34 protein-coding genes, 3 tRNA genes and 1 pseudogene (1 of these 38 running past the window's edge) are annotated in these 47,630 nt (G+C 54.3%); 13 read left to right on the top strand and 25 right to left on the bottom strand.

Features of this window, described 5'->3' with window-relative positions; genetic code table 11:
- From L888_RS14980 to L888_RS0112475, 5 genes and pseudogenes are all read right to left on the bottom strand, one after another.
- Nucleotides 1-117, bottom strand: a pseudogene (locus L888_RS14980) (toprim domain-containing protein); the annotation flags it as partial.
- 267 nt (nt 118-384) lie between these two features.
- Entirely contained in the window at nt 385-1,575 is a 1,191-nt protein-coding gene (locus L888_RS0112490) for a primase-helicase family protein (protein ID WP_027953129.1), read from the bottom strand.
- 4 nt (nt 1,576-1,579) lie between these two features.
- The gene (locus L888_RS0112485; RefSeq protein WP_004344933.1) at nt 1,580-1,873 is read right to left on the bottom strand and encodes a helix-turn-helix domain-containing protein; all 294 of its coding nucleotides are present in this window, start codon (nt 1,871-1,873) and stop codon (nt 1,580-1,582) included.
- 120 nt (nt 1,874-1,993) lie between these two features.
- Nucleotides 1,994-2,920: a hypothetical protein gene (locus L888_RS0112480; protein ID WP_027953128.1), complete on the bottom strand. Its 927-nt coding sequence runs from the start codon at nt 2,918-2,920 to the stop codon at nt 1,994-1,996.
- A gap of 238 nt (nt 2,921-3,158) precedes the next feature.
- Nucleotides 3,159-3,240 (bottom strand) — tRNA-Leu (locus L888_RS0112475).
- 186 nt (nt 3,241-3,426) lie between these two features.
- On the opposite strand from L888_RS0112475, the gene L888_RS0112465 reads away from it, so the two are divergent.
- Both L888_RS0112465 and L888_RS0112460 read left to right on the top strand, forming a co-directional pair.
- Nucleotides 3,427-5,778 (top strand): hypothetical protein, encoded by a 2,352-nt coding sequence (locus tag L888_RS0112465; protein WP_027953127.1) that lies wholly within the window; start codon nt 3,427-3,429, stop codon nt 5,776-5,778.
- Nucleotides 5,779-5,912: 134 nt separating this feature from the next.
- A complete protein-coding gene (locus L888_RS0112460; protein WP_005845100.1) occupies nt 5,913-6,812 on the top strand; it encodes a PfkB family carbohydrate kinase in 900 nt (299 codons plus the stop codon).
- Here the strand turns inward: L888_RS0112460 and L888_RS0112455 are convergent.
- The 8 genes from L888_RS0112455 to L888_RS0112420 all read right to left on the bottom strand — a co-directional run bounded on the left by L888_RS0112455 (nt 6,754) and on the right by L888_RS0112420 (nt 14,097).
- Nucleotides 6,754-7,515, bottom strand: coding sequence for an ABC transporter ATP-binding protein (locus tag L888_RS0112455; RefSeq protein ID WP_027953126.1), 762 nt, complete (start codon nt 7,513-7,515; stop codon nt 6,754-6,756). The genes L888_RS0112460 and L888_RS0112455 overlap by 59 nt on opposite strands.
- Before the next feature lie 26 nt (nt 7,516-7,541).
- Nucleotides 7,542-8,126, bottom strand: a complete 585-nt coding sequence (locus tag L888_RS0112450; protein WP_005845103.1) for a hypothetical protein — start codon at nt 8,124-8,126, stop codon at nt 7,542-7,544.
- A gap of 66 nt (nt 8,127-8,192) precedes the next feature.
- Entirely contained in the window at nt 8,193-9,461 is a 1,269-nt protein-coding gene (locus tag L888_RS0112445) for a DUF2264 domain-containing protein (protein ID WP_027953125.1), read from the bottom strand.
- 31 nt (nt 9,462-9,492) lie between these two features.
- Complete coding sequence (locus L888_RS0112440; RefSeq protein WP_005845105.1) at nt 9,493-11,040, bottom strand: YifB family Mg chelatase-like AAA ATPase; 1,548 nt, start codon at nt 11,038-11,040, stop codon at nt 9,493-9,495.
- A gap of 32 nt (nt 11,041-11,072) precedes the next feature.
- Nucleotides 11,073-12,077 (bottom strand): TlpA disulfide reductase family protein, encoded by a 1,005-nt coding sequence (locus tag L888_RS0112435; RefSeq protein ID WP_044249453.1) that lies wholly within the window; start codon nt 12,075-12,077, stop codon nt 11,073-11,075.
- Between the two features lie 142 nt (nt 12,078-12,219).
- Nucleotides 12,220-13,896, bottom strand: coding sequence for a tetratricopeptide repeat protein (locus tag L888_RS0112430; protein WP_027953123.1), 1,677 nt, complete (start codon nt 13,894-13,896; stop codon nt 12,220-12,222).
- A 21-nt stretch (nt 13,897-13,917) separates the two neighbouring features.
- Nucleotides 13,918-14,003, bottom strand: a tRNA-Leu gene (locus L888_RS0112425).
- Between the two features lie 21 nt (nt 14,004-14,024).
- A tRNA-Gly gene (locus tag L888_RS0112420) sits at nt 14,025-14,097 on the bottom strand.
- A gap of 134 nt (nt 14,098-14,231) precedes the next feature.
- Here L888_RS0112420 and L888_RS0112415 point away from each other — a divergent pair.
- Nucleotides 14,232-16,256 carry an AAA domain-containing protein gene (locus tag L888_RS0112415; RefSeq protein WP_027953122.1) on the top strand — a complete coding sequence of 675 codons (2,025 nt, stop codon included), beginning with the start codon at nt 14,232-14,234 and terminating at the stop codon, nt 16,254-16,256.
- Between the two features lie 76 nt (nt 16,257-16,332).
- Here L888_RS0112415 and L888_RS0112410 read toward each other — a convergent pair whose 3' ends face one another.
- From L888_RS0112410 to L888_RS0112375, 8 genes are all read right to left on the bottom strand, one after another.
- The gene (locus L888_RS0112410; protein WP_027953121.1) at nt 16,333-18,126 is read right to left on the bottom strand and encodes a DUF4955 domain-containing protein; all 1,794 of its coding nucleotides are present in this window, start codon (nt 18,124-18,126) and stop codon (nt 16,333-16,335) included.
- A gap of 41 nt (nt 18,127-18,167) precedes the next feature.
- The gene (locus L888_RS0112405; protein WP_027953120.1) at nt 18,168-19,031 is read right to left on the bottom strand and encodes a hypothetical protein; all 864 of its coding nucleotides are present in this window, start codon (nt 19,029-19,031) and stop codon (nt 18,168-18,170) included.
- 35 nt (nt 19,032-19,066) lie between these two features.
- Nucleotides 19,067-20,632 (bottom strand): sulfatase family protein, encoded by a 1,566-nt coding sequence (locus L888_RS0112400; protein WP_027953119.1) that lies wholly within the window; start codon nt 20,630-20,632, stop codon nt 19,067-19,069.
- Nucleotides 20,633-20,649: 17 nt separating this feature from the next.
- The gene (locus tag L888_RS0112395) at nt 20,650-21,840 is read right to left on the bottom strand and encodes a glycoside hydrolase family 88 protein (RefSeq protein WP_027953118.1); all 1,191 of its coding nucleotides are present in this window, start codon (nt 21,838-21,840) and stop codon (nt 20,650-20,652) included.
- 62 nt (nt 21,841-21,902) lie between these two features.
- Entirely contained in the window at nt 21,903-24,935 is a 3,033-nt protein-coding gene (locus tag L888_RS0112390) for a chondroitinase family polysaccharide lyase (protein ID WP_027953117.1), read from the bottom strand.
- A gap of 18 nt (nt 24,936-24,953) precedes the next feature.
- Nucleotides 24,954-25,973 carry a DUF5017 domain-containing protein gene (locus L888_RS0112385; RefSeq protein ID WP_245594889.1) on the bottom strand — a complete coding sequence of 340 codons (1,020 nt, stop codon included), beginning with the start codon at nt 25,971-25,973 and terminating at the stop codon, nt 24,954-24,956.
- 33 nt (nt 25,974-26,006) lie between these two features.
- Nucleotides 26,007-27,734 (bottom strand): RagB/SusD family nutrient uptake outer membrane protein, encoded by a 1,728-nt coding sequence (locus tag L888_RS0112380; protein WP_027953115.1) that lies wholly within the window; start codon nt 27,732-27,734, stop codon nt 26,007-26,009.
- 48 nt (nt 27,735-27,782) lie between these two features.
- On the bottom strand, nt 27,783-30,983 hold the full coding sequence (locus L888_RS0112375; protein ID WP_044249437.1) for a SusC/RagA family TonB-linked outer membrane protein: 3,201 nt from the start codon (nt 30,981-30,983) through the stop codon (nt 27,783-27,785).
- A 170-nt stretch (nt 30,984-31,153) separates the two neighbouring features.
- Between L888_RS0112375 and L888_RS0112370 the strand changes: the two genes are divergently transcribed.
- Together L888_RS0112370 and L888_RS0112365 are read left to right on the top strand one after the other, a co-directional pair.
- Nucleotides 31,154-35,269: a two-component regulator propeller domain-containing protein gene (locus tag L888_RS0112370; RefSeq protein WP_245594888.1), complete on the top strand. Its 4,116-nt coding sequence runs from the start codon at nt 31,154-31,156 to the stop codon at nt 35,267-35,269.
- Between the two features lie 24 nt (nt 35,270-35,293).
- On the top strand, nt 35,294-36,508 hold the full coding sequence (locus tag L888_RS0112365) for a DUF4861 family protein (protein WP_027953112.1): 1,215 nt from the start codon (nt 35,294-35,296) through the stop codon (nt 36,506-36,508).
- A gap of 57 nt (nt 36,509-36,565) precedes the next feature.
- Here the strand turns inward: L888_RS0112365 and L888_RS0112360 are convergent, their stop codons facing one another.
- The 3 genes from L888_RS0112360 to L888_RS0112350 all read right to left on the bottom strand — a co-directional run bounded on the left by L888_RS0112360 (nt 36,566) and on the right by L888_RS0112350 (nt 38,421).
- Nucleotides 36,566-36,856, bottom strand: coding sequence for a type II toxin-antitoxin system YafQ family toxin (locus tag L888_RS0112360; RefSeq protein WP_005845119.1), 291 nt, complete (start codon nt 36,854-36,856; stop codon nt 36,566-36,568).
- Nucleotides 36,856-37,071 (bottom strand): hypothetical protein, encoded by a 216-nt coding sequence (locus L888_RS0112355; RefSeq protein ID WP_027953111.1) that lies wholly within the window; start codon nt 37,069-37,071, stop codon nt 36,856-36,858. The genes L888_RS0112360 and L888_RS0112355 overlap by 1 nt, the downstream gene beginning before the upstream one ends.
- A 108-nt stretch (nt 37,072-37,179) precedes the next feature.
- Nucleotides 37,180-38,421 (bottom strand): BaiN/RdsA family NAD(P)/FAD-dependent oxidoreductase, encoded by a 1,242-nt coding sequence (locus L888_RS0112350; RefSeq protein WP_027953110.1) that lies wholly within the window; start codon nt 38,419-38,421, stop codon nt 37,180-37,182.
- Between the two features lie 157 nt (nt 38,422-38,578).
- Between L888_RS0112350 and L888_RS0112345 the strand changes: the two genes are divergently transcribed.
- Nucleotides 38,579-38,998 (top strand): hypothetical protein, encoded by a 420-nt coding sequence (locus L888_RS0112345; RefSeq protein ID WP_005845125.1) that lies wholly within the window; start codon nt 38,579-38,581, stop codon nt 38,996-38,998.
- A gap of 15 nt (nt 38,999-39,013) precedes the next feature.
- Nucleotides 39,014-40,378 carry an MATE family efflux transporter gene (locus L888_RS0112340; protein ID WP_027953109.1) on the top strand — a complete coding sequence of 455 codons (1,365 nt, stop codon included), beginning with the start codon at nt 39,014-39,016 and terminating at the stop codon, nt 40,376-40,378.
- 122 nt (nt 40,379-40,500) lie between these two features.
- Here L888_RS0112340 and L888_RS0112335 read toward each other — a convergent pair whose 3' ends face one another.
- Complete coding sequence (locus L888_RS0112335; RefSeq protein WP_044249434.1) at nt 40,501-41,436, bottom strand: YitT family protein; 936 nt, start codon at nt 41,434-41,436, stop codon at nt 40,501-40,503.
- 147 nt (nt 41,437-41,583) lie between these two features.
- On the opposite strand from L888_RS0112335, the gene argS reads away from it, so the two are divergent.
- From argS to L888_RS0112305, 6 genes are all read left to right on the top strand, one after another.
- Nucleotides 41,584-43,620, top strand: a complete 2,037-nt coding sequence (gene argS / locus L888_RS14975; RefSeq protein ID WP_027953107.1) for an arginine--tRNA ligase — start codon at nt 41,584-41,586, stop codon at nt 43,618-43,620.
- 135 nt (nt 43,621-43,755) lie between these two features.
- Nucleotides 43,756-44,208 (top strand): RNase H family protein, encoded by a 453-nt coding sequence (locus L888_RS0112325; RefSeq protein ID WP_245594890.1) that lies wholly within the window; start codon nt 43,756-43,758, stop codon nt 44,206-44,208.
- Nucleotides 44,209-44,480: 272 nt separating this feature from the next.
- Nucleotides 44,481-45,086 carry a hypothetical protein gene (locus L888_RS0112320; protein ID WP_027953105.1) on the top strand — a complete coding sequence of 202 codons (606 nt, stop codon included), beginning with the start codon at nt 44,481-44,483 and terminating at the stop codon, nt 45,084-45,086.
- Nucleotides 45,087-45,098: 12 nt separating this feature from the next.
- The gene (locus L888_RS0112315) at nt 45,099-45,386 is read left to right on the top strand and encodes a winged helix-turn-helix domain-containing protein (protein WP_027953104.1); all 288 of its coding nucleotides are present in this window, start codon (nt 45,099-45,101) and stop codon (nt 45,384-45,386) included.
- A 91-nt stretch (nt 45,387-45,477) separates the two neighbouring features.
- Nucleotides 45,478-45,834, top strand: coding sequence for a DUF1893 domain-containing protein (locus tag L888_RS0112310; protein ID WP_005845134.1), 357 nt, complete (start codon nt 45,478-45,480; stop codon nt 45,832-45,834).
- Nucleotides 45,835-46,265: 431 nt separating this feature from the next.
- Nucleotides 46,266-47,630, top strand: partial view of a SusC/RagA family TonB-linked outer membrane protein gene (locus L888_RS0112305; protein WP_245594887.1) — the 5' portion only. Its footprint extends 1,980 nt past the window's final position; only the first 1,365 of its 3,345 coding nucleotides appear in the window; the start codon lies at nt 46,266-46,268; its stop codon lies beyond the right edge, outside the window.

Raw genomic sequence — 47,630 nt, 5'->3', positions numbered from 1 at the left:
CTCCGTTCTAAGTGGTGATAGGTACATGAGGTTCACACCATACTGTTTTACGGGTTTGCAGTCTATTGTTGCAAGAAATTCCTGCAACTTTATCTTTTTTATTTGGTCAATATTCATAATTATATGGAAGTTAAAGTGATGAAAAATTTGATGATTTGATGAATTTGATTTTATCTATATGGTTATCAAATAGTTGAGAACTCATCATGCCCTCATCATACTATTCTTCAAAATAGAATTGCTGACGAAAAGAAGAATATCATCCTTTTCTTTTTTCATCAGCAGAATATCCACGATGAATAAAAGATGAGAACGTAAACGACTTGTACTGAAAGCTTTATATAATCTATTCATCATTTCATCAAAATAATGGGTATAATGTTTTTATAAACTCTTGAGTTGCTCCTCGGTGATTGTATAAAACCTTCCTGTCCTTCGAATAGGAGAGTAATATTGCAGGGTGTTGTAACTAAGTTGATACGTAGTGTAGGTCAGCGTATTGGACACAGGTGTGAGCTTCCAGATATCCTGTACAACTCTCCTTATCTGCCCCTTGTCATACCTACATTGTGTGTTACTTAAAAGAGGCATCATATCATTGATACAGAAAGAGACTTCCTCGACATTGTTTGTTTCCATGATGTCAAGACACAACTCTGACATTTCTAGTTCCAGCTTGTTTCTGTTATTACGGATAATGCGTTGCAAGGCTGGTGTAAAAGTCAGCTTGGGTGCAAACCACATACGGCTTTCCTTTTGGGTAGACAGCGTGCGATGCTGAAGAAAATAAAGAAAGGCAGGTATCTCTGCTTTCAATTTCTGAAGAAACTCTGTATCGTCACCCTCCAGACGATTTATCTTCCTTACCCAATATCGGGTTTCTCCTATGTCTATAATGACAGGGAGCAACTCGTTATTGGAACACAGCACGAACTTGGCAAAGAAGGAGATTTCATCTCGGTCTTTGCCCTTGGCTTCCACCTTATAGGAAAGTGTTGTGCTAAGGTTTTTCAATCTTTCACTATCTTCTCTACGGTTAAGCAATACTTCATCCACCACAATAAGTAGTTTACCTGCCCAGTCTGCGTTAAACTGACTGCGAAAATCCTCGTTGGTATTGAACGTTACATTGTTTTGGAAAACAGCTTTGAGAAAGTTAAGGAACGTACTCTTACCTGTATTGCGTTCTTCTGATACCATCAAGAGAATGGGGAGTTTCTGCACGGGTTGGAGATAGAGCAATTGCAAGTAATCCATGCCCAGCTCGTATTGTTCCCCGAAGATGTGTCTTATCAGGGATTCAACGTGCGGAAACTCTCCTTCTTTTGGTTGGTGTCCTATCGGCTCATAGAGATTTAGGAACTTATCAACCACTGGTTGGTAGTTGACATGATTAGGAACAGTGCAGAAACCATCGTACTTTGGGACGGTGGCAATGAAGTCCTTGCCATAGTCCTGGCGTAGCGTTTCATTATTCCATACTATACGCTTCTTTACAAAACCGCCACTGATGCGAGGTTGGTTCACAATCTTATACAAGGTTGTGCCAACACGAATAAAGTTCTCGTTTTCCATAGCCTTACTTCTGCATTAAAGGTTTGCTACCCATAATATATCTCTGTGCTTCTTGGGCTATTTGCGCAGAAGTCTTGATAGGATTCTGACGCAGCCATGCTTCGAGTTCTGCTTTCTCAAAATAAAGCATCTTACCTTGTGGCTTATAATGAGGAATCAGATTGCCCGATGTGAGCTTGTAGAGATAACTCTTTGAGAGGTTAAGAAACTTGCTTGCTTCATCAAAGCTAAGCACATTTTTGTTTGTAAAGAGAAGTTGTTCGAGTTCGTAAACTCGTTCCTCTATGGTCTTTTCCATATTTTTTATTTGTTTGGTAAAACGATAGAGGGTGCGCACCCTCGTTGCTGTTAACGAGGGCAAAATTAAAAACGATAAAAAGAACTGGCATTGAGCAATGTTTGACGTATCAACCTATGCTCACTCTTTTTTCAGTTGTTTGATGTATTTATCTATGATTTCCCATCCTTTCGGCTGCTTCATGTTGATTTGATCTGTTGCAGTGGAAAGGTCAGTTCGTGTTAATGGTGTTTCTTTGGTTTTTCCCAATATGAGTTTACTGCGTGCAATGGTAGACTGCCATTCATTAGTAACGTATCCCCGAAGATTAAGACTTTGCATGAGATACGCAAGTAGTCGGTTATTGTTTGATTTTAGTACTCCTTTCAGATTACAATCAAATAAATTTTTAGTAATCTTTGGTGAAACACTGGTCGTAAAAAGTTTAACATCATTGATGCAATCAGTTAGTATTTCAATCTGTTCTTCCGAAAAATCAGATTTGAAAGGATTAATTTCATTGCCAACAATCACAGGTTTTTCTTTTGGCTGGCTTGGATCGATGTCATCATAGACAATTGTAGAATGGCGTTGAAAAGAATTCTTGATTTCGCTTATTTCTATCTTTTCAATCTCATATTTTAGATAATTTGCATAACGTTCATAAAGAATTGCATCAATGAGCGATGAAAACATCGGAAGGACTTCATCGTACAAAGTGTGATTCTCAACATACTTACTATAATCAAACGTAGTCAAATCAAAGCTATAATACTTTCCCTTTTGCTCTTTATTCAATGAATCATAGAAAGTGCTATCCCATAAGAAATTATTTTCTTTATAAGATTCTTCTACACACGAAAGGGCTGGGGACTTCATGTATATAGAGGATAGATTATCAGTAATTTGCAAAAACTCATTCTGCAACATTTCTTTAAGAAGTATTAAGCTTATACATTCTTTTTTTCTCATGACATTTCCAATGAGAATATTGAAAGTTTGCATAACGCAGTGGTCCACGAAACTTTGTATCTTGGTTAGTTGTATTTCAAGTCTATTATCTTCCATATAATTTTTTAATATAAGGTAAGTACCTTTGCAAAGGTAACACATCACCAGCAGATAATAGCAATAATTGGAAGGAAACAGAATAAAAGGAAATGATTATCGTTAATTAAATCTAAATAAACTATGTAGAATACAGTCTTAATACACGTTTCTTATACTTCTGCTATAAAGTACACTTTTAGTACATGTTGAAAAAGAAAAATCCCTTGTAAATCAAAGACTTACAAGGGATTTATAGTACCCAGACCCGGGCTCGAACCGGGATGCCTTGCGGCACTGGTGTTTGAGACCAGCGCGTCTACCTATTCCGCCATCTGGGCAAATGTGCGTACAAAGGTACAAGGAAATTTCGGAATGGCAAAAAATTATGGAGGAATTCTATTGATGAGTGCAAAGATTTACAGCGAAATTCTATTGATGGGCGCAAAGATTTACAGCGAAATTCTGCAGAAGAACGAATTATTATTTGTATTTTTGCCCAAAGCAAACTATTAATCAAGGATTCTATGAACAAATATCTTCTCTTTGCTTTCGTTTTGCTGCCATGGACAGGCATGTCCTTGGAGGCTAAGACGTGCCGCAACATGCTTAAAACCCAGTCTATCCAGCCAAGTATCCACACCTCACATTTTCCATATACAAAGGCCGACAATAGTAAAAGGAAGCCCCGGCAGCAACCTCAACAAGTCCCAAACAACGATCAAAAAAAGGAAAAACGCTGGGCTCCCATTGTCCGACAGGCCGTGGTGAGCCGCCACAACCCGCATATCACCCGCATCGATTCGCTGGCATCGCTCACTGTGGGCAACGGTGGGTTTGCATTCACCGTGGATGCCACCGGCCTACAGACTTTCCCCGAAACCTACCACAATGGCGTGTGCCTGGGCACGTTCAGCGATTGGGGCTGGCACGCTTTTCCTAATCCTAATGCTTACCAAGAGCGTGACGCGTGGCTGGAGAAAGACTTCGGGCGGGGCCATCAGGAAGTTTATGCCGCACAATTCAGGCAACCGGGACGCCAAAGGGATGCTGCCAACTATTTACGCGAGAATCCGCACCGGCTGCATTTGGGAAATATCGGGCTTGACCTTGCCTCTCCTGCAAAACTTCACCATATTGACGAGACCCTCGAGCTTTGGACGGGCAAAGTGCGCAGCCGATTTGTCTACGACACCCAACATTATGAAGTTGAGACGCTGTGCGCCCCGCATCAGGACCTCATAGCCACCCATGTACAGTCTGACGGCGAGTTTTCCATTCTCTTTCGCTTCGCCTATCCCACCGGCGGACACAGCGATGACGCATGCGACTGGACTCAAGCCCAACGCCACCAAACCACTTTTCGGCAAAACGGCCATTCATGCCTTATCACCCGACAAGTAGATGACACACGCTATGCCTTGCGAGTGACATGGAAAGGTGACGCAACCCTGTCGCAGACCGCCCCACACACGCTCAAAATCAACTGCAAACAAGGCGACCTTCAGTTACAGTGCGAGTTTGTGCAGACAGAAGAACAGCCCTCCACCCCATGGCAGTCTTTTGCCCAATGGGGCGAGGCATCCGCCACCCACTGGGCCAAATACTGGAACCAAGGCGGCTTCATCGACATAGGGCACGTGCAGGATACGCGCGCCAGAGAGCTGGAGCGACGCATCATTCTCAGCCAATATCTCATGGGAGCCCAGGAGTGCGGACAATATCCACCTCAGGAAACCGGCCTTACCTATAACAGCTGGTTCGGCAAGTTCCATCTGGAGATGACCTGGTGGCACTTGGCTCATTGGCCGCTTTGGGGCAGACCCGAACTTCTCGACCGTCCGCTGACCTGGCATTTGGAAGCTGAAAACAAAGCTCAAGCCATTGCCCGCCGACAAGGATTCAAGGGAATCAGATGGATGAAAATGACCGACCCCAGTGCATCCGAAGCCCCTTCCAATGTGGGCAGCTATCTGATTTGGCAGCAGCCGCATTTGATTTATCTGGCAGAGTTGTTGTACAGGAGTCGCCATCCACTCCATTTCACTTCCAAGGAAACCGGCATTGACCGCCGTCAACAGGCAAGCCGGCCCAGTCCTGCCAAGCCTTTCGATGCCACCTCTCCTAAGAAAGAAGACGCCTTGCTGAAAAAATACGGCCGTCTGGTAGAAGAAACGGCCGAGTTTATGTCCGACTTTGCCGAACTCGACACCCTCAGACACCGCTACATCCTGCGCGGCTGCATACCTGCTCAGGAGACGCTGAACGCCGACTCTACCGTAAACCCTCCCTTTGAACTGAATTACTGGCTGACCACACTCCAAATGGCACAGCTGTGGCGGGAGCGTGAAGGAAAAGGACGCCGGCAGGGCTGGGACAGCATCATCGCCCGTCTGTCTCCCTTGGCATTCAATGCCGACAGCCTCTATCTGGCCGCCGAGACTGCCACCCAGACCTATACCAACACCCGCTTTACCAGCGACCATCCCGCCCTGCTCGGGGCATTGGGAATACTGCCCGAGAGCAGACTGGTAGACCCACGCATCATGCACAAGACACTCGATTGGATTTGGAACCACTGGAACTGGGCGACTTCCTGGGGATGGGACTTTCCCATGACGGCCATGACCTGTGCCCGACTGGGCGAACCGTCGCGTGCCGTCGACGCATTGCTCATGCCCCAGCAGAAGAACACCTACCTTGTCAACGGCCATAACTACCAAGATCAGCGTCTGCGGGTCTACATGCCCGGCAACGGCGGACTGCTCACGGCCGTAGCCATGATGGCTGCCGGATGGGACGGCTGCACGCTGGGGCCCAACCCGGGATTCCCCAAAGACTGGGACGTGCGGTGGGAAGGCCTGCAGCCCATGCCCTGAAACCGGAAGCATTGGGCATTGAACCTTGCACTTTGAGCTTTGAACTTTATGACATGGCGCAACATAAAGTTCAAAGCTCAAAGTGCAAGGTTCAAAGATTTTTATTATCTTTGCAATCTAAACATTATCTGCCGATGAAAGATCTCTGTTGCATCGGGCATATCACCCGCGATAAAATCATCACCCCCGAGAGTACAGTCCACATGGCCGGTGGCACCTCCTTTTACATGTCCTACGGCATCTGCCAACTGCCCCCGAAAGTATCCTACCAGCTGGTTACCAAAGTGGGAAGAGGACAGCTGGCCGAAGTGGAAAAGCTGCAACAGAGCGGAGTAGACGTCGTGTGCTACTCCAGCCGCCACACGGTGTACTTTGAGAACAAGTACGGCGAGAACACCAACAACCGCACGCAGCGGGTGCTGGCCAAGGCCGATCCTTTCACCATCGAAGAGATGCGTCCGCTCGAAGCCAAGGTGTTCCATCTGGGCAGTCTGCTCAACGACGACTTCTCCCCGGAGGTCGTGAAATACTTGTCCACACAAGGCTTTGTCTCGATAGACGTGCAGGGCTACCTGCGCAAGGTCGTCGGAGAGCAGGTGCATGCCACCGACTGGGCCGACAAGAAAGACATCCTTTCCTGCACCGACATCCTAAAACTCAACGAGCACGAGATGGAGGTCATCACCAATTCCAAGAACCCCCGCACCGTAGCTCTGCAACTGGCAGAGTATGGCGTGCGCGAAATTGTCATCACATTAGGCAGCTACGGCTCGCTCATCTATGCCGACGGCCGGTTCCATGAGATACCGGCCTACCGGCCCGCCAAGGTCGTCGACGCCACAGGCTGCGGCGACACCTACTCCACCGGCTATCTTTATTGCCGTTCCCAAGGCATGAACGTCGAGGAGTCCGGCCGGTTTGCCGCTGCCATGTGCACGCTCAAACTGGAACACAGCGGCCCCTTCGACCGTACGCTCAAAGACATTCACCAAGTGATGCGGAAGAGCCAGCACCACCCTGCGACTGCGTTCTGACCATGTATTGCCGAAGTTCCTCCTTTCCAATCTCACGCAGACCACTGCCGTCGAGCAGCAATTGCCGGTCGGCAAAGCGCAGGGCCAAGTCTATGTCGTGTGTGGAAAGCAGGATGGTCTTTCCCGTCTCCCCCGCCAACCGCCGCAACAACCTCATCATTTCCACCTTGCTGGGATAGTCAAGAAAGGCCGTAGGCTCGTCCAACAGAACAACAGGAGTCTGCTGGGCCAGAGCCTTGGCTATCATCACCTTTTGCCGTTCGCCGTCACTCAGCGCGCCAAACTGCCGTAAAGCAAAGGCGTTTAGCCCGGTAAGGCGCAGCGATTCCGCCACAATCCGGCGGTCTTCTCGGCGTAATCTTCCAAAGAATCCGGTGTAAGGCATCCGCCCCATGCCCACCATATCGCCCACGGTGACGTGTTGCACGTCGGGCTGTTCGGTCAGCACCACGGCCACATTTCGGGCCATTTCCTGCTTCGACAGCTCGTTCATGACCACCCGGCCGCCGTCGTCCGACGACAGTTCCACCTCTCCAGACAAGGCCGGCTGCAGTCCAGCCAGCGTGCGCAGCAGGGTCGACTTGCCAACGCCGTTCACTCCCAGCAGGCACGTCAGTTGCCCGCCGGGCACGCTGCCATCGAGCTCACTGCCTACACTCCGGCCTTTATATCCTATTGAAAGGTGGCGAATCACCAAATCCATGAGGTGTCCCGTCGTGGAAATCCGCTTTACGGTTGCGCCCTTTGCAGCCGAATCGTCTTGCGTTCGGCATAACAATAGGCATCGATCATCCCATTGGTGTATCGGTCTTCATAGCCTTTCGAGGCCAGCCTGTAGCCCGCAGCCTGAAGTTGGTTCAGCAAATTCTGGTAGGCCGCAAGGTTGAACACTCCGACGATGACTGTTTCATGCGCCGTAGCCACATAGCTTGACGTGCCTTTTTTCAGTGCCCGCGGTGTGTCGGCATAGGTTCCATGGCCCAGCGACTTGCCAAGAATACAGTTTTTATAGAGCATCTTCTCATAAGTGCCCAGCCGGGAAACCTCATAATTTTCAACCGTTTTGTAACCATATTTCCTGGCCACCTCGTCGAGTTTTCCAGGATTTATCACAGCTTCTGCAGCCTCAAGGATGGTTATAAAACCGGGATTGGAGGCTACCTCCGGCAAGGATTTTTCGGGCGACAACACCGTGGTTTCCTGCCGTGCAGCCATCTCCGAGGCTGCCTTTTTCGTGCCGCAGCCCACAAGGCACATGGCCGCAAGGCTCGCCATCGCCAGGCCAGCGGCTGCCGAATACAGATGTTTTCTCATAGTTCTTAGTGTTAAATGGGTGAATGAATATTAGGAAAAAAGCAAATAAGCGGTAGGCACGTAAGCCTACCACTTGTCTTTGGTCTGAATGTTGTCGCCCCATCGGTGGTCCTTGGGGAAAGGCTGCCCGCCCCAAGCCTTCACCTGCGTCCAAGGTTGCGGGGCATCGGCCCAGAAAGGCGCGTCGGCCGGCAATCCCAACGGCATGAAGCAGAGCGAGCACATATAGAGCGAACCATTGTTGGTGTACCAGTCGGCCGTGCCCGGTTGGGCCCCGCAGAACCCTATGGTCAGGAATCCTGCGGCATTGTAATTGTTCTGATGGTCGAACATGCGGTGCATCGTCTGCGTGAGTGCAGCCCTCACCTGTCCGTTGCTCAGGTCTTTGGGCAATTGCTGGTACCAGGCCATCAACGCCAATGGCTGCATGGCGGCCAGCCGGTAAGGCGTGGAACGGCCAAAGACGGGGAATGTGCCCTCGGGCGAGATAAAGCGTTCCAGTATGATGGCGAACTTCTGTGCCCGCCTCAATTCTCGGTCGCGGTATTTCTGATAGTCCAGACGCGTGCTGGCACGGGCGTCCACCATGTTCTGCAGCGTCTCCAGATACATCGGGTGGAACACGTAGCTACTGTAGTAATCGAAGGCAAACTCCGAGCCGTCGCTGTACCAACCGTCGCCCACATACCACTCCTCCACCTTGCGGCAGGCCGTGTTCACCCGGAACTCATCGTAGGGTGCCTTGATCTTGGCCAGAAAACTCTCAATGGTCGAGCTGAAGAGGAACCAATTGGTATAAGGCGGATCCACGCGGCGCAGCTGTGTGAACTCCTCCACATAGCGTCGCTTGGTCACCGTGTCGAGCGGTTCCCAAAGGGCCTCGAAGCCACGGATAAAGCTCTCTGCCACGTAGGCGGCATCCACAAGTGTCTGGCCGTGTCCCCTCCAGGCCAGATAATCGGGGCTCTGCGGGTCCACGGCATTCTTGTAGCTGGCCAGCGCCCATGTGCGCAGTTGCCGCCGCTGCTTGCCCTCGGGCGTGTCGTCGTCGGGCAGCGAGAGCCAAGGTGCAATGCCAGCCATGAGCCGCCCGAAGCACTCCATGTAGGCCACATTCTTCGATCGGCCGTCCCAGTTGGGGCTCACCTCGAGCAGCATGTTCTTCTGCAGTTCGCCTTTGGCCATGTTTTCCAGCACGGGCTGCGCCATCTTGTAGGCCTGCTGGCACCAATACTGGCGGTCACTGACCGCGGTCTTCGTCTTGGTTTTGGCACAAAGCCCCTGCGGGAGCACGCAAGCTAACAAGACGGCGAATAGTTTGATGGTTTGTTTCATTGTATCGTTCGTGATTGGTTGATGTTCCTGATTATAATCCCCGCTCGGCCCAGTCGCCGCGGTCGAGGTTTCGATAGCCGATGGCTTCGGCCAAATGGCCGTTGCCCACGTGCTCTGCTCCGGCCAGGTCGGCAATGGTGCGGGCCACCTTGAGAATGCGACTGTAGGCCCGCGCCGAGAGCGACAACCGCTCCATGGCCACGCGCAACAACTCCAGCCCCTGGTCGTCGGGCTCCGCATAGCGGTGAATCATACGTTCGGTCATCTGCGCATTGCAGTGCACGTCCTTGTATTCCTTGAATCGTTCGGTCTGCATGGCCCGGGCGGCAATCACCCGCTCACGGATACATGCACTCGGCTCACCCGGGGCCGCCTTACTGATGTCCTTGAACGGCAGGGCGGCTATCTCGCACTGAATGTCGATACGGTCCATAAGCGGCCCTGAAATCTTGTTCAGGTATTTCTGTATTTGTCCCGGCGTGCACACGCAGTGGTGGGTCGGGTCTCCATAGTAGCCGCAGGGACAGGGATTCATGCTGGCCACAAACATAAAACTGCACGGAAAGGTCACCGAATATTTGGCCCGGCTAATGGTAATGACACGGTCTTCGAGCGGCTGGCGCAACACTTCCAGGGTGTGCTTGCTGAACTCGGGAAGCTCGTCGCAGAAGAGCACGCCATTATGGGCCTGACTGATTTCGCCGGGCATAGGATTCATTCCTCCCCCTACAAGGGCCACCTCGGATATGGTGTGATGCGGCGACCTGAAAGGTCGTTGCGAGATAAGTGCCGACTGGCGGGCCAGCAGTCCGGCCACCGAGTGTATCTGCGTGGTCTCCAGGCTCTCGGACAGTGTCAGCGGCGGTAGTATGGAGGGCAGCCGCTTCGCCATCATGCTCTTACCGCTACCCGGAGGACCAATCATAATGAGGTTGTGGCCTCCGGCAGCCGCCACCTCGAGTGCCCGTTTCACATTCTCCTGGCCACGCACGTCGGCAAAGTCGAGGTCGAAATTGTATTGCTGCTCGTAAAACTCGCGCCGCGTGTCCACTTCGGTGGGTTCGCAAGGCGTCCGGCCCGTCAGGAACCCGATGACGGCAGCCATTGTGTCCATGCCATACACCTCCAGTTGGTTCACGATGGCGGCCTCGCGCACGTTCTCGCGAGGCACGATAAGTCCTTTGTAGTGTTCGGCCCTGGCCTTGATGGCAATGGGCAGCACCCCCTTGGCCGGCTGCAGCTTACCGTCGAGTCCCAGCTCGCCCACCATCATATAACGGTCGAGCCCGTCGGTCGGCACCTGTCCGTCGGCCGCAAGGATGGCGATGGCCAATGGCAGGTCGAAGCTGCTTCCCTCCTTGCGCAGGTCGGCCGGAGCCATGTTGACGGTGATGTCGGCCTTTGGAAAGTGGAATCCGTTGTGCAGCATGGCGGCTGAGATACGGTCGCGACCCTCGCGCACGGCCTCATCGCCCAGCCCCGTGAGATGATACATCACGCCCCGGGTAAGGCTCACCTCAATGGTAACAGGTGTTACGTCGAGGCCATTCACTGCGGCGCTATAGGTTTTGACAAGCATAGGGACAGGAATTTCCGTGGAAAAGAGTGGCGTTACAAATTCTGTTTGATTTTTTGTTGCAGTTCTTGTGGGGAAAGACTGCGTGCAATGATGCGGCCATTGCGCAGCAGCAGGTTGTCCGGCACGGACTTCAGCCCCAGGTGCTGCACCGTCTTGCCGTCGAACATCATGCCATCACAGATGTTGGGCCAGGATATGCTGTCGTTCTTCAGCGTAGGGCGGCAGTCCTGTTTACCCGCATCCAGTGAAATCGAAACCACCTTAAGCCTCCCTTGGGAGCTCCGTTGTAGCTGGTGAATCTGGCGTAGCATGTCTGTGCTCTCATAACTCCACGAGGCCCATGTGCAGACCACGACCAGCCCTGCAGAAAGGTCGGCTGATGAGACCAGCCGTCCGTTCATGTCGTAAGCGGTAAAGGCCGGCAATGCAGCTCCCACACCCGTGGAGCCCAGAGCCTTGAGCAACTGTTTCATGTGCACCAACTGGCCATTGGCGGGCTGCCTGGGCTCCATCATCCGGATGAGGGTAACGGCCTGACGATAATCGGGCTCGACTGCGGCCACGAAGTATCGCCTCACCAGATACACACTCACTGCCGACTCCGGATGATCCTCGCAGAACTGTCGGGCATACCGTTTGGTCTCTGGCGGAGAGGCATTGGCTATCTGCTGGCGGAACTTTGTCATCAGTTCGTTGTCGTCGGTGCCCTTCACCTTTAGTTCTTTCAAGTGTGAGGCGTCACCGTCTATGTCGACCGACTTGCCCGGCTCGGCAAAAATGGGTTGTTCGGAAAAGTTGGGGAACACCAGCATAAGCGTACTGGCATGCTCACAGGGCATTTCATAGGCAAAGCGGCCGCCCTCCACCTTGATGGTGTCAATGCCGTCCACCGAACCATCGCCACCATAGACATAGAGTTCGCCCTGATTCATGTGGAGGAAACGGCCTTCTATCTTGAAATGCTTGCTGTCCACACCACAAGAAACCAGCAAAAGTGCAAGAGAGCAGAAAAGAAGAGATTTATACATGACGCTCATGCCGCTGAAAGCACATAAGATGTAAGTATAGAACGGAAAGAGGCCGCCCAAGCGACCTTCTTTCCTTTATGATATAATAACTGTGAAAGGCGCATACACGCCCGGCATCAAATCACAGGGCCGAACCATGGTATAGAACTGCTTACTTCAAGTTGGCAAATTCCAAATCCTTGACAGCATAAGCAGCCAGAGCAGCATCGGCCGACGTAGCTTTCTGCAGATACTCGCGTGCAGAAGCTACATTGCCCTGGCGGTTCTGTACAATGGCCATCAGATAGTCGGTCATGGCATCGGGATTTTTCACAGCTTTCAGCGTAGCGGCCGCCGAGGCATAGTCCTTGTTGAGCAGCTGGGCCAGTGCGGCACTGTTCGACTTTGAGTTGTCAAAGTTGCGCACAGCTGTGTCGTAGTTGCCCTTGGCAATATTCAGGTTGCCCAGAGCCTCGCCAAATCCGTTGGCATCAATGGCATTGGCCAGGCAGCTCTCGGCCTCCTGCAGGTTGCCGTGGCGCAGGGCAATGAGTCCCAGATTGGCATTGGCCTCAGGAGCCTTGGTATTCTTGCCCATAGCCTGGTTGATGTACGACTTGGCTGTCGTCTCATCGCCACGGTTGAATGCCAACGCAGCCAAGTTGTTGTAAGCACGATAGTCGTTGCCGTAAAGCTCGGTTGCTTTCTTGTAGATGGCTTCCTTCTTGCTGGCATCTTGCTCCAGACTGGCGGCATAAAGCAGCTCGTCGGCGCTCAGCCGAGTGGGATCACTGGCGTACTGCTCCTTGATCTGGTCGTCGGAACGGCCCACGGTCTCATAATTGATGATGAGACGGCTACGACGCAACTCGGGCAAAATACCGTCGGCCAGTTCGCGGAAGCCCTCGCTCATGTTACGAATCTGACGCTCGCGCTCCTCGGGATCCTTATACATTTCCAGCACACGCAAGATAACGTTCTTGTCCTGAATGTTGCTGGCCTGCACGAGGCGCTTGAATCCATCCCAATCCTGGGCAGTATAGTGGGCATCAACGTTAGCGTCGCCCAACTGGGCTGCCTTGAGTTGCTGCTTCACATAGTTCTCACTGGTGTTCTGACGCTTGCCGGCCAGCTTGTCGTTGAAGCTGAAACCACCCTCTGGCGAGGCATAGGCCGACACCTCTACATTACGCAGGTTGAGACCCTCGCGGTCGGCATTGATCTGCTTGAGCATGTTGATGAATTCTTTCACCGAACTGTTCTTCAGCTCGCTCTTGCGCAGGTTGGCCTGGTTCACAAGGAACTTGATGTTGGCTTCGGTCTTTTGGGCCTTCACACGCTGGAAAGAGTCGGGAGCAATGCAGCCGCCGGCATTCATCATGGTCTGGCGGTAAAGCTCGGCTGTGGCAAGAACACCCGTGGCCACCTTGACTGCTGGCACGTTCACTTTCTTCTTGCCCAGACGAGCATCAAACGTGAGATACATTTCGCTCTGCTGCATCTCGGGCACGTAGTCGAATGTCGTCTTCATGGTGTAGCGGCCACCCACTTTGTACGAGATGGTCTGGTCATTGCCCATGACGCGTTCGCCCTGGAACGTGGTACCCTGTCCCTTGGCCACCTGTCCGTTGCCGTAACGCAGTTCGGGAACCACAGTAACCACAGCCTTGGTCTTCATATACTTGGCAGGGAATGTGCCATTGACTGTGGCCGGCACTTGGCCATGCTGTGTCTCCAGCGGGTTAGGATCTACCGTAAACTGGTCGGCCGACAAGGGGCCCAGTTTGGAACAGGCTGAGAATGTCAGCACAGAGAAAACAGAGAGAGAAAGAATTAGTTGATTGCGCATAATGACTAAAAATTTAGGAAGTGCCGCGAGCGGGACTCGAACCCGCACAGCCATTACTGGCCAAGGGATTTTAAGTCCCTCGTGTCTACCAATTCCACCATTGCGGCATCGGATTGTATCTAACCCTGAGCGGCAAACGAGACTCGAACTCGCGACCCCGACCTTGGCAAGGTCGGGGTCTACCAACTGAGCTATTGCCGCACAACGTATGCAAAGATATGGTTAAATCTTTGAAAGGCCAAGGGATTTACACAATTTAAGAAAATAAAAACGGGAAACTTTTGGGCCTGCATCCTTGCACAATTCTACGATTATTTCTACATTTGCGCGCAGTTATGACACAGGAGTCTCCCATACAAGCCCTACAGCGACAACGCCTGTTGCTGCAACAGGAATACCAGACCGAGAAAGAAGCATTTCGCCAGCAGACCGAAGCCCGCGGCATAGGCCGACAGGTGAAACGTGGAGACGCGTGGTATCCGATTCGGACGGGCAACACTTTTTACAACTCGCTCAACCAGCTCTCCCTCGAAATCTTCCGAACAGCCGACCAGGACATTGAGCACAATTTCGAGTTCGGCAAACAAATCATGCTTTTTGCCCTCTCCCCCAATGCCTCCTCGAACAGTGCCAAGCAGGATGCGGACAAGCCTTCGACCCCTGCGTCCGCCAACTTGCCCGCATCGGTGAAGCTGCTTTGTGGTGGCACTGTCTCCTATGTGGATGGTGACCGCATGGTGGTGACCCTGCCTGAGGGGCGCGTCAGCGACGTAACCTCGGCCACGATGCCCCTTGGCGTGCAACTGTCGTTCGACGAGACCAGCTATCGTGCCATGTTCTCCGCCCTTGACCGGGTCATCAAAGCCAAGGGCAATCGTATGGCCTACCTGCGTGATCTGTTCTATTCCCACATACCGGCCCAGCGATTCACATTTGCACCCATGAGTTTCCCTTGGCTTAATGTCACCCAGGAAAGGGCCGTCAACGAAGTGTTGCGGGCCAAGGATGTGGAGGTGGTGCACGGGCCGCCGGGAACCGGCAAGACCACCACATTGGTCGAAGCCATCAATGAAACACTCATGCGCGAGAGTCAGGTACTGGTGTGCGCACAGAGCAACATGGCCGTAGACTGGATTTCGGAAAAACTTGTTGACCGAGGCATCAACGTGCTGCGCATCGGCAATCCCACCCGCGTGAACGACAAAATGCTGGGATTCACCTACGAGCGCCGCTTTGAGGCACATCCTGACTACCCACAGCTGTGGGCCATCCGAAAAGCCATACGCGAACTACGCAAGAAACGTAAGGGACGCGACGAGAGCTACCACCAGAAGATGGAACGGTTGAAATCGAGGGCCGCCGAACTGGAAATACGCATCAATGCCGAGCTCTTCGGCGAGGCACGCGTCATAGCTTCCACCCTCGTAGGGGCCGACAGCCGTCTGCTTGAGGGGCAGAAATTCTCCACGCTCTTCATCGACGAGGCCGCCCAAGCCCTTGAGGCAGCCTGCTGGATTCCCATCCGTCGGGTCTCACGCGTTGTATTGGCAGGTGACCACTGTCAGCTTCCGCCCACCGTGAAGAGTATCGCCGCCATGAAAGCAGGGCTGGGCAAAACGCTCATGGAGCGCATTGTTGAGCAGAAGCCCGAGTGTGTCACTTTGTTGCAGGTACAGTATCGCATGAGGGAAGAAATCATGCACTTCTCTTCAGAATGGTTCTACGGCGGTCGGGTGGAGACTGCTCCGCAAGCGAAACACCGTGGAATACTCGACCTGGAGAATCCGTTCACCTGGATAGACACGGCCCCTCCACAACTCTCCCCGGCAGGGGAGGGGGAACAAGTCCCCCATAAGAACATTGGCGACTCTCTCCTACCGGAAGGGTTGGGGAAGGCTTCTGACTTTAGTGAGCAGTTCGTGGGCGAGAGTTATGGCCGAGTGAACCGTGGCGAGGCTTTCCTCACGCTGGACGCCTTGCAGGATTATTTCGTCAAGATTGGCCGCCAACGCATCCTTGACGAGCGCATTGACGTGGGTGTCATCTCGCCCTACCGTGCTCAAGTACAATATCTGAGGCAACTCATCAAGCGACGCGAGTTCTTCAAGCCCTACCGTCATCTCATTTCCATAAACACCGTCGACGGGTTCCAAGGGCAGGAACGCGACATCATCCTTGTCTCTATGGTGCGTGCCAACGACCAAGGACAAATAGGCTTTCTGCGCGACCTGCGCCGTATGAATGTAGCCATCACCCGAGCACGCATGAAGCTCATCATCCTCGGCAATGCGCCCACACTCACCCGACACCCTTTCTACAAAAGACTCTATACATACGCAAAAGGGCTGGAGAATGCTTGACCACCGCCATCGGCAAAAAAGCGACGGCTACAATCAGGCTACTCTCCAGCCAGGAATATATAAACAGGCAGTTTGTTTATCTCATCACTTTCTTGCCACAGACGATGTAGATGCCGTGTGGCAAAGTATCCAGGTCAGTACCCACGCACTGTCCCTCAAGATTGTAAATCCTGCCATCTGCAGGTTGTGGAGTCCTAACGGTTCCTCTCCCCAAGCCTGTGGTCAGGTCCACACAATCCAATTCGTCAAGCCAATCGGGGATCTTGTGCAGCCGCTCCTGTATTTGGGCACGATACAACGAGGGGTGTGCAGCCTCGGCCAGTCCGTAGCCTTCATTCCTTTTTATCTCGTCACTATTGAAATGCAAGTCTGCGACGTTGCCATGGAAGCCCACCATCACAGGCGGCATGAAACACATCCATCCCGATTTTCCAGGATCCGTCCACCAGATAAACCGACCTGCTTTCTTGGTCTGCAGCGAGGTTCCCTTGCAGTCAAAGTTCCAAATGACCAAATCATCGAGATGATTGGGCAACTGCGACTGGTCGCCACCCATCCTATACATCATGAAACCTCCGTAGCAGGCATCAATAAGCGTGGCACGCGGCTGTGTGGCATGTGATTCAAAACAAGCGTCTCTGCCCCACTTCACCTTGTAGACCACACAACCCAAGCTCTGTTTCGATACACCACAGGCATGAAATTGCCCCATATCCTCGAGTATCTGTGACCGATCGTCGGTAAGCGGCCCCCGGGTGTGGTCGTAGACATTGCCTATGAAGCCTCGGGTGGTCTTCTGTAGACGTATGGCAGAATGACCGCGATTGCCTATAATCTCTATCTCGGTAGCCGAAACACTGGCACAGCCATCGAAAGTACAAGCCTCGCTCACACTCTCAAAAGAGACACGGCGCATCCAAGAGTTCACCATGCGCACATACTGGATGGGCTTGTAGGCACCATCGTCCTGCCATGTGCGGTGATGCTTAAAGTCGGGTACACAGTTTCCCACGAAAGTCAAGTCTTCCACACCTACCTCCTCAAAATGCTTGAACCAGTCGAGCGTCCAATTGTACTTGCTTTCCACCCGATGGAGCAACGGCTCGTAGAAAGTAACTGTATTGCCGCTGACCGACTTGATTTGATGGGCATCGTAGACCTGCACGCCTACCTTGACAAGATTGGTCATTGCCTTGTCGGCCGGCCGGCCCAACTCTTCTGCAATGAAATTTCGGTCGGCATTGACGACCTTCAGGCAGACCCAATCTCCCGCCTTGTACATCGAAGCATTCTCCACCTCTACACTCATGCCGCCCTTATCTGCATCAGCCATCACTTTGGTGGAATACTTCGGAGCGGCCTCTCCGTTGTTGCGCAACTGTATCATTGCGGGCGAACTGTAAAGCGTATTGGGATTGTTGGGCAGGTTGGGGTCCTGCATGATAAGCCTCGTCTTGCCTACCCCATCGCCTTTCAATACGATATGTCCGGCCAAGATATTAATGCAAAACGACTTCCCGTTTATATTGTCATCCTTAGTATGCAGCACATAATCACCCTCGGGGAAGTAAATTATAACCTTGGCCTTCTCCCTATTCTTATATTTGGCGGCTATATTCATGAGTGCCTGACGGGCCGTCAGTCCATTGGCTGCCATATAGTCTTTCACATTGATGATGGTGTAACCCAATGAATAGACATCGGCAGGTGCCTCCTCCCCATGATGATAACCCGCATACGAAAAGTCGGGCAACACATTGTTGGGTGATTTGCCCACATAATCCTCCCACACTCCGGCCTGTATCGAGATTGGACTAAGGAGGAATATAGCGGCAACCATGGAGGCAGCCACCTTCTTATACCTGTTCATACTAAGAAACTCTTACTGTTTAGCTTGTCAGTTGGGAACCTTCACTTGGCTACTTTCTTTCCATTCACCACATATATGCCATGCGGCAAGGCATCAAGATGGGCACCCATACACTTGCCCTCGAGAGTATAGACATTCCGGTCAGTAGTCTCTGCATGAGCCTTAACCGTAGAGACAGCCGTATGAACTGCCCCAATCTGTTCCTTGGTCAGCACCTGGCCTTGCTCGTCTTTAACGGTGATGTCATAGACGTAGATTCCTCCATCGGTAGAACGCAGCACCACATTTCCATCGCCTTTCACCTTGGTCCGACGCAGGAACTTCATGTTGAAGTTCTGTTCTTGGGGCTTGAACTGGGAAGTCACGTTCATGGCTTCAAGCGTGTGGGGCTCTTTATCAGAATTTCCTGCCATAGTCACTTCGAGGGTATAGCCTTTCTTCAGCGCAGGAATCACAATAATAATATTCTTGGCATTCAGCAGGAGTCTCGTATTTTTGTCGTGCTGTATTTTCAGATTCTTGTAAATGGCTTTGGTTGGGGCTGGCGTCGTCTCGTCGCCATTTATCCAAATGCCAAAATGCAGTCCTTTGGTATATTCTGCCTCCTGTCTGGGTTTGACTGCCGGATTGCTGTAGAGTGGTTTGGTTGCAGTCTCCTTATAAATATCTGCATAAGACACGGCTACATTGTTCTTGCTGTTCTGACCGATGGCTGTTTTACAGAACCACACGCCATCTTTCTCTTCCCAATCTTTGCCGGAGTCCTTGATATTGGCCTCTATAGCCTCACTGTCCACAGTGCTAATCTTTGTAAAGTCCCATGTCTTTGTGTCCTGTGCATTGGTGCCGGTTGCCATGGCAAGTGCTACGCACAGTGAAGTTACAAATTTAATAAAGTGTTTCATCGCTATCAATGTTTTATTGTTGTTGAATAATAGATTTACTGATTGTCCTCCTGCTTTTCTCTTCCCAGGTCAATTCCCTTGAGTTGCATGTGGCTCCACGGGTCGTCTATATCGCGCAGCATAGACATCATCTTACCGACAAGCTGTCGATAAGGCTTCTGATACATACGGGGATTGAGATTGTGCATCTGGTACGGATCGGCCTGGTCATCGAAGAAAAGCGTGCGCTTGAGCCTTCCACGCCGGTCTATATAGAGTGCCAAGGTATAACGGGCTGTCTTGATGCCACGGGCAGCTGGGAAATAATCTTTCACTATTCCTTGTGCATCCTTTTCACCATCAAGATTTTGGAAGTAGAGTGCGGCATCAGGACGAGGCACCTTGGAAGAGGGATCGAGGAAGAGCGTAGCGTAGTCACGCCCCTGCCACAAACTGGGGATACAATGCTTCAGTCCTGCCATACTGAGCAATGTAGGCATAATATCGGGCGTAGACATGAGAACACTGTCTATACCCACAGGTACATGCCCCGGCCAGCGCACGATGAACGGAATATTCATCGATTCCGTATAGGGCGAGTTCTTGGGATCGTCGGTATTCTGGCTACACATGGTCTCACCATGGTCTGAGGCAAACACGACAATGGTGTTCCGCTCAATTCCCTGTTCCTTGACAGCTTGGAGTATCTGTCCAAAAGCGCGGTCAACCCCCGTAACAGAAGCAAAATAGTAACGCACGGACGGGGCCTTGGCCAATGCGCGGTTGACATTGGGCCTGACGAGCAGACTATCCAAAGGCTTGTCGGCATAAAGGGCATAATCTTCGGGCATACAGTCTTCGCTGCTGCGGTAAGGGCTATGGGGCGGATTCATGCCCACCATGAGAAAGAAAGGCTTGTGCGGGTCTCTCACCCCATGCTTATTGCGTATGTAAGCAGCTGCCACCTTGGCCTCATGCATCGGCGACCACTCGTGTGGTTCGTGCTTGCGGCCCTCGGTATCCCAATAATGGGGGTTCTTGTGTTCGTCGAAAGTACCGTAACTGTACCAGAAATTAAAATGATGGCGTCGTTGCACCGGCGTGAAAGCATCCCAGACCAACACTCCGTCTTCTACATAATGGCCGGGGCGGTCAGGGTCGTTCCGCTGCGGTACGTCAGCATGCAGTTTCCCAATGTATCCACAATCGTAGCCAGCCGCAGCAAACACATCGCTCACAGTGGTGGCTCCCTCGCGGATATAACTGAAAGGACGACTGGAATTACAGTTCTCTGGCACACCACTCTTGTTGGGATACATGCCCGTAAGCAAACTGCCACGGTGAGGACTGCTCAACGGGAAATTACTCATGACCGACCTCATGACCCTCGACTCACGGGCAAAACGGTTGATATTTGGAGTTACAGTCGGATCCCCTCTGAAGTTCACCTGCTCACGATAACCAGGTTCGTTCCAGAAACCAAGGGCGGCATTACGAAACTGGTCGGGAAACACGTAAATCACATTGGGACGGTCGGCCACAACGTCTGATGCGTCCTGTGCCCCCACCGTCTGCGGGCAGACAGCCAAAGGACTGATAAGAAGTGCATATAGTTTATCCATGTGTTCCAGCGTTGCTTTTACTTGGTGCTACGAAGCCGATAGAGAGCTTCGAGAAAATAATAGTCGGCGTAATTCAAGGGCACGTCAATCTCGTTATTGTGAGGAATACTACCCACAGAGTGCATGAGCAGGAAACAACCATTCTCTCCAAGCTTGGCGCGATAGGCAGAGGTAGAAAGAAAGCGCAGCATCTTGATAGCCAGCTGGCGGTAACCACGCCCTGGCAGATAGCTGTCGAGTTCCACGAGTGCCGATGCTACACAGGCAGCAGAAGAGACATCGCGCGGCTCATAGGGAATTTTTGGAGCATCATAGTCCCAGTAGGGTACCAAGTCACGCGGCATATTCTTATTTGTGAGGATAAAGTGCAACGTATTCTCAGCCCTCTCGAGATAACGACGGTCATGTGTATAGCGATAACACACGGTGTAACCGTAAATGGTCCAAGCCTGTCCACGCGCCCAGGCACTCTCATCGTCATACCCCTGGGCTGTCTGCCGACGGAGCACTTTGCCCGTGACGGGTTCATAGTCTACCACATGATAGCAGCTTCCATTGGGACGAAAGTGATGGGCCAATGTGGCATTGGCATGGCTCACCGCTATCTTATGGAACGTGGAATCTCCAGAGAGGCGTGTGGCCTCAAAGAGTAACTCCAAGTTGAGCATGTTGTCAATAATAACGGGACATGTCCAGCCACGCTGTGACTGCCATCCCCGATCCGTATTCCACGATTGGATGATCCCAGCACCGGGATGGAAGCGAGTGGCCAGAGACCTGGCTGTCTGCACAATGACGGGAACATATTCTTTATGGGCACAGAGGCGATAACCGTTGAGATAACTGCTTCCAATCATGAAGCCTACATCATGATGCCACTTGAGATACTGTACGGAGTCGAGCATCTCGGTATATCTCATTGCACGCTCTCCCCAGTCTTTCTTACCTGTAAGTTGCTGAAGATACCAGAGGCTTCCGGGATAGAAGCCCGAGCACCAGTCGTCTATGGGAATATATGTGACCTTACCGTTATCAAAGGTTTTGGGTAGCTGTAGCTTTCCCGTCCGCGCGATTTGCCGCTCCATCAGCGAATACTGCTTATCAGCAAAAGTAATATCTTGTCGAACAAACGAGGGAAGCTGACGCTGTGCAATGCAGACAACGGCAAGCGCAAATGCCACCGCAAAGGTAAATAGTTTCCGTTTCATGAATTTATCATATTGGTTTCAAGTGGTTGTATGGAATGGTCGGAACCATTAAGGAACAAGCATCAGTCTTTCCGAGCTTGCAGGGCCACATCATAGCTCTTGCCCTCGGAGCAGAGGAAGCGCAGCACGGTGGTCTTTTTGTCTCGACTCACCTCTGTACACACACCTGGTGTGTTTACCGCCCAGCTACCCAGAAGGGTTATGCTCACGGGAATGTCAAGACTGGGATCGTCCCGCCACTTACGGCCATAAACCGAAAGTTCCTTGCGGCGACCCTGACGGTCATAGGCATCATCGCTCTTGCCACGATAGAGAGCCAGGTCGGGTTGGGCCACGGTGAGCAGGACCTGGGTGCGGCTGAACTGTTTCACCATGACCAAACATGAGGTATCAGCCTTGGCAAGAATGCTGCCGGGAAGGAGTGTCCGCGGAGTCTCGAAGAGGACATAGGAAACTGTATTCTGTCCTTTGAACCTGACTACATGGGCCATGCTGTCGCATTGGAGCACCTCGTAGGTAGGCTGCGCAGCAAAGGCCTGCATGTCTTCTTTGGTGGTCTGCGGCATCACAGCATATTCGTAGCCGGCATCATGGGGGGCCATGCCATGGTTATAAGTAAGAGACACCCAGTCGGCCTGTGTGGGCTGTCCTGTACCTTGATCGACCGAATGCTGAGGATAAGCCTTATCAAAAACGGGATTGCCAGGCGTATAATAACCAGTTCCTGCAGGATCCATCCACACATGTCCTTCCCGAGGAGCGGCATCCCAGAAGTTGTGGGCCTCACTTCCATCTACAGTAAGCTGGAATACGGTAGTCTCTGTGGGATGTGTCTTCACCGTATCGCAGATATTGGAACCGAGACAGACTATGAGTCCGTCAACAGCATGCCACGACTTACGGGCATGCAAAGAGCCATTGTACTTGTCGTGCTCGTGCAGTTTCATGGCAAAGTTTCCATTCTGTCCGACCTGTGAGAGGCCGCCGGCAAACGACTCGTCGGAGAGCAACATCTCTTCGACACCAGCCGAAATATCAATATTACGAATCTTGGCTTTCAAATCTTCATAAGGCAGATGGATTGTGGTAGTGCCAGGAATGCGGTTCCAGTCGAAGCCCGGTTCCTGCCATCCGCTGGTGAGCGGCGTAACCGTCTGCCCCAGAGGTGCCGTGAGAATCTGCAGACAACCGTGCGCCATGTATCGGCCATAGAGATTTTCACCTACATAATGCTCGGCGGCCCAGAGATAGCGCGAATGCCCACGCACCACAGCCGCCCAATTCTGCCGGCGTTGCACACCCACACACGCATAGCCCAAGGCCATATTCCCTTCGGGGTCGATCTCTGCTTTGATGCCCATTCCTTGAAGTCGAGAGAAAAACTTCCTTTCAAGGGCCGACTTGGGTTCCGGCATGAGCCGTATGAAAGCTGCCCCCATTTCAGGATCGATGGTGCTCTTCTTGTCGGGAGTTCCGGAAAACGCCATCAAGGCATAATGCACCGGGGTGAGATGGCCCATGCCGTCTGGATGACGACCCGACATAGAGAGGGGGAAGTGATTGCGATTACAATAAAAGCGCATGGCGAGCAAGGCTTTCTTCACCGTCTCGTGAGCCAGCTGGCCCACAGCAAAAGAGGTACCGCTGAGCATATAGATCATCTGCGTGACACCATTAAGCCCCCCCACCGCATAAGCTGGATAGTTGTTGCAGTGATGATAGGCACTGCCGTCACTTTTGAAGGAATCCATGAGACCTTGGGCAGGACGCGCACCCCAGTCAAGCCATCGGGCCATAGAGCGCAGATACTGCACTTTCTCTGGCGAATCTTCCATGAGCAGGATGCTGGCCATACAGCCCGAAGCAGCTGTGTTGAAAGTGTCCATGTCCATGCCATTAATGACCGGACGTATATACACCTCATTGGTCTGAGCGTACCAAATCATGGTACGCTCTGCCTCGGCAAGCTTGCCCGCCTTGCGCAGCACATCTTTCATGAGGAAATAAGCGGGATACATATCACGAAGACTATAGCCGTAATGATGGATATTTCCCCAACAGCTGCCATAGGCCACGCCTTGATCAGTGATATGGTCGTACATCTTTAGAAACATATCGGCCATATCTTCGCGGTCGTCATCATTGTCTGCCTTGTTGTAGGCAATGGCAATTTTCTTCATCAAGGTAAAATAAGCGCCCATCTCAAAGCCTGTACGCGTGAGGAGCTCCTTATCCCAAGGCGTTACCATACGCTCATAGGCCTCTGCATGCCTTACGAACCAAATGCCCTTTCCCATGACATTGCCTCCCTTCTCCTTGATGTCGTACTTGGCAAAGTCGCTATGGAGTTCCTGCTTCACCTTATTATAAAGTTTGCCCGGAGCAAAGATGAGGTCACGGTAACGTCCTTCGATGGCTTTCATCTCCTGACGCTCCTGGGCGGTTAGCGGAGTGAGAGCGATGTCAGGTTTCAGCATGGAATTGTTGTAGACCTGCAACCAGTGGTTCGTATTCTTCTTGTTGACAAAAGGCACTTGGCAATCGGGCGTCTGCTGACGCGCGTCCACCTTGACGGCCGTGATGAGATGGTCAAAGAAGATACGGCCCTTGATCGACGGAGCCTGAATGCGCATTTCGTTCATGCCCTCGACGGGGTGTCCTTGCATGTCGCGCTCATAGCATACCCACACACCACGCCAACCCTTAAAGTTGACATACATTGGAAAAGAGCAACATGTTCTACCGTCCTTGAGAAATCGGAAGACGATACTGTCGGCCTGAGGTTTCTCGTTGTAGACCCACACGATGAAAGCTGAGAGGTAGTTGTCACGGCCCGTTGCATCCTTAGCCTCAAAGCGAAGTTTTTTTTTGAGACTCAGCACACCCTGCCCCTGATAGTCCCAACAGAGACTGTGCGAACCATTCTTGAAGTGGGCATCAGAAACAGACAGCCTACCCGTTGCATCGTGCAGGAAAGACATCTCCTGCTTGGCAGCACGCTCAAAAGAAAACATGCGATCGTCATCGACAATTTGAGCATACGCCATTGAGCCACAGAAGAGCAGACAGACAAGAAACAAGAGTTTATCTTTCATTTTGCAGATGTTTTTCGTTTACTTCACCCTGACATAAACCTCCTTGATTACCTGCTCCACACGCTTGTAGTTGCCATTGACTGCGAGGAATGTAGCCTTATAAAGCCCTGCTTTGGAATAAGTATGGGTATAGGTAGAAAGCGCAGAGGTCGTATTCTTGATATTGTAGCCCGCATCAGGCGAACAAGCATTCACCGTGATGGGATTGGTGACAAGCCATGCGTACTTCAGTGCCGCCTTGGACTGACTGCTATGGATATAGAAGTTGCCCTTGCCGGCATCCTTGATATTCCATACTCCACTGACGTTGTTGGTCACCGTTCCATAGGCGCGATTGCCGGAGAGTCCTTTCTGGTCTGCCAAGAGATGCTTGTGAAGCATGTTGAGGGCAGTGAGGCCGAAATCGCTGGCATACAATATCGTCGTGGTTCCATCTTTCATCTTGTTCTCGATTTTCATACCCGAGAAGTTGACGCGAGGTTGAGCAGCACTGTTGTCTGTCCCCCGATACCTGATAGAGAAAGTAATCTGTCTGCCGAGATACGGCATCATGTCCACGGTGTAGGCTTGCGCCTTGCCTGGAGCTTGGGGCAATTGATCCTGCTCTACCAAAGGAGTCCACTTATGCGTCTCCACCTTGACAGAATCTGCCTCGAAGTCTTTTTTCGACAGGCCGTCGAACGAGTCGGACACGAACATGGCTATCAGATTCTTGCCAGTCTGTGCGTTGCCATACTGTTCACCGACAGAAAAGATGAGTGAAGACGAGAGAATGTCCTCCGGTGCAACCTGGGTGCGCTCTCTGAAATCGTACTTGTGTCCGGGCTCTCCGCTGTAGAAAGTGATAAAGTCCGGATTGCCGGTCATGTTGAAAGTGACAGGTACCCCCGTCCGAACAACAAGGGTGTCCTTGTCCATAGAGATGCCATCGGCAACCTGGGGCACAACGTTCAGGGCTACACTCTCCTGCAATTCGCCCTCACATGCTGTAAGACCGGCAAGGAACAGGGCGGCAGCCAGTATATTGATTGTTTTCATTTTGATGGTCATTGGTTATGGGCTGACCAGAGTTTACCAGCCCGGATTATTCTTGGTGATGCTCTTGTTCACAGCAATTTCGTTTGCTGGAATAGGGAAATAATTGTAAGTGTCCGACACCTGAAAATAGGTATAGACATTAGATGGCCCAAGTTTCCAGCTGGTACCGGCCTGGGCGCGTGGTGCCAGCTCGTTCATACGTTCCTTAAACTCACCCCAGCGAATGAGGTCAAAGTGCCGGATCATCTCGAAACAGAGTTCCATGGCGCGCTCGTCTTTCACTGCCTGCCGGAAAGCTGCTTTGTCGAGCCCCGACAATTCTGCTATTCCAGCACGGCGGCGCACGGCATTGATACATTGATAAGCCAGAGAGGTGGGCACATCGTGGGTCTCGTTCTCGCACTCGGCTACCATGAGCAGCACATCGGCATAGCGCAAAATCGGGAAATTGATAGCCGTGAAGTTCTTGCTTTTCTTGTCGGCCTCATACTCTCGGCGGTACTTGCCACAGCTCAATCCCTTGTCATCATCGGTCTTTTCTTTCTCGCGGTCGCCTTTTTTGTCCTTGGGAGTAGTGAGCCCATACTGATAAGACTCGTCCCAATACTGCTGCTGCACCTCGGCGAGCTTGCCTTTCTCAAAGACACGACCGTCCACGCCCTTGCCGGCTACAGACTGTGTATAGGTGAAAGGAGCGATGTTCCAGTTCATACGATTGATGTCGGCATTCTTCTCATAGAGCTCATAGAGTTTGGGGGTGCTCCAGAAGAAAGAGTAGCCATAGCCTGGATCAGCCTGTCCAGTAAGTGTCGTAGACGAAAGGTCGGGGCCCTGAATACCTATAATGTTGCCCACGCGCCCCTCATTGCGGGTGTCGGTGGTATAGTTGCCGGCAAACTCTGCCTCCCAGATGCTCTCGTTGCCCTTGCTGTTATACTGGCTCTTGCAAAGGTCGATGAAGTAATCCCAATAGTGTGTGGCCAGACCGTGGTTCTCTCCCATGACCTTCTGTGCATACTCGCCAGCCTGCCGGAAATATTTCAGAATCTCACTGTTGTCGGCAGACTTTCCGTCACGATAATGCTCTCCGGCGCGAAACATTAGCACACGCGCCAATATTCCCCAAGCTGCCGATTTCGACACACGGCCCGGACGATAGTTCAGCGTAGAGGCCGAGAGCAGATCATTTGCGCTTTCGTCCATCTCCTTGACGATAAAGTCATAGATGGTTTCCTTGTCGGTACGTGGAATGCTCAGCCCTTTCACGGTCTTGGTGGACGACGTGGTAAAAGGCACATCGCCCCATCCTTGCACGAGATTGAAATAATAGAACGCTCGCAGAAAGCGGGCCTCAGCCGTCCATTGCTTCTTGTTGGCAGTGCCAATATCAGAGATGTGATCTATATTTTCAAGCAGCATGTTGGCACGGTTGATGCCGGAGTAGAGACTGTACCAATATCCTGTGACAGCCGGATCGCTGGTGGTGGCGTTATTACAGCAGAGTCCACGGTCGGCGGGCGAACGCCCCTGACCCCCATAGAACTCCAAATCGTCGCCTCCAGTGAGATAAAAATAGTCTGCTCCATAGAACGAAGACTGGGTGAGAATGGCATATACGCCATTAAGTGCCGACTCGGCATCACTCTCTGTTGTATAGTAGCTTCCAGTAGTGACCATGGTGGGAGCCTTGTCCAGGAAGTTGCAGCCAGCCACGAGCAGGGTCATGGCCACGGCGGGTATGATAGCTTTTGTCGTTTTCATTTTGCTGTTGCTTTGTTGTCAATATCCGTATTGTTTATCCCATTCTGCTTAGAACCCCAGGTTCACGCCGAAGCTGAAACTGCGTGAGCGCGGATAGGCTGAGAAGTCGAGCCCCGGGGTGAGTGCACCGTCACGGATAGACACTTCCGGATCGTAGCCGCTATAGTTGCTAATGGTAAAGAGATTCTGGGCAGCCACATAGAAACGTACCTTGTCGATACCGGCCTTACGAAGCATACGGGCCGGGAGGGAGTAGCCCAAAGTGATGGTCTTCAACCGAAGAAACGAACCATCCTCTATGACACGAGAGGAAAATACGCGGTTGGAAGCCGAGCTCGTGGCACGTGGGATATTGCTTGTCGGGTTCTCGGGAGTCCAGCGATTGGCATAACTGGCAAACTGGTTGAGCTCACGCGAGATATTGTTGGAACTTTCAAAGATCAGACGGTTGGCATTGAGTACATCGTTGCCGTAGGACCATTGGAAGAAGATGCTCAGATCCACGTTCTTATAGCGCAGGTCATTGGTGAAACCGCCTGTGTGGATAGGCAGACCGCGACCTATCATGGTTTTGTCGTTGTCGTCGATTATGCCGTCACCATTCAGATCCTTATACTTGGGCATACCTGGCTGCGTGTTGTTTTCTGATGCAAAATGAGGCACGTTGCTCTTGAGGGTGTACGAGTCGCCCACCTTGTTAAAGTCGTCATACTTGTATGTTCCTTCGTAAAGATAGCCATACATCATGCCCATCGGATAGCCCTTCTTGGCTATATACGATGGCTGGGAGTTATACTTCTGATCAAAGTAGGCCGTGGAGAGCATGGCGGTTTGATCCTCGGAGAGCTCCATCACCTTATTCTTATTCATGGCAATATTGAAGTTGGAATGCCACTCAAAGGTCTTGCTTTTCACATTCAACGTATTGATCGTAATCTCCAAACCCTGGTTGCGCACCTTGCCCACATTCTTCATCGCGCTGATAAAGCCCGACGACATCGGGAGCGTGGACATCAGAAGAAGGTCGCGTGTCACCTTATGATAGAGGTCTACCGTGAGATTGACGCGCTCGTTGAGGAAGCCCAAATCGAATCCCAGGTTCCACTGTTCGGTCGTCTCCCACTTCAGGTCTTTGTTGGGCACAGAAGTAGGAACCATACCCACGCGGGTTAGGCTTCCATCAAGAGGGAAGACACCCGAAGGGATGGAACCGGAAGAAACATAGTCTCCACGACGCTCCTTGAGCATTTCCATGAGTCCGTACGTGTCGTACTCGCCCACACGGTTGTTTCCTGTGAGACCCCACGAAAGGCGCACCTTGCCATTGCTGAGCCAGCTCTTGGCAGGTTTCATGAATCTTTCCTCCGTAAAATTCCAGGCTACGGAACCGGAGGGGAAGTAACCAAAGCGGTTCTTGCCGCTGAACTTGGAGCTGCCGTCGGCGCGGAATGTGGCCGTGGCATAGTACTTGGACCTGAAATTATAGTTGAAGCGGCCGAAGAACGACATCATGGACCAAGATGACTGCCCCGACTTGGTCGTGCTGGGCTGTCCGTTGCTCATGCCTGCCATGCCAAGACTCTCGTTGGGAATCTGAATGGTGCTGAATGAGTCGTCGATAAAGTCCGAGTTCTGGAGCGAGAAGCCCAGGAGGGCATTGAAGTAGTGGCGGCGCTTGACATTGGCCTGATAGGTCATCGTGTTCTCGTTGAGCCACGTCATGCGCTCCGAATGGTAACGCTGGGCGTTCACCTTGTCATTGGACTTTGGACCGCCATAGCGGGTCTTGGAATTGTTGAACGTATCATAGCGGCGGTTTTCGGTCGTATAGCCCCCCGAAACTTTCAGCCGCAGCCCTTTCATGAACTCATACTGCACATAGCCGTTGAACTGGATGTAGGTAGAGTAACGCTTGCGATACTCGTTGTTCAGCGACATGATGGGATTGAAGCGGTAGTCATTGTTCCAGTTCACATCCTCGTCATAACCATTATCCACCAGTGTTTTCAGGGGGATGCCGGGATAGGTCACAGGCCGATAGCCCCAGACGGAATAGAAAAGATTGTTCATCCCACTGTAGCTCTGCTGAGAGGGAGACGCGCCTGTCTGCACCATCCGTGAATAGTTGACGTTGGCATATACTTTCCATTTCTTCTGATTCACAGTAATGCCCAGGCGGCCTTGGAGTCTCTCGAAGTTGGAATTAAGCACCACACCGTCCTGGTCATAATAGGAGAGCGAGCTATTGTACCTCACGGTCTTGCTGCCGCCGTTCATGCTTACATTATGATTCTGCACGGCTGCTGTACGGAAGATCATGTCCTGCCAGTCGTACTGCGGACAATTCCTGTAATCGTCCAGCGTGTACGTCTTGCCCTGGTCCTCCCGCATGTAGGTGCTCGACATGATCGAGGGATAAATCTCTTGCTGCAGCTTCACAAATTCATAAGCGTCCATCATTTCCATCTTCTTGGACACGTTCTGGAAGCCCACGCTTCCATCATACGTCACCTTGGGCTTTCCCTCCGAACCGCTCTTCGTTGTGATGATGACCACACCGTTTGCTCCGCGTGCACCATAGATGGCAGTGGCCGAAGCGTCTTTCAGAATATCAATGGAGGCAATATCCGATGGATTGACGCTACTGCCCACCGAGGGATCCTCTATCGGGAATCCGTCGATCACGTAGAGCGGCGTATTGTCTTGTGTCAGCGAGTTGTTTCCACGAATGACGATGTTCGTCTGTGTTCCGGGCATGCCCTCGCCCGAGTTGACGTTCACACCGGCAATGCGGCCGCCAAGCGTTTCGGTAAACGAACCTATGGGTGTACTCAGCAGGTCGTTCATGTTGGCCTTGGACACCGATCCGGTGAGGTCGCGCTTGCGCACTTCTTGATAACCCACAACGACCACTTCGTCCAGAAGTTTGTCATCTTCCGACATCTTCACGTTCATCGGCTTGCCGGTAACAACTTTCTGCTCAAGATTGGAGTAGCCCAAGAAAGAGAACACCAACACCGAGTTCCTGCTGGGCACAGAGAGCCTGAACGCACCGTCCAGGTCGGTCACCGTACCGACAGTGGCAGAGCCTTTCACTTTGATGCTCACGCCGGGCATGGGCTCGTCGTTGGCATCTTTCACCACACCACTGACGTTCACCTGTGCCAGCGCGGGGACAAAAGATACGCATGCCATCATGACTATCATCATCAGGATGCGGATGCTAATCGCTTTCTTCAGTTTTTGCATGGCTGGATTTACAATAAGTTAGAGATTGTTTACGATTGCCACAAAGGTACGCACTCTATAAAATACGAGGGGCTAATTCTGTTCAAAATATGTCCAAAAACGTACAAAAGTACCGTATTCGTGTGGCCTTTCACCATATTTTTTATAATTTTGCGAGTATCGAATCCTATATGACACCCATCAGATATCTACACCTTATTATATTGTGGCTCCTCCTTGGCATGGAGAGCCATGCCGGTGCAGCTCCCGGCATCTCTTTCTCATACCTCACGCCAGAGGGCGGACTTTCGCAGATCACCGTGAACAGTCTCTATATGGACGAGAACGACGAGCTCTGGATTGCAACCCGCGAGGGGCTGAATCACTTCAATGGCAACCGTATCTCTGTTTTCAAGAAAGAGAAAGACCATCCCTACAGCCTCCCGTCCAACAGCATTGAACGCATCACTGGCGACGGCCGCGGACGGCTCTTCCTGCTCTGCACAGAGGGGGTGGCGTGTATGAACCTGCGCACACGCCGTTTCCGCACTATAGTCTCCGATGACGTCAGTGCCATCGCATTCCACAAAAATCTATATGTGGCCGTAGGCAACAGAATCTACCGGTTCGACGACAGCCTTACCAAACGCACCCTGTGCCGCATGCTGGACAAAGGACGCACAGCCACCGACCTCTTTTTCGACAGTCGGGGGCGAATGTGGGTAGGCACAGATGTCGGAGCCCTCGTGTTCCCGCCCCACGTGAGTGCGGTACGCCCCACCCCACCCTTGCGCCGCATAGGGCAGGGGCGCGTGACTTCGTTTTTCGAGGATTCCCACCGGGGCGTATGGATAGGAACATGGGAAGAGGGCTACTACCATGTGGGGCCGCAGGGACGCGTGCACAATTCGAGAAGCCCCGGAAGCAGCATTCCCTCCAACTTTGTACGCACTTTCTGCGAAGACCACCAAGGCAACATCTGGATAGGCACATTCCGAGGGCTGAGCGTTTACAACCCACAGACACAACAGACACGCGTGCTCACGACCGACGGCAAGGAGGGAAGCCTGAGCAATGCCTCGGTATGGTCTTTGGTATGCGACCGTCAGGGCACCGTTTGGGTGGGTACTTACTTCGGCGGCGTCAACTATTTCAATGCCAGCTACAACATTTACCAGCTCTACCGCACGTCGGACGAAAGCACCAAAGGGCTCTCCAGCCCCATCGTGGGCCGCATGACTGAAGACGACGAGGGGCATCTCTGGATATGCACCGAGGGCGGTGGGCTGGACATGCTCGACCACCAGACAGGACGCTTCCAATGGTTCCGCTTCGGAGAATCCGGACTCTCACAGAACAATCTCAAGGCTCTGTGGTATGACCGCTGGCGCAAGTGCCTGTGGATAGGCACCCATCTGGGTGGCCTCGACCGCATGGACATCCACACCCACCGGGTCACCGTGTTTCGTCACCGGCCGGGCGACCCGTCGTCACTGCCCTCCGACATCGTGCGCGACATCCGCCCGTGGGGCCACCGGCTCGTCCTGGCAACACAGCAGGGAGTATGCCTTTTCGATCCCCACACGGGCTCCTGCCGCCGGCTTTTTGCCGACACACGGCTCGGGCGGCTCATCCAGCTTGTCTCCAGCGTGGCCGTCGACGGCAAAGGCCAGCTGTGGATAGGCACCGAGCGGGCCGGCGTGTTCTGCTTCTCGCCCAGGCACAAGCGGCTCATTTGCTACCGTCACCATCCGTCCGACCGGCGGACGCTGAGTAACAACCACGTGAACAACATTTACGTTGACCCACGCGGACGCATCTGGGTGTCTACGGCAGGGGGCGGACTCGACCTGTGGCATGCGCAGGAATCCCGTTTCGAGAACTTCGATGCCCAGAATGCCCACCTTGCCAGCAACTGTGTCTATGGCGTGCATGCCTCGACACTCAATGCCCGCAACCTGCTGCTCATCACCAACGAGGGCTTCAGCGTGCTCGACATCCACGCACGCACCTGCCGCAACTACGGACGCGTCAACGGCTTCCCACTGGCCACCATCAACGAGAACGGGCTTTACGTGGGGCCGCAGGGCACGGTATGGCTCGGCGGCGTTCAGGGCATGCTCTCGTTCTCTGAGAAAGCGCTCCACAAGCCCATAGCCCCTTACAGACTCAAGTTTGCCAACCTCTATCTGGACGGGAAGCCCGTGCAGCCACTCGACAGCACCGGCATACTGGATGCCACCCTGGAGTTTACCAAGACACTGAAACTCAGCAGCGACCAGTCTTCCTTTGCCATCGAGATAGCCACCTCCAACTATCTCAAGAGCAATCACGACGAATTGCAATACCGCCTTGTCGGCTCATCGGCCAAGTGGACGGCGGTGCAGCTCGGCCAGACCCTGCTCAACTTCAACCTCAAACCCGGCCATTACACCTTGGAACTGCGCTCGCTGCGCCCCGACATTCCCGAATCCCAGCTCAACATTCAGGTATTGCCGCCATGGTATGCCTCGTGGTGGGCCAAGCTGATATGGACGCTCCTGCTCATCAGTGCCATTGTCTATATGGCCAGGGAGTACCGCGAGCGCGTCAAACTGAACGCCTCGCTGAGCTATGAACGGCAGCATGCCCGGGACATCGTGGTCATGAACGAGTCCAAGCTGCGCTTCTTCACCAACATTTCCCACGAGATACGCACCCCGCTCACGCTCATCATCGGCTACAGCGAGATGCTGCTCGGCTCCCGCAATTTCCCGCCGGAGGTCTACGCCCGTCTGCTCGACATCTATAAGGGAAGCATCCAGCTGCGCTCGCTCATTTCCGAGATGATCGACTTCCGCAAGCAGGAACAGGGCAAAATGCAGGTGCACCTCAAGACGGCCAACTTCACCTCGTTTGTCGACGAGACATTCCTGCTCTTCAGGGAGTATGCGCAGAGCAAAGGCATCTCCATGTACTTCGAGCACGACAAGGCAGACATCTTCTGTGCCTTTGATGCCACACAGATGCAGAAAGTCCTCAACAACCTCATGGCCAACGCCCTGAAGCACACCCCGCAGGGAGGAACGGTGACCGTGGGCCTGCATTGCCATGTGCCCGACAAGCCTCTCGACGGCAAGCCTGCGGCGACCCTGACCGTGGCCGACACCGGCGAGGGCATACCGGCCAAAGACATCGACCGGATATTCGACCGCTTCTATCAGGCCGATCGCTCAGACTCCATCTCCTCGGGACTTGGTACAGGCATCGGCTTGGCACTGACCAAGGGCATCGTGGAACTGCACCAAGGCACGATAAGGGTGGAAAGCGAGGAGGGCAAGGGCTCCCGCTTCATCGTCACGCTGGCGGCCGAAGACGCTCCTCACACTGCCGTTGGCCCCGTCGCGACGCATCCCGACAGAGGAGCCGCCGCCCAATGGAAACCCGCCCCGGCCCTGCCCAACAACAGCAGGACGGCCGGTGAGGCCCCACTTGCCGACGGCAAGGAACAACGCCCCGCCATCCTCATCGTGGAAGACAATGACGACCTGCGCAGCATGCTGGCCCGGGTCTTCGCTCCATTCTACCGTATCACCACAGCCATCGACGGCGTGGAGGCACTCGACGACCTGCACAGCGCAGAGGCCGACATCGTAATAACCGACGTGCTCATGCCGCGCATGACAGGCATAGAGCTGTGCCGAGCCATCAAGGCCGACTTCAGCATCTGCCACATCCCCGTGGTGCTACTCACGGCCCAAACGGCCACCGAGCAGGCACTGGAGGGCCTACGCACGGGAGCCGACGACTATATCACCAAACCTTTCAACACCGACATTCTCATCTCGCGCTGCAACAATCTCGTCAATACCCGCCGCATGCTGCAGCGCAAATTCAGCGAACACCCGCACACACAGGCCGACCTGCTGGCCACCAACCCCTTGGACAAACAGCTTGTGGACAAGGCCATGCGGGTGATCGACGACCACATCACCGACTCCGACTTCAATGTCGACGTCTTTGCACAGGAGGTGGGGCTCTCGCGCACATCGCTCTTCACCAAGTGGAAGAGCCTGACGGGCCAGACTCCCAAGAGTTTTCTGCTCAACATGAGGCTCCGCAAGGCAGCCGCCATGCTGCACAGCGAGCAGGGCAAGAGCGTGGAAGCCGTGGCGCTGGACTGCGGATTCAGCACGGGGCGATACTTCTGCAAGTGTTTCAAGGAGTATTACAAAGTGTCGCCATCGGCTTACCGCAAGGGCCATCAGCCCGAAGCTGGGAACAGCCCGTCGCCGATAGATGCCGGCGGCCGGGAAAACCATTCATGAAACAACACTAACGAAGACCTATTTATGAAAAAAAATCTTTTGTTTTCCCTCTGTCTGGCTTTGGCCATGGCGGCAAACGCCCGGGACGTGACCCTGCGTTTCACCTCCCCGTCTTCCGACCAGCGCGAAGAGGTGGCCGAAATCGATGCTGCCGCCCTACGGCAGAAGATGGGAGTCAACAGGGAGACCCGGCTGCGCGTGCTGAATGCTTTCGGGCAGGATGTGCCCTGCCAGCTGACCCACGACGGCAAGTTTCTGGTCTACGTGTCGGTGAGACCCGGCACCACCACCTCGCTCACCGTCAAGGAGGGCAGCCCCACGGCACCCGTATCCGCATGGGTGGGCGGCAACTACTTCCCCAACCGCGCGGAAGACATCGCATGGGAGAACGACCGTGGGGCATACCGCGTCTACGGGCCTTCGCTGCAACGGGCGGGCGAGAAAGCCTACGGCATTGACGTGTGGACCAAATGCGTGCCCACCCCCATACTGGAACACCGGTACCTCATGGACCGATTCGGCTTCGATTACCGCAACGAATGCAAGAAGATAGACGGGACGCAGCACCTTGCCGACTCGGTCTACCGCCTTGCCTCATTCCATCTTGACCACGGCGACGGCCTCGATGCCTATGCCGTGGGGCCGTCTCTGGGCTGCGGTGCACCGGCCCTGGTGCAGGACGACAGGTTGCTCTTCCCTTATTGTTACCGCCGGTACCGCATTCTCGACAATGGTCCTCTGCGCTTCACGCTGGAGCTGACGTTTGAGCCGAAGACCGTGGGCGGCGATGTGGGCGTTACCGAACACCGCGTGATTTCGCTCGACCGCGGCTCCAACTTCAACCGCTGCGAGCTGTGGTACGAGAGGCTCACGCAGCCCATGCCGCTCGCCGCCGGAGTGGTGGTGCACACGGCTGACACGCAGTCGCTCACGCTCACGCCGCATGCCGTGCTCTATGCCGACCCCACCGACCGCCCCGACAAGCTGGGGTGCCGGGTCTACGTGGGTGTGCTCTTCCCCGACACTGCCGTGAAGACGCGGCTGATGGCATCGTACGAGGCCGACGACATTGCGGGCAATGCCGTGGGCATCGCCACCTACCGGCCGCAGTCCCGATTTGTCTATTACTTCGGGTCGGCATGGAGTTCTGCCGATGTGCGCACGTTCGCAGCATGGCAGCTGCGTGCACAGGAGACGCTCGAAGCCATCACCCGGCCCCTGCGCTGCACCATGGAGTGAACGCGGGGAGCCAGGGGACTGTTATTAAAAAAACATCAAATGATTGCTCATTTGATGTTATCTTTTTGTTTTGCCAAACAAATCAGCATGTGTTCCTGTATTCAGCATGAGTAAGGTCAGCTCTGTATCGTTTTGTTCCCATATCAACAACCAGTCAGGCTGTATGTGGCATTCCCACTGCCCACCCCTATTACCATGAAGCAAGTGAGGTTTGAAACCGGCAGACACTTTACCTTTGGCAACAAGCTCATTGATAACCTCCTTGAGTTTGTCCATGGGCAGTCCGCGTTTCTTGCACCGTTTGAGGTCTTTCTCAAACTGGTGCGTGGTCAAGAGTCTATATGCCATCAGATATTCAATTTGGCAAACAGCTCATCTGCATTGGCATATTCCTTGATACGGCCATGCTCCTTGTCGTCAAGCGCCTGTTCGTAGGCAGTTTTCTTGGCTGTAGTCTTATGTACCGTCCACCCCATGCGCTTAACAAGTGATTTCAATAATGAACTATCGGCCCTGGGTATTTCCAAGAAAAAGCTGTCCATTGTGGTGTTATTCGTATTCATTGCCATCCTCCCGTTTATTTGTTCACATTGCAAATATAGCCCTTTGTTTTGAGATTTGCAAGAGAATAAAAAGAAAAGGTTACTTGATACCCCTTATTTACAAGCCTGTCAGGGCTTGATGCCAGCCGCCATCTGCCCGGCCACATAGCCCGTGGTCCAGGCAGCCTGCAGATTGAAGCCGCCCGTGATGGCATCGACGTCGAGCACCTCGCCGGCAAAATACAGGCCAGGGCACACGCGGCTCTGCAGCGTATTGGGGTCGATGCTCTTGAGGCTCACGCCGCCGCAGGTCACAAACTCGTCGCGGTAGCTGCCCTTGCCGGCTATGGTGTACTGGTCGTTCACGAGCATTTCCAGCATGCGGTTGAGCGTTTTCCTCCCCGTCTCGCCCCACGGCTTCGTGGGCTCAAGACCCATTTTGCCTATGAGATAAAGCCAAAGGCGCGACGGCAGCCCGAAAGGCCGCAGCGAACCCAGCTGCTTGCGCGGGTTGGCGGCCACGATTCCGGCCAACGTCTCTTCGACCTCCTGCCGGACGAGCCGGGCGGTCCAGCATACGGCCAGCGGCGCCCGATAGTCATGTTCGGCCAGCCAGCGGGCCGCATACGACGAGAGTTTCAGGATGGCCGGGCCGCTCGCACCCCAGTGGGTCACAAGCAGGGCACCACGGGCGCGCAGCTTGGTGCCGGGGATGGAGACCTCGACAGGGTCGACCACCGTCCCCATGAGGTCGCGGAAGCTGCGGTCGCATATATTAAAGGTGAAAAGCGACGGCACGGGCGACTCCACCCTGTGCCCCATGCACTTCAGATAGTACAGGCCGCGGGCATGGGGCGAACCGCCCGTCGTGACGATGACGCGGTGGAAAACGCGGCGCGTGCCGTTCTGGAAAAACAACTCCAGACGGCCGTCGGGCATGGACTGCATGTCAGTGAGGCAGCTGTGGCAGCAGACGGTCACCCCGAGGCGGGCGGCCTGCCGCATGAGGCAGTCCATGACGGCATGCGCGTCCTGCGCCCGGGGGAAGACGCATTCGTCGGGCTGCGTCACCAGCGGCACGCCGTTTTCCTCAAACCAGCGGCAGGTGTCCTCGTGGTCGAAAGTCTTGAATAGCCGCTTCATCAGCTTGTGCCCGCGGGGGTAAGCCTGGCTCAGGTCGGTGATGCCGGCAAAGCTGTTGGTCAGGTTGCAGCGGCCGCCGCCCGTCACTTCGACCTTGGCCAGCACCTTGGCGGCCCGCTCGAAGAGGGTGACGCGGGCCGCGGCATTGGCGCGCCGGGCGGCAATGGCGGCAAAAAATCCGGCTGCACCGCCGCCCACGACGGCGATGTCGGTTGTAGGGTTGCCCATGGTTGACGTCTGTTCTAAGTGTTCCTTGCACTCACAACGAGCAACCACGGCGTTTATTTTATCCGGCTACCAAGGAAAATAATCGGAGCAAAGCACTGCGTTTCTCCGATTTCATTGCTACCTTTGCCCCGAAATTCATCACCGACAAACCCTGATTATGCTACAACGCGACTATTTTATCCGGCTCATCGAGGAGTTCATGGCAGCCCTGCAACGCTTTCTCGAGAAAGACGAGGGCCGTCGCACCGACGACGAGCTGCGCGACCTCTACCGCCAATATGTGGGCGATTACGACGACCTGCGCAACCTCACACCCGAAGAAGCCATAGCCTACGCCCGCGAGCAATGGGAGCCCGACCGGCAGCAGGGACGGCTGGAGATGCTGGCCGAACTGTGGTATGCCGAGGGAAACACCAAGCAGCCGCCCCTGCGCCACGTGCTGCTCGAGAAGGCTTACCGCCTGTTCGACTTCCTCGACACCCACGGCTCGGAGTACTCCATCGGCCGCCGACAAAAGATGGACATGATTCTGGGGCAGCTCGGCCACGCCGTGCCGAGCATCATTGCCCACCTCTGAACCCCGCTCCCGACCATGAGCAACACCAACGACATGACCGTGGGCTCGCCCACAATGGACATCCTGCGCTTTGCCTTGCCCCTGATACTGGGCTACATTCTGCAGCAGTTGTATCTGATTGCAGACGCTGCTATCGTGGGCCGCTGGATAGGCGTGCAGGCCTTGGCCGCCGTGGGCGCGTCGTCGTCGGTGATGTTTCTGGTGATGGGCTTCTGCAACGGCTCGTGCGCGGGCTATGCCATCCCCATCGCCCAAGCGTTCGGAGCCAAGGACTACACCAAGATGCGGGCCTACGTAGCCAACGCGCTGCGCATCGCAGCAGTGCAGTCTGTGGTCATCACGCTGCTCACCTGCGCCCTGTGCAGCCGGATTCTGGCACTGGTCAACACACCTGCCGACATCATGACCGACGCGTGGATCTTCCTCTTCCTACAGTTCGTGGCCATCCCCTTCACCATGGCCTACAACCTGCAGGCCGGCTTCATCCGCGCTCTGGGCAACTCCCGCCAGCCGTTCTTCTTCCTCATTTTTTCGTCGCTGCTCAACATCCTGCTCGACGTGGCACTCATTCTGGGCCTCGGGCTGGGCGTGCCGGGGGCCGGCGTGGCCACGCTGCTGTCACAGGGTTTCTCGGCCCTGCTCTGCTGGATCTACATCCGGCGCAGCCTGCAAATGCTGCTGCCCCGGGGCGAGGAGCGGCGTTTCGACAACAAGAAAATCAGCATCCTGCTCAACAACGGCGTGCCCATGGGACTGCAATTCAGCATCACCGGCATCGGCATCATGATGTTGCAGAGCGCCAACAACGCCCTGGGCACGGTCTACGTGGCCTCGTTCACGGCGGCCATGCGCATCAAATACCTCTTCACCTGCGTGTTCGAGAACATCGGCGTGGCCATGGCCACCTACTGCGGACAGAACATCGGGGCCCACGCCCTGCCGCGCATCAGGCTGGGCGTGCGGTCGGCCATCCGCATCATGCTGGGCTATTTCGTGCTCACCGTGCTGGTCATCTATCCCTTTGCCGACGAGATGATGATGCTTTTTGTCGATGGCGGCGAGCAGACCGTCATCGACAACGCGGCCCTCTTCATGCGCGTGGCCAACTATTTCTACCCTGCCCTGGGGCTGCTCACCATCCTGCGCTACAGCATTCAGGGGCTGGGCTACAGCAATCTGTCCATGCTCTCGGGCGTGATGGAGATGCTGGCGCGCTGCGGCGTGAGCCTCTGGCTGGTGCCGGCACTGGCCTTTACGGGCGTGTGCCTGGGCGACCCGGTGGCCTGGGTGGCCGCCGACGCGTTCCTCATGCCGGCCTTTTGGTTGCTCTACCGCCACCTGAGCCGCCGGCAGAAGGCCGCCACCGTGGCCCAGCCGTAACGCAACCGAAACGCAGCCGTAGGCAAACTGCCACACAGCCGTCGCCCAACCATCACGATGCAAAACTTTGAATTTTGAATTCTGAATTTTGAATTAATACGGGATGAACCGTGGAAAGAAGTTCAAGGAGTGTTGCCCAGCTTCTCGTTGATTTCGTTGAGGCTGATCTTCTTGTGCCCCTTCACGCGGTCAAACCCGCGCCCATAAACGCCGATGACGTCGCTCTGGGCCACGAAAGCGTCGGGGTCGATCTCGTCGATGAGGTCGAAAATAAAGGCCGACTCGCTCTTCTTGGCAATGCAGAAGAGCACCTTGATGTCTTTTTTGGAATAAAAACCGTTGCCGTTGAGCGTGGAGCAGCCGCGGTCGGCAATCTTGTTGATGGCCTCTCCAATCTCTTGATAACGGTCGGAGACGATGAAGAACTGCACGCTGCGCCGCAGCGAGTTGACCACATAGTCCACGCAGAACGACACGATGAACAGCAACACGTAGCCGTAGATCACTTTCTCCCAGTCGCGTAGCACCACGTAACTCGACGTGATGACGGCCAGGTCGAAGAAGAGAATGGCGTGGCCCAACGATACGTCGCGGTACTTGTGCACCATGGCCGCCACTACGTCGGATCCGCCCGTACTACCCCCGGCCGAGAGACCCAGGCCTATACTGGTGCCGAGGAACACGCCGCCCACGATGCAAGCCATGAACTTTTGGTCGGCCAGCAGGTGCCATTCCGGGCCCACCCAGAGCTGCAGCAGGGTGGAGCCCACGGTGAACACTACGACGGCCCAGATGGTTTTGGCGCAGAAATGCCAGCCCAACACACGCAGGGCACCGGCCAGCAGCACGGCGTTGAGCACGAAATAGACGTGCTGTGCCGGAATGCCCGTGCCCCAATAAACAATCGAAGCGATGCCCATGGTACCGCCCGTGGTGATCTGATTGGGCAGCAGAAACAGGTTGAAACCCACCACACCGATCAGCATGCCCACGGTGATAACGGCATAGTCGCGGACAGTGCGCGACAGCGGCTTGCCCCTTTTGCTTGTCGAATCCATAGTCGTTGTTGTGCCTACAAAATTAAACAAAAACGGGCTAAGCGCGCAACGATTGCGCCAAAAAACCGTCGCGGCAGCCCCATTTGTCTCTTCTTTTTCGTAACTTTGCACGCAACATTCGGATTACAACAACATTACACGGCAACGATGAATATTGAAAAGGAAATCGGCTCCGCGGTCATCAAGGCCGTTCGGGAGCTTTATGGACAGGACGTGAACCAGAGCATGGTGCAACTGCAAAAGACAAAGGCAACCTTTGAAGGCAATCTTACACTGGTGGTTTTCCCCTTTCTGAAAATCTCGCACAAGAAGCCCGAAGACACGGCACGCGAAATTGGCGAGGCCCTGCAGCGCGACTGCCCGGCCGTGGCCGCGTTCAACGTGGTGAAAGGATTCCTCAATCTGGTCGTCACCACCGAGGCCTGGGTGGGCCTGCTCAACGACATTCATGCCGATGCCGACTACGGCAAGCGGCCCGTCGGCCCCGAGAGCAAGCTCGTGATGGTGGAATATTCATCGCCCAACACCAACAAGCCGCTCCACCTCGGCCACGTGCGCAACAACCTTTTGGGCTGGAGCCTCGCGCGCATCATGGAGGCCAACGGCAACCGCGTGGTGAAAACCAACATCGTAAACGACCGCGGCATCCACATCTGCAAGTCGATGCTGGCCTGGCTCAAATGGGGCAACGGCGAGACTCCGGAGTCTACCGGCAAGAAGGGCGACCACCTTATCGGCGACTACTACGTTCTTTTTGATAAAAAATTAAAAAAGCAAGAGGCTCATTTTGGTAGAAATTGGAATATAGGTTACACACCTGAAATTTATAAGTATAAACTAAGTCATACTCTATATAAAAAGATATTGAAAAGTATTTGGGCCATTATTAAAGCAAAGAAAAAAGATGAAAACTATAGGTTTGACGTTGACTATGCCTATGGTATGAAAAAAATAATGGATGAGTTAGATAGCTATGATTTGTGGAAAGACTTACTAAAAAGTGGCAAAAAAGAGAAAACTATTCACATTTTACAAACAGAGATAAAAAAAAGAATAAGGAAACAAATACCGAGAAGCCTGTTACATAAGGCACAGCAGCTGCTCGTGAAGTGGGAACAGGGCGACCCCGAGGTGCGGGCACTGTGGCAAAAGATGAACAGTTGGGTCTACGCCGGCTTCGACGAGACCTACAAGGCACTGGGCGTGGGCTTCGACAAGATCTATTATGAGTCGGACACCTACCTCGAAGGCAAGAAGAAAGTGGAGGAAGGACTCGCCAAAGGGCTCTTCTTCAGAAAGGAAGACAACAGCGTGTGGGCCGACCTCACCGACGAAGGACTCGACCAAAAGCTGCTGTTGCGCTCCGACGGCACGAGTGTTTACATGACGCAGGACATCGGCACGGCCGACCTGCGGTTCCGCGATTTCCCCATCGACAAGATGATTTATGTGGTCGGCAACGAGCAGAACTACCACTTCCAGGTGCTCTCCATCCTGCTCGACCGCCTCGGATTCAAGTGGGGCAAGGACTTGGTGCACTTCTCCTACGGCATGGTGGAACTGCCCAACGGCAAGATGAAGAGCCGTGAGGGCACCGTAGTCGACGCCGACGACCTCATCGCCACCATGGTCGACGACGCGCGACGCATGAGCGAAGAGCTGGGCAAGTTCAAGGACATGACCGAGGACGAGCGGCAGGACATTGCGCGCATCGTGGGCATGGGCGCCCTGAAATACTTCATTCTCAAGGTGGACGCCCGCAAGAACATGCTCTTCAACCCTGAAGAGTCGATCGACTTCAACGGCAACACGGGGCCTTTCATCCAGTACACGCACGCCCGCATCCGCTCCATCATGCGCAAGGCCGCGGCCGAGGGCATCGCCATCCCCGCCTCCCTACCCGCTGACGCACCGCTCAACGACAAGGAGGTGAAGCTCATCCAGAAGATGGACGAGTTCAAGACGGCCGTGCGCGACGCCGGCGAGAACTACAATCCGGCCGGCATTGCCAACTACTGCTACGAGCTAACGAAGGACTTCAACCAGTTCTACCACGACTACAGCATCCTGAGCGCCGACACCGACAGGGAGAAAACCACGCGTCTGGTGCTGGCCCAGAACGTGGCCAAGACCATCAAAAACGGCATGGACCTGCTGGGCATCGAGGTGCCCGAACGTATGTAAATGCAGCGACGGCAAACCAAAGACATCAGCAAGAACATGAAAACCTCATACCCCCAGCCCAACAACCGCACCGCATCCGGGGACGGTCAGGGCGCATCCCCATGCCCGCCGCACGCCAAGGGGGGCACGAAGGGGGTGCCGGGGCCGTCCGGAGCCCCTCCCTTTGGAGGGGGGGCGGAGAGGGGTGCCGGGGGCTGGGCCGTCGATGCAGCCTGTTCCGGCAATCCGGGACCCATGGAATACCAGTGCGTCGACCTGCAGACGGGCGAGCGCGTGTTCCACTTCGGGCCCATGCACGGCACCAACAACATCGGCGAATTTCTGGCCATTGTACATGCGTTGGCCCTATTGGAGAGGCGCGGCGTCACCGACAAGGCGATCTATTCCGACTCGTACAACGCCATCCTCTGGGTGCGCAAGAAGCAGTGCAAGACCAAGCTGGAGCGCAATGCCACGACCGAACCGCTCTACCAAATCATTGCCCGCGCCGAGCAATGGCTCCGCACCCACACCGTCACCACACCTATTATTAAATGGGAAACCAAGCTGTGGGGCGAGATTCCGGCCGACTTCGGCAACAAGAAATAACCGCCCCCGGGCTTTCCCCACTCCCCCGTCCCTGCGTCGCGGCATGGCCTTTGCCATGCCGCGACGCAGTTTTCGTTCCATCTGCCCCCCATTTGTTAAAAATGAGCTTCCCGTGAAAGATTTTCGGCAAAACGTTTGGTTTATATTATAAACTTGTTTATATTTGCAGTGTTCAAGGGTCAACGCGGGCGCAGATCCCGTCGGCCGAGGTCCGAGAACCTCGTGGCACATGCACGAGAACCAGATTACTCACCCATCAACACCATGCCATTATGAACACCCAACATCCTGAAATGACCGCCGAGCGCAGTCTCGAGCTCATCCGCAAACACATCGAAGAGAGCCGCCAGACGCTCTCCCGCCAGATGGGCAAGCCCCTTTTGCTCTGGGGCAGCCTTGTTTTCGTCACCGCCCTCGTGGTGGGCCACCTGTGGCAACACTGCGGCGGCCCCGTGTGGAACCTGCTGTGGCTGGCCATGACGGCCGTGGGCTTCGGGCTCAACTACCTGCTCGACCGCCGCTCCACCGTCCACGCCACCGGCTTCGTGCCCGTCATGCTGGGCAAGACGTGGCTCACTTTCTGCTTCTTCGCCTTGGGCTTGTTTGCCGCCGGCACGCTGGCCTCCAGCGTGGCACAGCCCGTTCGCTCCGTGCCATTCGCCGGCACGCTGGCCCTGCTCATGGGCATGGCCACCGCCGTGTCGGGCTTTCTGCTGAACAAACGGCTGATCGCCTTCTGCGGCATACTGCTCGGCATCTTCTGTCTCATCGCCGATTGCTACATCAGCGGCGCGTCCGAGATGCTGCTCATCGCCGGCATGGCCGTGGCGGGGCTCATCGTTCCCGGCCTCTATCTCCAATGGAAAACCCGTGTCTAAATCCCAATCGCCATGTTTCAACCCCTCAATCCCCTGCTCCACAGCGAGCTGCGACTGGCCGTCATGTCGATACTTCTGGACGTCACGGAGGCCGACTTCCCCTACCTGCGCACGCAGACGGGGGCCACGGCAGGCAATCTAAGCATCCAGATAGACAAGCTGGCCAAGGCCGGATACATCGACGTGGAGAAGACATTCCGCGGCCGGCGGCCCTGCACGCTCTGCCGCATGACCCCCCAGGGACGCGACGCTTTCGCGCAATATGTCGATGCGCTGCACGGCTATATCCGCCCAACTTGACGCGATGACGGCATTTTTCGCTTTACATGACACCGTTTAGGGAAATAATCGCTATATTTGCCGCATAGGAAACCCATAAAATTACAGACCTATGATGCAGGAATTGATCGACACCCTACATATTGAACAGTGCTCGCTTGTGATTTTACACGAGGGCAATATCCGCACTTTCAATGGTCACGGAGTGCGCCGTCTCTACAACCTTATCAACGAAGAGCCCGAGCTCTTCCTCGACGCCAAGCTGGCCGTCAAGGCCGTAGGCCGTTCCGCCGCCCGCATGATGGTGGACGGCGGCGTGGCCGAGGTCTATGCCGACATCATTTCACAGCAAGCCTTCGACGTGCTGCGCGATGCCGGCATCGTGGTGAAATGCGAGAAAAAGGTGGACCACCAGACTTTCCTCAACATCTGGCGCAAGCTCGGCGAGATGGCCGAGGCCGTGGCCTGACCCGCCGGCCGCCGGCCCGTCACGCCGCGGCCCGTCCCCGTTCTTCCTTTCGCGGCTGTGTGAACTTCACCGGTTCACACAGCCGCCATGCTTTTCAGGCCCGGCCATCGCGCCGTAAACGCATCGCGATCACGGCGCAAACGCCACGCGATTTCACCGCAAACGCCACGCCGTTACGGCGCAAACGCAGGCCCCCTGCGCCGCAGCCGCAACGCCGCCGCGGCCCCGTCGTACACCCGAAGCTACCCCATTGCGCACCCGCGGCGGCGTTCCGGAGACCCCATCCCATTCTGTTCAACTCTACGTTTACGGCCCGTCCAGGGTTAAAATTTATCATCTTTTCAACCTATTTCATGTTTATTTGAAATAGATTGCATAACTTTGCAGCGCGTTTCGATAAGTGTTAGAAATACAAGTTTGGTTTTTTTGATATGCAAAAAAGTTCTATAGGACGTATGGCCGCCGCCATCACGTTTCTCCTCGCGCTTCTTCTCACCGTCCCCGCCATCGCCCAAACCCAGAACGAGCCCGAACGGAGGCTGGAGGGCATCGTGGTGGACGACAAGGGAGAGCCACTGACCGGCGCCATCGTGAAAGACAAGACCCACAACGAAACCACGGTGACCGACGTGGACGGAAAGTTCAGTCTCCGCGCCAAGAGCGACCGCATCACCGTGGACATCACCTATATCGGCATGAAACCAGCCCATTGGTCGGGCAACTACAAGGACGCATGCCTCGTCGCCATGGAGGATGCCAGCGAGACGCTGGAGGGTGTAGTCATCACCGGCTACCAGCAGCTCGACCGCCGCAACCTCACCTCGTCGGTCACGTCCAAGGACATGAGCGAGCTCGAAATAGGCGGCGTGAGCGACATTTCAAAGATGCTTGAGGGCAAGATTCCCGACCTCATCTCCTTCACCGGCTCGGGCGAGATCAACGCTACAAGCAAGATTCGCATCCGCGGCACCTCGACACTCGTGGGCAACCGCGAGCCCCTCTGGGTGGTAGACGGCATCATCATCACCGACCCCGTGGAGCTCACGTCCGACGTGCTCAACGACCCCGACTACATTAACCGCATCGGAAACGCCATCGCCGGCATCAATCCGCAGGACATCAAGCGCATCGACGTGCTCAAGGACGCCGCCGCCACGGCCCTCTACGGCACGCGCGCGGCCAACGGCGTCATCGTGGTGACCACCAAGAGCGGCCGCGAGGGCAAGGCCATCGTGAGCTACACCGGACAGTTCACCCTGCGCAAGCGGCCCTATTACACCGACAGCAAGATCAACCTGATGAACTCCTCGGAGCGCGTGCAGTTCTCGCAGTACCTCGCCGCACAACACTACGTCTACCCCTCGGGCATGGCCAAGGTGGGCTACGAGGAGGCGTTGAGCCAGCTTTACTCGGGCCTCATCACGCAGGAGGAGTTCGAGCGGCGCGTGCAGCAGATGGAAACGCGTAACACCGACTGGTTCGACATCCTGACCCACAACTCCTTCTCGCACGACCACAGCGTGAGTGTCTCGGGCGGTTCGGAGAAAGCACGCTACTACACTTCCGTGGGCTACACCAGCTCGGACGACGTGATCGACAACAATATGAACGACCGCTACACGGCCATGGCCAAGGTGGATCTGGACCTGAGCTCGAAGTTCAAGTTCGAAATGAACATCAACGGCTATCTGAACAAGCGCAAATACAACCAGACGGAGGTGAACCCCATCGACTATGCGTACCACACCAGCCGCACCATCCCCGCCTACAACGCTGACGGCAGCTACTACTACTAC

Source organism: Hallella seregens ATCC 51272 (assembly GCF_000518545.1).
GTDB lineage: Bacteria > Bacteroidota > Bacteroidia > Bacteroidales > Bacteroidaceae > Prevotella > Prevotella seregens.
This window is presented reverse-complemented; position numbering and strand designations above follow the sequence as displayed.

What these genes read in the sequence shown, in the direction of transcription:
- L888_RS0112430 (WP_027953123.1), bottom strand. Translation starts at nt 13,896, where the DNA reads ATGCGCAATCAACTAATTCTTTCTCTCTCTGTTTTCTCTGTGCTGACA.
- L888_RS0112350 (WP_027953110.1), bottom strand. Translation starts at nt 38,421, where the DNA reads ATGGGCAACCCTACAACCGACATCGCCGTCGTGGGCGGCGGTGCAGCC.
- L888_RS0112375 (WP_044249437.1), bottom strand. Translation starts at nt 30,983, where the DNA reads ATGCAAAAACTGAAGAAAGCGATTAGCATCCGCATCCTGATGATGATA.
- argS (WP_027953107.1), top strand. Translation starts at nt 41,584, where the DNA reads ATGAATATTGAAAAGGAAATCGGCTCCGCGGTCATCAAGGCCGTTCGG.
- L888_RS0112335 (WP_044249434.1), bottom strand. Translation starts at nt 41,436, where the DNA reads ATGGATTCGACAAGCAAAAGGGGCAAGCCGCTGTCGCGCACTGTCCGC.
- L888_RS0112345 (WP_005845125.1), top strand. Translation starts at nt 38,579, where the DNA reads ATGCTACAACGCGACTATTTTATCCGGCTCATCGAGGAGTTCATGGCA.
- L888_RS0112310 (WP_005845134.1), top strand. Translation starts at nt 45,478, where the DNA reads ATGATGCAGGAATTGATCGACACCCTACATATTGAACAGTGCTCGCTT.
- L888_RS0112455 (WP_027953126.1), bottom strand. Translation starts at nt 7,515, where the DNA reads ATGGATTTGGTGATTCGCCACCTTTCAATAGGATATAAAGGCCGGAGT.
- L888_RS0112365 (WP_027953112.1), top strand. Translation starts at nt 35,294, where the DNA reads ATGAAAAAAAATCTTTTGTTTTCCCTCTGTCTGGCTTTGGCCATGGCG.
- L888_RS0112445 (WP_027953125.1), bottom strand. Translation starts at nt 9,461, where the DNA reads ATGAAACAAACCATCAAACTATTCGCCGTCTTGTTAGCTTGCGTGCTC.
- L888_RS0112320 (WP_027953105.1), top strand. Translation starts at nt 44,481, where the DNA reads ATGAACACCCAACATCCTGAAATGACCGCCGAGCGCAGTCTCGAGCTC.
- L888_RS0112410 (WP_027953121.1), bottom strand. Translation starts at nt 18,126, where the DNA reads ATGAACAGGTATAAGAAGGTGGCTGCCTCCATGGTTGCCGCTATATTC.
- L888_RS0112395 (WP_027953118.1), bottom strand. Translation starts at nt 21,840, where the DNA reads ATGAAACGGAAACTATTTACCTTTGCGGTGGCATTTGCGCTTGCCGTT.
- L888_RS0112390 (WP_027953117.1), bottom strand. Translation starts at nt 24,935, where the DNA reads ATGAAAGATAAACTCTTGTTTCTTGTCTGTCTGCTCTTCTGTGGCTCA.
- L888_RS0112460 (WP_005845100.1), top strand. Translation starts at nt 5,913, where the DNA reads ATGAAAGATCTCTGTTGCATCGGGCATATCACCCGCGATAAAATCATC.
- L888_RS0112315 (WP_027953104.1), top strand. Translation starts at nt 45,099, where the DNA reads ATGTTTCAACCCCTCAATCCCCTGCTCCACAGCGAGCTGCGACTGGCC.
- L888_RS0112340 (WP_027953109.1), top strand. Translation starts at nt 39,014, where the DNA reads ATGAGCAACACCAACGACATGACCGTGGGCTCGCCCACAATGGACATC.
- L888_RS0112385 (WP_245594889.1), bottom strand. Translation starts at nt 25,973, where the DNA reads ATGAAAACAATCAATATACTGGCTGCCGCCCTGTTCCTTGCCGGTCTT.
- L888_RS0112405 (WP_027953120.1), bottom strand. Translation starts at nt 19,031, where the DNA reads ATGAAACACTTTATTAAATTTGTAACTTCACTGTGCGTAGCACTTGCC.
- L888_RS0112465 (WP_027953127.1), top strand. Translation starts at nt 3,427, where the DNA reads ATGAACAAATATCTTCTCTTTGCTTTCGTTTTGCTGCCATGGACAGGC.
- L888_RS0112355 (WP_027953111.1), bottom strand. Translation starts at nt 37,071, where the DNA reads ATGAATACGAATAACACCACAATGGACAGCTTTTTCTTGGAAATACCC.
- L888_RS0112370 (WP_245594888.1), top strand. Translation starts at nt 31,154, where the DNA reads ATGACACCCATCAGATATCTACACCTTATTATATTGTGGCTCCTCCTT.
- L888_RS0112415 (WP_027953122.1), top strand. Translation starts at nt 14,232, where the DNA reads ATGACACAGGAGTCTCCCATACAAGCCCTACAGCGACAACGCCTGTTG.
- L888_RS0112435 (WP_044249453.1), bottom strand. Translation starts at nt 12,077, where the DNA reads ATGAGCGTCATGTATAAATCTCTTCTTTTCTGCTCTCTTGCACTTTTG.
- L888_RS0112450 (WP_005845103.1), bottom strand. Translation starts at nt 8,126, where the DNA reads ATGAGAAAACATCTGTATTCGGCAGCCGCTGGCCTGGCGATGGCGAGC.
- L888_RS0112380 (WP_027953115.1), bottom strand. Translation starts at nt 27,734, where the DNA reads ATGAAAACGACAAAAGCTATCATACCCGCCGTGGCCATGACCCTGCTC.
- L888_RS0112400 (WP_027953119.1), bottom strand. Translation starts at nt 20,632, where the DNA reads ATGGATAAACTATATGCACTTCTTATCAGTCCTTTGGCTGTCTGCCCG.
- L888_RS0112490 (WP_027953129.1), bottom strand. Translation starts at nt 1,575, where the DNA reads ATGGAAAACGAGAACTTTATTCGTGTTGGCACAACCTTGTATAAGATT.
- L888_RS0112440 (WP_005845105.1), bottom strand. Translation starts at nt 11,040, where the DNA reads ATGCTTGTCAAAACCTATAGCGCCGCAGTGAATGGCCTCGACGTAACA.
- L888_RS0112360 (WP_005845119.1), bottom strand. Translation starts at nt 36,856, where the DNA reads ATGGCATATAGACTCTTGACCACGCACCAGTTTGAGAAAGACCTCAAA.
- L888_RS0112480 (WP_027953128.1), bottom strand. Translation starts at nt 2,920, where the DNA reads ATGGAAGATAATAGACTTGAAATACAACTAACCAAGATACAAAGTTTC.
- L888_RS0112485 (WP_004344933.1), bottom strand. Translation starts at nt 1,873, where the DNA reads ATGGAAAAGACCATAGAGGAACGAGTTTACGAACTCGAACAACTTCTC.